The 55,411-nt window shown below is 71.0% G+C and carries 56 protein-coding genes (2 of these 56 cut by a window edge); 21 read left to right on the forward strand and 35 right to left on the reverse strand.

Translation table 11 applies throughout. The annotated features are described in order from the left end of the window. Nucleotides 1–7, forward strand: the end of a protein-coding gene (locus I601_RS17485; protein ID WP_068112567.1) for an HNH endonuclease signature motif containing protein. It extends 1,313 nt beyond the left edge of the window; the window shows 7 of its 1,320 coding nt (coding positions 1,314–1,320); its start codon lies beyond the left edge, outside the window; the stop codon is at nt 5–7. A gap of 58 nt (nt 8–65) precedes the next feature. Next, entirely contained in the window at nt 66–758 is a 693-nt protein-coding gene (locus tag I601_RS17490; RefSeq protein WP_068115208.1) for a TetR/AcrR family transcriptional regulator, read from the forward strand. Between the two features lie 4 nt (nt 759–762). On the opposite strand, the gene I601_RS17495 is transcribed toward I601_RS17490, so the two are convergent. Further along, entirely contained in the window at nt 763–2,046 is a 1,284-nt protein-coding gene (locus I601_RS17495; protein ID WP_068112569.1) for an acetyl-CoA C-acetyltransferase, read from the reverse strand. Nucleotides 2,047–2,179: 133 nt separating this feature from the next. Between I601_RS17495 and I601_RS17500 the strand changes: the two genes are divergently transcribed. The 3 genes from I601_RS17500 to I601_RS17510 are packed head-to-tail and all read left to right on the forward strand — an operon-like array spanning nt 2,180 to nt 5,133. Continuing rightward, complete coding sequence (locus I601_RS17500) at nt 2,180–3,514, forward strand: 3-oxoacyl-ACP reductase (RefSeq protein WP_068112572.1); 1,335 nt, start codon at nt 2,180–2,182, stop codon at nt 3,512–3,514. Between the two features lies 1 nt (nt 3,515). After that, a complete protein-coding gene (locus I601_RS17505) occupies nt 3,516–4,412 on the forward strand; it encodes a MaoC/PaaZ C-terminal domain-containing protein (RefSeq protein WP_169834720.1) in 897 nt (298 codons plus the stop codon). 22 nt (nt 4,413–4,434) lie between these two features. Further along, the gene (locus tag I601_RS17510) at nt 4,435–5,133 is read left to right on the forward strand and encodes a hypothetical protein (RefSeq protein WP_068112575.1); all 699 of its coding nucleotides are present in this window, start codon (nt 4,435–4,437) and stop codon (nt 5,131–5,133) included. Nucleotides 5,134–5,139: 6 nt separating this feature from the next. Here the strand turns inward: I601_RS17510 and I601_RS17515 are convergent, their stop codons facing one another. The 4 genes from I601_RS17515 to I601_RS17530 all read right to left on the reverse strand — a co-directional run bounded on the left by I601_RS17515 (nt 5,140) and on the right by I601_RS17530 (nt 9,136). Next, nucleotides 5,140–6,336, reverse strand: a complete 1,197-nt coding sequence (locus tag I601_RS17515) for a peptidoglycan DD-metalloendopeptidase family protein (RefSeq protein WP_068112578.1) — start codon at nt 6,334–6,336, stop codon at nt 5,140–5,142. A 124-nt stretch (nt 6,337–6,460) separates the two neighbouring features. Further along, entirely contained in the window at nt 6,461–7,318 is an 858-nt protein-coding gene (locus I601_RS17520; RefSeq protein ID WP_335582171.1) for an acyl-CoA thioesterase, read from the reverse strand. Continuing rightward, nucleotides 7,315–8,175 (reverse strand): acyl-CoA thioesterase, encoded by an 861-nt coding sequence (locus I601_RS17525; protein WP_068112581.1) that lies wholly within the window; start codon nt 8,173–8,175, stop codon nt 7,315–7,317. Before I601_RS17525 ends, I601_RS17520 begins: the two co-directional genes overlap by 4 nt. Nucleotide 8,176: 1 nt before the next feature. Then, the gene (locus tag I601_RS17530) at nt 8,177–9,136 is read right to left on the reverse strand and encodes a proteasome assembly chaperone family protein (protein ID WP_218917690.1); all 960 of its coding nucleotides are present in this window, start codon (nt 9,134–9,136) and stop codon (nt 8,177–8,179) included. A 170-nt stretch (nt 9,137–9,306) separates the two neighbouring features. On the opposite strand from I601_RS17530, the gene I601_RS17535 reads away from it, so the two are divergent. Continuing rightward, the gene (locus I601_RS17535; RefSeq protein WP_068112582.1) at nt 9,307–10,521 is read left to right on the forward strand and encodes a thiolase family protein; all 1,215 of its coding nucleotides are present in this window, start codon (nt 9,307–9,309) and stop codon (nt 10,519–10,521) included. A gap of 1 nt (nt 10,522) precedes the next feature. Next, complete coding sequence (locus tag I601_RS17540) at nt 10,523–12,592, forward strand: 3-hydroxyacyl-CoA dehydrogenase NAD-binding domain-containing protein (RefSeq protein ID WP_068112585.1); 2,070 nt, start codon at nt 10,523–10,525, stop codon at nt 12,590–12,592. Here I601_RS17540 and I601_RS17545 read toward each other — a convergent pair. The 9 genes from I601_RS17545 to I601_RS21605 are packed head-to-tail and all read right to left on the reverse strand — an operon-like array spanning nt 12,589 to nt 20,848. Continuing rightward, nucleotides 12,589–13,917 carry a gluzincin family metallopeptidase gene (locus tag I601_RS17545; RefSeq protein ID WP_157520257.1) on the reverse strand — a complete coding sequence of 443 codons (1,329 nt, stop codon included), beginning with the start codon at nt 13,915–13,917 and terminating at the stop codon, nt 12,589–12,591. The two genes, I601_RS17540 and I601_RS17545, sit on opposite strands and share 4 nt — an antisense overlap. Then, on the reverse strand, nt 13,901–15,847 hold the full coding sequence (gene dxs, locus I601_RS17550; RefSeq protein WP_068112592.1) for a 1-deoxy-D-xylulose-5-phosphate synthase: 1,947 nt from the start codon (nt 15,845–15,847) through the stop codon (nt 13,901–13,903). Before dxs ends, I601_RS17545 begins: the two co-directional genes overlap by 17 nt. A gap of 55 nt (nt 15,848–15,902) precedes the next feature. Then, nucleotides 15,903–16,841 carry an SMP-30/gluconolactonase/LRE family protein gene (locus I601_RS17555; protein ID WP_068115215.1) on the reverse strand — a complete coding sequence of 313 codons (939 nt, stop codon included), beginning with the start codon at nt 16,839–16,841 and terminating at the stop codon, nt 15,903–15,905. Then, nucleotides 16,838–17,263: an NUDIX domain-containing protein gene (locus I601_RS17560; RefSeq protein ID WP_068112595.1), complete on the reverse strand. Its 426-nt coding sequence runs from the start codon at nt 17,261–17,263 to the stop codon at nt 16,838–16,840. Before I601_RS17560 ends, I601_RS17555 begins: the two co-directional genes overlap by 4 nt. Before the next feature lie 29 nt (nt 17,264–17,292). Further along, the gene (locus I601_RS17565; protein WP_068112598.1) at nt 17,293–17,664 is read right to left on the reverse strand and encodes a hypothetical protein; all 372 of its coding nucleotides are present in this window, start codon (nt 17,662–17,664) and stop codon (nt 17,293–17,295) included. 44 nt (nt 17,665–17,708) lie between these two features. Further along, a complete protein-coding gene (locus I601_RS17570) occupies nt 17,709–18,116 on the reverse strand; it encodes a secondary thiamine-phosphate synthase enzyme YjbQ (protein ID WP_068112601.1) in 408 nt (135 codons plus the stop codon). 5 nt (nt 18,117–18,121) lie between these two features. After that, a complete protein-coding gene (locus I601_RS17575) occupies nt 18,122–20,047 on the reverse strand; it encodes a M3 family metallopeptidase (RefSeq protein ID WP_068115217.1) in 1,926 nt (641 codons plus the stop codon). A gap of 37 nt (nt 20,048–20,084) precedes the next feature. Next, on the reverse strand, nt 20,085–20,669 hold the full coding sequence (locus tag I601_RS17580; RefSeq protein ID WP_169834721.1) for a DUF3105 domain-containing protein: 585 nt from the start codon (nt 20,667–20,669) through the stop codon (nt 20,085–20,087). Continuing rightward, nucleotides 20,666–20,848, reverse strand: a complete 183-nt coding sequence (locus tag I601_RS21605; protein WP_335582172.1) for a thiamine-binding protein — start codon at nt 20,846–20,848, stop codon at nt 20,666–20,668. Before I601_RS21605 ends, I601_RS17580 begins: the two co-directional genes overlap by 4 nt. Before the next feature lie 36 nt (nt 20,849–20,884). Between I601_RS21605 and I601_RS21220 the strand changes: the two genes are divergently transcribed. The 6 genes from I601_RS21220 to I601_RS17615 all read left to right on the forward strand — a co-directional run bounded on the left by I601_RS21220 (nt 20,885) and on the right by I601_RS17615 (nt 26,572). Continuing rightward, entirely contained in the window at nt 20,885–22,318 is a 1,434-nt protein-coding gene (locus tag I601_RS21220; RefSeq protein ID WP_157520266.1) for a recombinase family protein, read from the forward strand. A gap of 1,403 nt (nt 22,319–23,721) precedes the next feature. Then, nucleotides 23,722–24,249, forward strand: a complete 528-nt coding sequence (locus I601_RS21225; protein WP_157520269.1) for a hypothetical protein — start codon at nt 23,722–23,724, stop codon at nt 24,247–24,249. A 623-nt stretch (nt 24,250–24,872) separates the two neighbouring features. Further along, nucleotides 24,873–25,226, forward strand: a complete 354-nt coding sequence (locus tag I601_RS17600) for a hypothetical protein (protein WP_068112607.1) — start codon at nt 24,873–24,875, stop codon at nt 25,224–25,226. A 38-nt stretch (nt 25,227–25,264) separates the two neighbouring features. After that, nucleotides 25,265–25,957, forward strand: coding sequence for a hypothetical protein (locus I601_RS17605; RefSeq protein WP_068112610.1), 693 nt, complete (start codon nt 25,265–25,267; stop codon nt 25,955–25,957). After that, nucleotides 25,954–26,106: a hypothetical protein gene (locus tag I601_RS21230; protein WP_157520272.1), complete on the forward strand. Its 153-nt coding sequence runs from the start codon at nt 25,954–25,956 to the stop codon at nt 26,104–26,106. Before I601_RS17605 ends, I601_RS21230 begins: the two co-directional genes overlap by 4 nt. A 193-nt stretch (nt 26,107–26,299) precedes the next feature. Beyond that, a complete protein-coding gene (locus tag I601_RS17615; protein WP_068112616.1) occupies nt 26,300–26,572 on the forward strand; it encodes a hypothetical protein in 273 nt (90 codons plus the stop codon). Between the two features lie 216 nt (nt 26,573–26,788). Here I601_RS17615 and I601_RS21235 read toward each other — a convergent pair whose 3' ends face one another. Next, the gene (locus I601_RS21235) at nt 26,789–27,304 is read right to left on the reverse strand and encodes a hypothetical protein (RefSeq protein WP_157520275.1); all 516 of its coding nucleotides are present in this window, start codon (nt 27,302–27,304) and stop codon (nt 26,789–26,791) included. A gap of 214 nt (nt 27,305–27,518) precedes the next feature. Here I601_RS21235 and I601_RS17625 point away from each other — a divergent pair, with 214 nt between their 5' ends. Continuing rightward, a complete protein-coding gene (locus I601_RS17625; RefSeq protein WP_068112622.1) occupies nt 27,519–27,977 on the forward strand; it encodes a hypothetical protein in 459 nt (152 codons plus the stop codon). An 82-nt stretch (nt 27,978–28,059) separates the two neighbouring features. Continuing rightward, a complete protein-coding gene (locus I601_RS17630) occupies nt 28,060–31,023 on the forward strand; it encodes an Eco57I restriction-modification methylase domain-containing protein (RefSeq protein ID WP_068112625.1) in 2,964 nt (987 codons plus the stop codon). A 64-nt stretch (nt 31,024–31,087) separates the two neighbouring features. On the opposite strand, the gene I601_RS17635 is transcribed toward I601_RS17630, so the two are convergent. The 12 genes from I601_RS17635 to I601_RS17685 form a co-directional block, all read right to left on the reverse strand. Continuing rightward, the gene (locus I601_RS17635) at nt 31,088–31,654 is read right to left on the reverse strand and encodes a UvrB/UvrC motif-containing protein (protein WP_169834722.1); all 567 of its coding nucleotides are present in this window, start codon (nt 31,652–31,654) and stop codon (nt 31,088–31,090) included. Nucleotides 31,655–31,691: 37 nt separating this feature from the next. Further along, a complete protein-coding gene (locus tag I601_RS17640; RefSeq protein WP_068112632.1) occupies nt 31,692–32,009 on the reverse strand; it encodes a thiamine-binding protein in 318 nt (105 codons plus the stop codon). A 30-nt stretch (nt 32,010–32,039) separates the two neighbouring features. Next, a complete protein-coding gene (locus I601_RS20910; RefSeq protein WP_084527780.1) occupies nt 32,040–32,186 on the reverse strand; it encodes a thiamine-binding protein in 147 nt (48 codons plus the stop codon). Between the two features lie 17 nt (nt 32,187–32,203). Beyond that, nucleotides 32,204–32,722 carry a SigE family RNA polymerase sigma factor gene (locus I601_RS17645; protein WP_068112635.1) on the reverse strand — a complete coding sequence of 173 codons (519 nt, stop codon included), beginning with the start codon at nt 32,720–32,722 and terminating at the stop codon, nt 32,204–32,206. Then, nucleotides 32,709–34,067: a hypothetical protein gene (locus tag I601_RS17650; RefSeq protein WP_068112638.1), complete on the reverse strand. Its 1,359-nt coding sequence runs from the start codon at nt 34,065–34,067 to the stop codon at nt 32,709–32,711. Before I601_RS17650 ends, I601_RS17645 begins: the two co-directional genes overlap by 14 nt. Nucleotides 34,068–34,153: 86 nt before the next feature. Further along, nucleotides 34,154–34,657 (reverse strand): SigE family RNA polymerase sigma factor, encoded by a 504-nt coding sequence (locus I601_RS17655; RefSeq protein WP_068112641.1) that lies wholly within the window; start codon nt 34,655–34,657, stop codon nt 34,154–34,156. Beyond that, on the reverse strand, nt 34,644–35,972 hold the full coding sequence (locus I601_RS21765) for a hypothetical protein (RefSeq protein ID WP_068112644.1): 1,329 nt from the start codon (nt 35,970–35,972) through the stop codon (nt 34,644–34,646). The genes I601_RS17655 and I601_RS21765 overlap by 14 nt, the downstream gene beginning before the upstream one ends. Before the next feature lie 105 nt (nt 35,973–36,077). After that, nucleotides 36,078–36,770, reverse strand: a complete 693-nt coding sequence (locus I601_RS17665) for a sulfite exporter TauE/SafE family protein (RefSeq protein ID WP_237089455.1) — start codon at nt 36,768–36,770, stop codon at nt 36,078–36,080. Between the two features lie 35 nt (nt 36,771–36,805). After that, a complete protein-coding gene (locus tag I601_RS17670) occupies nt 36,806–39,616 on the reverse strand; it encodes an aconitate hydratase (RefSeq protein ID WP_068112647.1) in 2,811 nt (936 codons plus the stop codon). Nucleotides 39,617–39,835: 219 nt separating this feature from the next. Beyond that, nucleotides 39,836–40,291, reverse strand: coding sequence for an arsenate-mycothiol transferase ArsC (locus I601_RS17675; RefSeq protein WP_068112650.1), 456 nt, complete (start codon nt 40,289–40,291; stop codon nt 39,836–39,838). Continuing rightward, entirely contained in the window at nt 40,288–41,403 is a 1,116-nt protein-coding gene (gene arsB / locus I601_RS17680; protein ID WP_068112652.1) for an ACR3 family arsenite efflux transporter, read from the reverse strand. The genes I601_RS17675 and arsB overlap by 4 nt, the downstream gene beginning before the upstream one ends. Beyond that, nucleotides 41,400–41,840, reverse strand: a complete 441-nt coding sequence (locus I601_RS17685; RefSeq protein ID WP_335582173.1) for a metalloregulator ArsR/SmtB family transcription factor — start codon at nt 41,838–41,840, stop codon at nt 41,400–41,402. Before I601_RS17685 ends, arsB begins: the two co-directional genes overlap by 4 nt. 4 nt (nt 41,841–41,844) lie before the next feature. On the opposite strand from I601_RS17685, the gene I601_RS17690 reads away from it, so the two are divergent. After that, on the forward strand, nt 41,845–43,080 hold the full coding sequence (locus I601_RS17690) for an ArsO family NAD(P)H-dependent flavin-containing monooxygenase (RefSeq protein ID WP_237089456.1): 1,236 nt from the start codon (nt 41,845–41,847) through the stop codon (nt 43,078–43,080). A 138-nt stretch (nt 43,081–43,218) separates the two neighbouring features. On the opposite strand, the gene I601_RS17695 is transcribed toward I601_RS17690, so the two are convergent. From I601_RS17695 to I601_RS17705, 3 genes are all read right to left on the reverse strand, one after another. Continuing rightward, nucleotides 43,219–44,478: an HNH endonuclease signature motif containing protein gene (locus tag I601_RS17695; RefSeq protein ID WP_068112662.1), complete on the reverse strand. Its 1,260-nt coding sequence runs from the start codon at nt 44,476–44,478 to the stop codon at nt 43,219–43,221. A gap of 79 nt (nt 44,479–44,557) precedes the next feature. Further along, a complete protein-coding gene (locus tag I601_RS17700; protein ID WP_068112665.1) occupies nt 44,558–45,346 on the reverse strand; it encodes a class I SAM-dependent DNA methyltransferase in 789 nt (262 codons plus the stop codon). 292 nt (nt 45,347–45,638) lie between these two features. Further along, the gene (locus I601_RS17705) at nt 45,639–46,040 is read right to left on the reverse strand and encodes a heavy metal-responsive transcriptional regulator (RefSeq protein ID WP_068112667.1); all 402 of its coding nucleotides are present in this window, start codon (nt 46,038–46,040) and stop codon (nt 45,639–45,641) included. A 55-nt stretch (nt 46,041–46,095) separates the two neighbouring features. On the opposite strand from I601_RS17705, the gene I601_RS17710 reads away from it, so the two are divergent. Together I601_RS17710 and I601_RS17720 are read left to right on the forward strand one after the other, a co-directional pair. Then, a complete protein-coding gene (locus I601_RS17710) occupies nt 46,096–46,395 on the forward strand; it encodes a DF family (seleno)protein (RefSeq protein WP_068112670.1) in 300 nt (99 codons plus the stop codon). A gap of 246 nt (nt 46,396–46,641) precedes the next feature. Next, nucleotides 46,642–47,994, forward strand: a complete 1,353-nt coding sequence (locus tag I601_RS17720) for a dihydrolipoyl dehydrogenase family protein (RefSeq protein ID WP_068112677.1) — start codon at nt 46,642–46,644, stop codon at nt 47,992–47,994. Between the two features lie 137 nt (nt 47,995–48,131). Here the strand turns inward: I601_RS17720 and I601_RS17725 are convergent, their stop codons facing one another. Next, nucleotides 48,132–48,815, reverse strand: a complete 684-nt coding sequence (locus tag I601_RS17725; protein WP_068112680.1) for a DUF4386 domain-containing protein — start codon at nt 48,813–48,815, stop codon at nt 48,132–48,134. A gap of 168 nt (nt 48,816–48,983) precedes the next feature. On the opposite strand from I601_RS17725, the gene I601_RS17730 reads away from it, so the two are divergent. Continuing rightward, nucleotides 48,984–49,667 (forward strand): TetR/AcrR family transcriptional regulator, encoded by a 684-nt coding sequence (locus I601_RS17730; protein ID WP_068112684.1) that lies wholly within the window; start codon nt 48,984–48,986, stop codon nt 49,665–49,667. A gap of 127 nt (nt 49,668–49,794) precedes the next feature. Here the strand turns inward: I601_RS17730 and I601_RS17735 are convergent, their stop codons facing one another. Together I601_RS17735 and I601_RS17740 are read right to left on the reverse strand one after the other, a co-directional pair. After that, entirely contained in the window at nt 49,795–50,973 is a 1,179-nt protein-coding gene (locus I601_RS17735) for a class I SAM-dependent RNA methyltransferase (RefSeq protein WP_068112687.1), read from the reverse strand. After that, nucleotides 50,970–53,012, reverse strand: coding sequence for an APC family permease (locus I601_RS17740; RefSeq protein WP_068112691.1), 2,043 nt, complete (start codon nt 53,010–53,012; stop codon nt 50,970–50,972). Before I601_RS17740 ends, I601_RS17735 begins: the two co-directional genes overlap by 4 nt. A 73-nt stretch (nt 53,013–53,085) precedes the next feature. On the opposite strand from I601_RS17740, the gene I601_RS17745 reads away from it, so the two are divergent. Further along, nucleotides 53,086–53,733, forward strand: a complete 648-nt coding sequence (locus I601_RS17745) for a potassium channel family protein (protein ID WP_418303099.1) — start codon at nt 53,086–53,088, stop codon at nt 53,731–53,733. Next, nucleotides 53,733–54,404: a potassium channel family protein gene (locus I601_RS17750; RefSeq protein ID WP_068112696.1), complete on the forward strand. Its 672-nt coding sequence runs from the start codon at nt 53,733–53,735 to the stop codon at nt 54,402–54,404. The genes I601_RS17745 and I601_RS17750 overlap by 1 nt, the downstream gene beginning before the upstream one ends. On the opposite strand, the gene I601_RS17755 is transcribed toward I601_RS17750, so the two are convergent. Together I601_RS17755 and I601_RS17760 are read right to left on the reverse strand one after the other, a co-directional pair. Continuing rightward, nucleotides 54,401–55,114, reverse strand: coding sequence for a DUF3159 domain-containing protein (locus tag I601_RS17755; protein WP_084527783.1), 714 nt, complete (start codon nt 55,112–55,114; stop codon nt 54,401–54,403). The two genes, I601_RS17750 and I601_RS17755, sit on opposite strands and share 4 nt — an antisense overlap. Further along, nucleotides 55,111–55,411, reverse strand: the 3' portion of a protein-coding gene (locus I601_RS17760; protein ID WP_068112699.1) for an OB-fold nucleic acid binding domain-containing protein. 62 nt of this gene lie beyond the right edge of the window; 301 of the gene's 363 nt are visible here — the last part of the coding sequence; its start codon lies off the right edge, out of view — the gene reads right to left on this strand; the stop codon is at nt 55,111–55,113. Before I601_RS17760 ends, I601_RS17755 begins: the two co-directional genes overlap by 4 nt.

The following is a 55,411-nucleotide window of genomic DNA, read 5'->3' on the forward strand; positions in this document are numbered from 1 at the left end:
CTCCTGACGTCCACTCGCGTCACACCTGTGCAACTCCGAGTTGCACGAGTCGTACGATGCTGACCATGGCCACCCGTGCACCCCAGACCGACGGCCGGAGATCGGCTGCCGCCGCGCGGCGTCGCGCCCGTGAGGCCGAGATCCTCGCCGCCACCCGTGCGCTCTTCGACGAGCGTGGTTTGCGCGACGCGCAGATCGAGGACATCGCCCGGGCGGTCGGCATCAACCGGGCGATCGTCTACCGGCACTTCACCGGCAAGGAGGAGCTCTTCGCGCTCACCCTCGTCGGTTACCTCGACGAGATGCGCCTCGATCTGGAGGCGGCCGCGGCGGCGAGCACCGAGCCGAAGGAGCGTCTGGCAGCCGTCGTCGGCGCGTTCGTCGACTACTCGCTGGAGCACCCGGCGTTCGTCGACTGTGCCCAGGCGCTGATGCGTCGCTCGGGGCCCGAGCTGCTCGACGAGATCTCCGAGAGCGCGCTCTACCGCCTGGGGCGGGCGATCTCCACCGCGCTCGCCACCCTGTCCGGGGCGCTCGAGGACGGGGTCGCGTCGGGAGACTTCACGGTCACCGACCCGACCCTGCTGGCCAACACGCTCTACGCCAGCGGCCTGGGCGCACTGCAGCTCGCCCGGGTCGGCATCTTGGTCAAGGAGGCCGCCCCGGGCGTGCCCACGGTCGGTGAGATCTCGCCGCAGCAGGTGCGCGAGTACCTCGTCGCCTCAGCTCTCGCCCTGGCGACGCTCGAGATCAGCTGAAGGCTCAGGGAGCCTCGAGGATCGCGGTGACGCCCTGGCCGCCGGCGGCGCAGATGCTGATCAGGCCGCGACCCGAGCCCTTCTCCGAGAGCAGCTTGGCCAGGTTGGCGACGATCCGCCCACCCGTCGCCGCGAACGGGTGACCAGCGGCCAGCGACGAGCCGTTGACGTTGAGCTTGTCGCGGTCGATCGAGCCCAGCGGGGCGTCCAGGCCCAGGCGCTCCTTGCAGAACACCGGGTCCTCCCACGCCTTGAGGGTCGAGAGCACCTGCGAGGCGAAGGCCTCGTGGATCTCGTAGAAGTCGAAGTCCTGCAGGCTCAGGTCGTTGCGCTCGAGCATCCGCGGCACGGCGTACGCCGGCGCCATCAGCAGCCCCTCGCCACCGTGCACGTAGTCGACCGCAGCCGTCTCGGAGTCGACGAAGAAGGCACGCACCGTCAGCCCGTGTGCCTTCGCCCACTCCTCCGTCGCGAGCAGCACCACCGAGGCGCCGTCGGTCAGCGGCGTGGAGTTGCCGGCGGTCATCGTGGCCGCCTCGCCCTTGCCGAAGACCGGCTTGAGCTTGGCGAGCTTCTCGGCCGAGGAGTCGGCGCGCAGGTTGTTGTCGCGCTCCAGCCCGCGGAACGGCGTCACCAGGTCGTCCTGGAAACCGCTGTCGTACGACGCCGCCAGGTGCTGGTGCGACGCGGCCGCGAGCTCGTCCTGCGCCTCGCGGGTGATCTGCCACTCCAGCGCGGTCAGCGCGGCGTGGTCGCCCATCGACAGGCCGGTGCGGGGCTCGCCGTTCTTCGGCAGGTCCAGGCCGATGTCACCGGGACGGATCGCGCCCAGCGCGGTGATGCGGGACTTGGTGTCGCGCGCGGCGTTGACCTTCATCAGCTTCTTGCGCAGCTTGTCGCTGATCGCGACCGGAGCATCCGAGGTGGTGTCGGTGCCGCCGGCGATGCCGACCTCGATCTGGCCGAGCGCGATCTTGTTCGCGACCTGGATCGCCGCCTGCAGCCCGGTGCCGCAGGCCTCCTGGATGTCGGTGGCCGGGGTCTCGGGCGCCAGCGTCGAGCCCAGCACCGCCTCGCGGGCGAGGTTGAAGTCGCGCGAGTGCTTCAGCACGGCTCCGGCGACGACCTCACCGAGGCGCTCGCCCTGGAGCCCGTAGCGAGCGACGAGGCCGTCGATCGCTGCGGTCAGGAGGTCCTGGTTGGACGCGTCCGTGTAGGCGGAGTTGGACCGGGCGAAGGGGGTGCGGTTGCCGCCGATGACGGCGACCCGACGAGGTGAGGTCTGCATGGGTCCCATCCTTGCGCGCGGCAGCGGCGCAGTGAAGGCTGTGAGGGGCATGTCACGAAAAGTGGACTCCGAGTTACACATCTAGTTACATGGTAATCGGCCGCACCCGGACTCACTGGAGGAACAGACCCGCATGAGCGACATGTACCAGAGCTTCAGCCAGTCCCCGATCGGCAAGCTGCTGGTCAAGAACCTCGGCCTGCCCGCCCCGATGCCGCTGGAGCGCTACGAGGCCGGCAGCCCGCTCGTCGACGGCACCGTCGTGACCGGCGGCACCGGCCGCCTGGCCGAGTCGCTGCCGGGCCTGCTCGACACGCTCGGCATCGACAGCACCGTCGCACCCGAGGACGGCGCCCGCTACAAGGGCCTGGTCTTCGACGCCACCGGCCTCACCTCCGCCGACCAGCTCGTCGCCCTGCGCGACTTCTTCACCCCGCTGATGCGCAGCCTGACCACCTGCCCGCGCGTGGTCGTCCTGGGCACCCCGCCGGAGCAGGTCTCCGGCTCCGAGCGCGTCGCCCAGCGCGCGCTCGAGGGCTTCACCCGCAGCCTCGGCAAGGAGATCGGCAAGGGCGGCACCGTCCAGCTCGCCTACGTCGCCGAGGGCGCCGAGGCGGCCACCACCAGCACGCTCGGCTTCCTGCTCTCCCCCAAGTCCGCCTACGTCTCCGGCCAGGTCGTGCGCATCGGCGCCACCGGCACCACGGAGGCCGGCACGGTCACCGACCAGCTGCGCCCGCTCGAGGGAAAGATCGCCCTCGTCACCGGCGCCAGCCGCGGCATCGGCGAGCAGATCGCCCGCGTCCTGCACCGCGACGGCGCGACCGTCGTCGGTGTCGACGTCCCCCAGGCCGCCAGCGAGCTGCAGAGCCTGATGAAGGAGCTCGACGGTGACTGGCTGACCCTCGACATCACCGGCAAGGACGCCCCGCAGCGCATCGCCCACCACCTCAGCGAGAAGCACGGCGGCGTCGACGTCGTCGTGCACAACGCCGGCATCACCCGCGACAAGAAGCTCGCCAACATGGGCGAGGACCGCTGGGACTCCGTGATCGCGGTCAACCTCACCGCTCCCGAGCGGATCAGTCGCGAGCTGCTCGACCAGGGCGTCATCAACGCCGGCGGCTCGATCGTCGGGGTGGCCAGCATCGCCGGCATCGCCGGCAACGTCGGCCAGACCAACTACGCCGCCTCCAAGGCCGGCGTCATCGGCCTGGTCGACTCGCTCAAGGACGAGCTGGAGGACGGCATCACCATCAACGCCGTCGCGCCCGGTTTCATCATCACGCAGATGACCGCGGCCGTCCCGTTCGCCACCCGCGAGGTCGGCCAGCGGCTCAACGCGATGTCGCAGGGCGGCCTGCCCGTCGACGTCGCCGAGGCCATCGCCTGGTACGCCTCCCCCGGCTCGACCGCCGTCAACGGCAACGTCGTCCGGGTCTGCGGCCAGATGATGCTGGGGGCCTGACATGGGCGCCGACACCACTCCCCGCACGCACGACGGCAGCGCCGGCGTCGGCATGCTGCTGCGTGCCGCGCTGCCGAGCATCCCGGTCGTCGGCGCCCTGCCCGGGGTGCGCAAGGCGAGCGCCGGCGGGTTCGAGGGCCTGGCCCTGACCCGTCCCCCGGTCACCGTGGAGCGCGCGCACGTCGACACCTACGCCGACCTGTGCGGGTTCCCCCGCAAGGACGTCGTGCCGCTCACCTACCCGCACCTGCTGGCCTTCGGCCTGCACATGGCGATGATGACCGACCCCGCCTTCCCGGCCCCGGCCATCGGGACGGTCCACATCGCGAACTCCGTGACCCGGCACCGCCACGTGTCCATCGGCGAGGAGGTGCGCGTCGACGCCCGCGTCGGCGCCGCACGCCCGCATGCCAAGGGCACGGTCTTCGACTTCGTCACCGAGGTCCACGCCGCCGACGGTGCGCTTATCTGGGAGAGCTCCTCGGCCTACCTGCGCCGCGGGCGCGGGGACGACGCCGCCCCCGAGGGGCGCTCGTTCCCCGAGGCGCCGCCCAGCGGCACGACCTGGTCGCTGCCCGGCGACCTGGGCCGGCGCTACGCCGCCGTCTCGGGCGACCGCAACCCGATCCACCTCTACCCGCTGACCGCCAAGGCGTTGGGCTTCCCGCGCCAGATCGCGCACGGCATGTGGAGCCTGGCCCGCTGCGTGGGCGCGCTCGAGAGCCGCCTGCCGGAGTCCGTGACCGTGGAGGTCGCCTTCAAGAAGCCGATCCTCCTGCCCGGTCGCGTGGCGTTCGGATCCCGCCCGGTCGACGACGGCTACGCCTTCTCGCTGAGCGACCCGCGCTCGGGTGCCCCGCACCTGGCCGGCGTGAGCGGCCCGGCCCGGTCGCTGTAGCCCCCTGGGCATACTGGCCGGGATGACCGAGAAGACGCACCGCCTCGAGATCGACTGGCTGAAGACGGTCGCGGGCGCCCTCGCGGCGATCTCGTCGGCCGTGCTCCTCTCCACGCTCGGGGCGGCCGGCACGATCGCCGGCGCGGCCATCGGCAGCGTGGTCCTCTCGACCGGCAGCGCGATCTACAGCCAGGGCCTGGCGCGGAGCCGGGAACGCCTGGCCCGGGCCCAGTCGACCGCGCTGCGTCGGGTGGGCGTCTCCCGCGCCGACGTGGAGGCGCTCGTCGACGAGCCGGACCGCCTGCCCTGGCGCGAGCGGCTGGCCCGGCTGCCGTGGAAGCGGATCGGGCTGTACGCCGCCGGGTTCTTCCTCGCCGCCGTGGTCGCCATCTCGGCCTTCGAGGTGATCGCCGGGCGCAGCGTGGCGTCGTACACCGGCGGTGACGACAACACCGGCGACACGACCTTCAGCAAGCTCGTGGGGGGCGGCTCGGACACGCCCGACGACGAGCCCACCGGGCCGGGCGAGCGGCCCGAGGACTCCGATCCCGACGCGCCCGCGCCGACCACGCCCCAACCCGACGACACGTCGTCCGGGACCCCCGAGGAGTCCTCCAGCCCGGCCCCGGAGACCTCGACGTCACCCACCCCCGAACCGGTCGACCCGGTCGTCCCGACCGACCCGGTCCCGTCGGCGCCGACCGTCGCCCCGCAGGAGTGAGCAGGCTCAGCGCGGTCGGCCGAACACGGTGCTCGCCACCGTGGCGCGGGCCGCTGTCGGCCTGGCCGACTGGCGCTCCGAGAAGGTCGCGCTCGAGGGGTCCCAGACCCCGACGTCGGTGATCCGGTTGCCGTCCCAGTCGCCGGCGACCGGCAGGTCCCCCGGCTCGCCGAACTGCACCTGCGCGGTCCACGCCAGGCCGTCCTGGTCGACGCGGCGCAACGTGAACGTGGCGGTGGACTGGTCGAAGACCCCGAGGTCGGTGCGCCCGTCGCCGTCCCAGTCGCCGGTCACCGGCAGGTCCGAGGCGGAGCCGAGCCGCACGCTGCTCGCCGAACCGTCGGCGGCCCGCAGCCAGAAGGCGGCCTCGCCGGGGCGGCGTACGCCGACCTCCCAGCGGCCGTCGCCGTCCCAGTCCCCGGCCACCGGCTGGTCACCCGCCCGGCCGAAGACCACGCTGCTGGTGCTCCGTCCGGTCTTGAGCGCGAAGGTGGAGCTGCCGGGGGTGAAGACGCCGATGTTCGCGACGCCGTTGCCGTCCCAGTCGCCCAGCACCGGCTCGTCGGTGCTGGTGCCCATCCGGCGCACCAGGGGGGTCCGCCCCGGGCGCAGCACCTCGAACCGCGAGCGGTCGGCGCGGCGGTAGACGACCAGCTCGGCCCGGGGCTTGCCGATCATGTTGGCCGCCAGGGGGACGTCCACGCAGTTGGTCGAGCGCTGGGTGGAGCCGTAGACGAACTCGGCGCCGCCGAACCAGGCCGTCTGGACGCTGCTCGAGAGGCGCTGTTCGTAGTGCAGGTGCGGCCCCGAGGAGTTGCCGGTCGAGCCGACGGTCCCGAGCTGGGCCGCCTGGTCGACGCTCTGGCCCGACGCCACCGTCACGCTGTTGAGGTGCGCGTAGAGCGTGCTGGCGCCGCCACCGTGGTCGACCACGACGTAGCGGCCGTACCCGCTCCCGCCGGCGCTGGCCGTGGTCACGGTGCCGGGCGCGGAGGCCACGACCGGGTCGTCGACGTCGTCGACCCGGTTCCAATCGACGGCCTTGGTGCTGGGGCTGTGGTTGCCGCGCGTGGTGCCGGTCCACTCCTGCCCGCAGGGGAAGGGCATCTGGTAGTCGGCGCCCGGCGGGGCGGCGACGGAGGTGGGCACGGGCGCGAGCAGCAGCACGGCACCGAGCGCGGGAGCGAGCAGGACGGAGCGCATGGACAGGTCCCCTGGGGGTCGGGGGGCGGTCCGGTCACACGTCCCTCAGGAGTGCTCAACCGCCACAGTGGTCACAAAGAAACCACGTGTCGGCGTGTCTGTCACGAACTACAACGCTGTAATGCTATACGCGCGGGCGGATCAGACCCTCCTGGGCCACCGTCGCCACCAGCGTGCCGTCGCGCGTGAAGACCCGGCCCAGTGCCAGTCCGCGTCCGCCGCGCGCTGCGGGCGAGACCTGGTCGTAGAGCCACCACTCGTCGGCCCGGAAGGGCTCGTGGAACCAGATCGTGTGGTCCAGCGACGCCATCTGGGTCTCCGACGGCGACACCGGGTGCGCCGCCAGGGTGGCCCCCAGCAGGCTGATGTCGCTGGCGTAGGTGAAGGCGGCCAGGTGGGCGGTGGGGTCGTCCCCGAGGTCCCCCTCCACCCGCAGCCACAGCCGGGCCCGGGAGGGGTGCTCGGCGTCCTCGGGCAGGCCGCTCTTGGAGCTGCCGACCCAGCGCGCCTCCAGCGCGCCCCACTCCTTGGCCAGCGCGTCCGCCTCGGGCGTGCCCCCGGCCCGCATCAGGGCGACGAGGTCCGTGCCGTCCTCGGGCTCACCGGCCTCGGGCATCGCGTCCTGGTGCTCGAGTCCGGACTCGGGCACCTGGAAGTTCGCGGTCAGGTAGTAGATCGGCCGGCCGTGCTGGCGCGCCGAGACCCGCCGGGTCAGGAAGGAGCGCCCGTCGCGGATCCGCTCCACGTCGTAGACGATCGGCACCTGCGGGTCGCCCGGCAGCAGGAAGTAGGAGTGCATCGAGTGCACGACGTACGCCGGGTCGACGGTGCGGATGCCTGCGCACAGCGCCTGCGCCGCGACCTGCCCGCCGAAGACCCGGGGACGGGTGGTGCGGACGACGCGGCCGCGGTAGAGGTCTGCGTCGATGGTCTCGAGGTCGAAGAGCCCCATCAGCTCCTGCAGGGCCGTCGGGTCGCTCACGCCGAGCCCCCGCGGGCCCGCATCGGACGCATCAGCGCCTCCTGGCTGACCGAGGCCACCAGCAGGCCCTCGCGGTCGAAGACCCGCGCGTTCACGAGCCCGCGCCCGCCACTGGCGATCGGCGAGTGCTGGTCGAAGAGCCACCAGTCGTCGGCGCGGAAGGGCCGGTGGAACCACACGGAGTGGTCCAGGGAGGCCACCATCACCTCGGGCCCGCCCAGGGTGATGCCCTGCGGCGACAGCGCCGCTCCCATCAGCGTCGCGTCCGAGGCGTAGGTGAACGCCGCCGCGTGCACCAGCGGGTCGTCGGGCAGCGCCTCGTTGAAGCGCAGCCACATCTGCTGGCGCCCGGGCCGGTCGTCGTCCGGGGGCAGCAGGTCGTGGCCCGAGCCGACGTAGCGGAAGTCGATGACGTCCCACTCGTCGAAGGAGCCGTCCTCGCCCCGGATGACCGCGTTGGCGTCCAGGGCGTCCTCGGGCGACGGCACCCGGGGCATCCGGTCCTGGTGCTCGTAGCCCTCCTCGGGGCGCTGCAGGTCCACCGTCATGGCGAAGATCGGTCGCCCGTGCTGACGGGCCAGCACCCGACGGGTCGAGAACGTGCGCCCGTCGCGCAGCCGCTCCACGTCGTAGATGATCGGCGCGTTCGTGTCGCCGGGCTGCAGGAAGTAGGAGTGCAGCGAGTGCACGACGTACTCGTCGTCGACCGTGCGGTCGGCGGCCACGAGCGCCTGCGCCGCGACCTGGCCGCCGAAGACCCGGGGCAGGATCGAGGGCTGCTGGGCGCCGCGGAACAGGTTGTCGTCGATGTTCTCCAGGTCGAGCAGCTCGAGCAGCTCGGCGTTCGTGCGCGGCATGTCAGGCCTGCCCCTCGTCGTCGCCGTCCCCCGTCGGGTTCTCCAACCCGGCCAGGAACTGCTCGAACTCGTGGCCCAGCTCGTCGCCGGTGGGCAGCGGCTGGTCGCGGGCGAGCAGGTTGTCGCCCGACTCCTCGGCCCGCTCGAACGCGTCGTACTGGCGCTCCAGGGCGGCCACGACGTCGCCGACCTCCTCGTTGGCGGCCAGGTAGCCGGTGATCTCCGCCTCGCGGTCCTCGGCCTCGGCGCGCAGGCCGGAGAGGTCCACGGTGATCCGACCGGCCAGCTCGACCTGCTCCAGCAGCACCGCCGCGGCCTGCGGGTAGTCCAGCTGGGCCAGGTAGTGCGGGATGTGGGCGACGAAGCCCTGGGCGTCGTGGCCCCACTCCCCCAGCCGGACCTCGAGCAGCGCCTGCGCGCTGGTCGGCACCCGCAGCTCACCGCGCCACGGGCTCGCGCCCAGCAGCAGCTCGGAGCGGTTGGCGTGGTGGGTGATGGCGATCGGCCGCGTGTGCGGCACCGCCATCGGCACCGACCCCATGCTGACCACGCGGGTCACGGCGAAGCGCTCGACGACCTCGCGCACGGCGCGTGCGAAGCCCTCCCAGCGGTTGTCGGGCTCGGGACCGTTGAGCAGCAGGTACGGCGTGCCGCCGCTGTCGCGCAGCAGCCGCACCACCAGGCGCGGGGCGTCGTAGGACTCGTAGTGGTCGACCACGAACGAGATGGGTGGGCGGCGGGCGCGGTAGTCGTGCAACCGGTCGACGTCGAAGGTCGCCACGACCCGACCGGCGCCGTCGGCGTCACCGGCGACGTCGACGAGGTGCTGGGCGGCGCGGGCGGCGGCGTTGCCGGCGTCGAGGAATCCGTCCAGCACCACCACCATGGTCAGGGCCGACTCCTCGGAGGCATCGATCTCTGCCACCTCGTCGACGATGTGCACCAAGCGGGTGTCGGTCACGGATCTCCCTTCGTCAGGCCAGCGGCCAGGCGCCGGGGCAACCGGCTGCGTGGCCACGATATTCCCTGGCCGGACGGTGGCCGGACGGTGGCTGGCAGGCCCTGCGAGCCGCATTGGTTACTGGGGGGTAACCTTGGCGGCGCCAGCCACCCACCACCCCAGGAGAACCGGTGCCCCGACAGCTACGAGAGGTCGTCTTCGTCGACGGCGTGCGCACCCCCTTCGGCAAGGCCAAGGGCCAGTACGCCGAGACCCGCGCCGACGACCTCGTCATCAAGTGCATCCGCGACCTCATGCGTCGCAACCCGTCCCTGCCGCCCGAGCGCGTCGACGAGGTGGCGATCGCCGCGACCACGCAGATCGGCGACCAGGGCCTGACCATCGGCCGCACCGCCGCGCTGCTCGCCGGCCTGCCGCAGAGCGTGCCCGGCTTCGCGATCGACCGCATGTGCGCCGGCGCGATGACCGCCGTGACCACCACCGCCTCCGGCATCGCCTTCGGCGCCTACGACGTCGCCATCGCCGGCGGCGTCGAGCACATGGGTCGCCACCCGATGGGCGAGGGCGTCGACCCGAACCCCCGCATCATGTCCGAGCGCGTCGTGGACCCCGACGCACTGGTGATGGGCAAGACCGCCGAGAACCTGCACGACCGCTACCCCTCCATCACCCGCGACCGCGTGGACGCCTACGCCGTGCGCTCGCAGCAGAAGACGGCCGCGGCGTACGACGCCGGGGTGATCCAGCGCGACCTGGTCCCCGTCGCGACCCGCTCCGAGCAGGAGGGCTGGGGCCTGGCGCTCAGCGACGAGCCGATGCGCCCGGGCACCACCCTGGAGTCGCTGGGCAGCCTCAAGACCCCGTTCCGCTCGCACGGCAAGGTGACCGCGGGCAACGCGGCCGGCATCAACGACGGCGCCACCGCCGCGCTGCTGGCCGACGAGGAGACCGCCCGCGAGCTCGGCCTGCCGGTGCGCATGCGCCTGGTGGCCTACTCGTTCATGGGCGTGGAGCCCGAGGTGATGGGCGCCGGCCCGATCCCGGCGACCGAGAAGGCGCTGCGCCAGGCCGGTCTGGGCATCGACGACATCGGCGCGTTCGAGGTCAACGAGGCCTTCGCCGTCCAGGTGCTGGCCTTCCTCGAGCACTTCGGGATCGCCGACGACGACGCCCGCGTCAACCCCTACGGCGGCGCCATCGCGATGGGCCACCCGCTGGCCTCCTCGGGCGTGCGCCTGATGACCCAGCTGGCGCGCCAGTTCGAGGAGCGCCCCGAGGTCCGCTACGGCCTGACCACCATGTGCATCGGCATCGGCATGGGCGGCACCGTGATCTGGGAGAACCCCCACCACACCGGCTCCACCGACGAGAAGGGCGACGCCTGAGATGAGCGACCTGACCACCCTGCTCGCCCGCGCCGAGGAGATCAGCTCCGACGCCGAGCGCGTCACCCAGGCCCTGCTGCGCAAGGTCACCCTGCCCTCGGGTGCCGGCGTCCTGGGTCTGATCACCCTCGACAACGGCGAGGACCACACCAAGCCCAACACGTTCGGCCCGCGCAGCCTGATCGCGCTCAACAGCGCCATCGACGCCGCCCTGGCCGACGACGAGATCACCGCGCTCGGCGTGACCGGCAAGCCGTTCATCCTGGCCGCCGGCGCCGACCTCACGAGCATCGCGGGCAGCGGCGCTCCCGGCGTGCGCGTCGTGGCCGAGCTCGGCCACGCGGTGTTCCGCAAGCTCAAGGACGGGGGCAAGACGTCCTTCGGCTTCATCAACGGCCTCGCCCTCGGCGGCGGCCTCGAGGTCGCGCTGCACTGCGACTACCGCACCGTCATGGACTCCGCGCCGGCGCTCGGCCTGCCCGAGGTCATGCTCGGCCTGGTGCCCGGCTGGGGCGGCGCCTACCTGGTGCCGAACCTCGTCGGCGCCGACACCGCCGTCACGCTGATCCTCGAGAACCCGCTCAACAACGGCAAGACGGTCACCGGCCAGCAGGGCTTCGAGCTCGGCCTCGCCGACGCGGTGTTCTCGGGCGCCGACTACCTGGAGCAGTCCCTGCTCTGGGCGGCCGACGTGCTCAACGGCGACGTGCTCGTCGAGCGGCCCGAGATCGACCGGGGCGAGGCGTGGAGCGCCGCCCTCACCCGCGCCGCGCGCGTCGTACGCGCCCGCACCGGTGGCGCCAGCCCCGCCGCCGAGCGCGCCGTCGACCTGATCGCCGCCGCCCGGACCGCCACGCGCGACGAGGCCTTCGCCGCCGAGGACCAGGCGCTCGAGGACCTGTCGCAGACCCCGGAGCTGCTGGCCAGCCTCTACGCCTTCGACCTGGTCCAGAAGCGGGCCAAGCGTCCCGCCGGCGCCCCCGACCGCTCGCTGGCCCGCCCGGTGACCAAGGTCGGCATCGTCGGCGCCGGCCTGATGGCCAGCCAGATGGCGATGCTCTTCGTGCGCCGCCTCGAGGTGCCGGTCGTGCTGAGCGACCTCGACCAGGAGCGCGTCGACAAGGGTGTGGCCTACGTGCACGCCGAGATCGACAAGCTCCTCGCCAAGGGCCGCATCGGCCAGGACAAGGCCAACCGGCACAAGGCACTGGTCACCGGAGCCGTCGACAAGGCCGCGGTCTTCGCCGACGCCGACTTCGTCATCGAGGCCGTCTTCGAGGAGATGTCGGTGAAGAAGTCCGTCTTCGCCGACGTCGAGAAGGTCGTCTCGCCGACCTGCGTGCTCGCCACCAACACCTCGTCGCTGTCGATCAGCGAGATGGCGGCCGACCTCGAGCACCCCGAGCGGGTCGTGGGCTTCCACTTCTTCAACCCGGTGGCGGTGATGCCGCTGCTCGAGATCGTCCAGGGCCAGGCCACCGACGACGCCACACTCGCGACCGCGTTCGCGACCGGCAAGGCGCTGAAGAAGACGACCATCCTGGTCCAGGACAGCCCCTCCTTCATCGTCAACCGCCTGTTGGGCCGCTTCATGAGCGAGGTCAGCCGGGTCGTCGACGAGGGCACCCCGATCCAGACGGTCGACGGCTCCTTCGCCGGCGTCGCACCGATGCCGCCCTTCACGCTCATCGCGCTGGTGGGCCCGGCGATCGCGCTGCACAACACCGAGACGCTGGCGGCGGCCTTCCCGGACCGCTTCTACGTCTCCCCCGCGCTCGAGCGGGTGGTGCAGGCCCGCAAGGCCGCCTACTTCCTGCCCGACGGCAGCCTCGACCCCGAGGTGGAGGCCCTGCTGGAGCAGCCCGCGGAGCCCGTGGTGCTCTCACCGGCCGAGGTCCGCACCCGGGTGCTGAGCGGGCTGGCGCAGGAGGCCCGGCTGATGCTCGACGAGGGCGTCGTCGCCGCTCCGGAGGACCTCGACCTGGCGATGATCACCGGGGCCGGGTTCTCCTTCTGGAACGGCGGGCTCACGATGCTGCTCGAGCGTGAGGGCCTGGGCCGCTTCCACTAGTCGTACGTCGCGACCATCAGGCGCGCGGCCCGCATCGCGAGCCGGTCCTCGTCCAGGCCCACCAGCCGTTCGAGGGCCGGCTCGTCGCTGGCGCCCTCCACGAGCGTCCACAGCACCTGCTCGCCGAAGCTGTTCGCGAGGTACTCCACCGCCCACCAGGACAACCCGTAGTGGCCCGTCGAGCCGTCGGCGTTGAAGGCCTCGTCGGACGGCATGGCCACCCGGCCGGCGGCCAGCGCGGCGCGGGCGGCGGCCAGCGCGGCCTCGGGCAGAGCGCGGTCCTCGGGGGCCAGCGGGCGTACCGACACCCACTCGGCGAGGCCCTCGGCCAGCCACACGGGGGCGTCGTCGTCGAGCTCGCCGACCGCGACGTGGGCGACCTCGTGGCGCACCAGGCGGTCGCGCTTGCGGCCCTCGGGATCGGTGCGTGGCGCGTCGGCGGTCTCGACGATGCGCGGGTTGAGCACCACCCGGGTGGAGGCCACCCCGGCTCCCGGGTCGCGGGGGTCGGCCGCGACGGGCACGGCGACCGCGTCGAGCGCCGTGGGATCGCCGCCGGGCAGGTCCCCCACGGAGGCGAACCCCCCGGCGCCCGACAGGGCGTAGAGCACCACCTGGTGGCTCCAGTCGAAGGGCACGACCGCGCTGACGTCGCTGATCGCGCGCTGGGCCGAGTCCAGCAGCCCGTAGGCGGCCCCGGCGCTGGCGTCGTCGAAGATGCCGAGGACGCCGGCGGCCTGGCGCACCTGGATCGCACCGCTGTCCCACGGCTGCGACACCACCCGGTTGCGGGCCTCCCAGGCCTCGTCGGTCACCGAGGCCAGGCGCAGCCGCGACTTCGGCCCGCCACCGGGCTCGAAGAGGTAGCGGTCGCGGGCCACCACCGGCACGGAGTCGTAGCCGGCGAGCTGCAGGTGCACCTCGACCACCACCCAGTACGAGTCCTCGACCCGCAGCAGGTCACGCGGATCGAAGTCGTACTCGAAGACCTCCAGCGGCAGCTGCGTCAGGTTGTCGAAGTAGTCCGACTGCTGCACCTGCAGCGCCGGGCGGCCCGGCAGCAGGGACCGCTCGAAGCGGCCCCGGTCCTGGCGGCGTACGCCGCTCTGGCGCAGGGCCAGGGTGCGCCGGATGGACGAGACGACCTCCCGGGGCGCGGCGGTCGCGGAGCTGGTGGGCTTGGCGCCGGACGGGTCGTCGCTCTCCAGCAGGGCGCACGACGACGCGCCGACCAGCACCAGCAGTGCCACCAGCAGTGCCGTCAGGGGGCCCACCCGCCCGTTGAGCGCTTCTCCCTCCCCGGTGCGCTCAGCGGGGCCGTTCAACCGGATGCCCGGTCCCGGGTGGGGCGGCCCGGTCGGCCTGGGCCGACTCGTCCGGCTCGAGCGGGGACCCGGCGGACATCGCCTCCACGATGCCGCGGGCCAGCGACTGCGGGCTCAGCCCGATGCGCTCGAGGATGACCGCGCGCTTGGCGTGGTCGAGGAACTCCTGCGGGATGCCGTGCAGGCGCACCGGGGTGTCGATGCCGGCGGCGTTGAGGGCCTGCAGCAGGCTCGCGCCGCAGCCGCCCTGGACGCCGTTGTCCTCCAGGCTGACCACGAGGCGGTGCTCGCGGGCCAGGTCGAGGAGGGCGGGGTCGACCGGCTTGACCCAGCGGGGGTCGACGACGGTGACACCGATGCCCTGCGCGACCAGGCGGTCGGCCACCTCGACGGCGGTGGTGGCCATCGAGCCCACCGCGACCACGAGGACGTCGCGGACGCCGTTGCGCACCAACACGTCGCACCCGCCGACGCGGTCGATCGCCTCGATGTCGTCCGGCGGCGGCCCCTTGGGGAAGCGCACCACGGTCGGGGCGTCGTCGACGTCGACGGCCTCGTCGAGCAGCTCGCGCAGCCGGGTGGCGTCGCGCGGGGCGGCCAGGCGCAGGCGCGGGACGATCTGCAGCATGGACATGTCCCACATGCCGTTGTGGCTGGCCCCGTCGTCGCCGGTCACCCCGGAGCGGTCCAGCACGAAGGTGACGCCGCAGCGGTGCAGCGCCACGTCCATCAGGATCTGGTCGAAGGCCCGGTTGAGGAAGGTGGCGTAGAGCGCGACCACCGGGTGCAGGCCGCCCATCGCCAGGCCGGCCGCCGACGTCGCGGCGTGCTGCTCGGCGATCCCGACGTCGAAGGTGCGCTCGGGGAAGCGGGCCTGGAACTTGTCGAGGCCCACGGGGTGCATCATCGCCGCGGTGATCGCGACGACGTCCTTGCGCCGGTGCCCGATCTCGACCATGTCGTCGGCGAAGTGGTCGGTCCAGATCCGACCGCGGGCCTTCTCCTCGCCCGACTCGATGTCGAAGGGCTGCGGGGAGTGGAACTGGTCGGCCTCGTGGCGCTCCGCGGCGTCGTACCCGAATCCCTTGCGGGTCAGCGCGTGCACGATCACCGGCCCGCCGAACTTCTTGGCCTGGCTCAGCGCGGTCTCCATCGCGACCCGGTCGTGCCCGTCGACGGGGCCGACGTACTTCAGGCCCAGGTCCTCGAAGAGCCCCTGCGGAGCGAGCGCGTCCTTGAGGCCCTTCTTCATCGCGTGCAGCGCGTCGTACGCCGCTGCGCCGACGCCCGGCACGGCGTGCAGCCGCTTCTTGACCTGGTCGAGCAGGGTCTCGTAGCGCGGGTCGGTGCGCAGCGAGCTGAGCGCGGTGGCCAGGCCACCGATGGTCGGGGTGTAGGAGCGGCCGTTGTCGTTGACGACGATGACCAGGCGGCTGCTGCGCGCGACCGCGATGTTGTTCAGCGCCTCCCAGGCCATGCCGCCGGTCAGCGCACCGTCACCGGTGATGGCCACGACGTGGCGGTCCTCGCCCCGGATGGCGTAGGCCTTGGCCAGGCCGTCGGCGTAGGACAGCGCCGTGGAGGCGTGGGAGTTCTCGACGATGTCGTGCGGGGACTCGGCCTGGCTGGGGTAGCCCGAGAGACCGCCCTCCTGGCGCAGGGTGTCGAAGTCGCCCGCGCGCCCGGTGAGCATCTTGTGCACGTAGCCCTGGTGACCGGTGTCGAGGACGATCCGGTCGCGCGGGGAGTCGAAGACCCGGTGCACGGCCATGGTCAGCTCGACGACCCCGAGGTTCGGGCCGAGGTGGCCCCCGACCTTGGAGGTCGAGCGGACCAGCAGGTCGCGGATCTCGCTGGCGAGGGTCTCGAGCTGGGCGTCGTCGAGCCCGCGGAGGTCACGCGGTCCCGAGATGGTCTCGAGGATCGACATGGGACTCCTTGCGGGTGGGTGCTGGGTGGGCCGGGGCAAGTCTAGAGGCCGGACCTCAGCGATCCAGCACCGCGACCGCGGGTTCCTGGAGACTGCCGATCCACACGCGTCCCTCGTGCTCGCGCACACCGGTGGCCATGTGGAAGTCGTCCGTGGCGATGTCGTGGTCGAGGACCAGCCGCCCGGTGTCGTCGTAGGCCTGCACCCGGCACGTGCGCGCCGGCTTGGGTTGCAGGGCCGCGGGGATGCGCGTCACCTGGCGGCGCAGCCACTGCGGGCCACGCTGGAGACGTTCGACGACGGGGTCGCGCGGGCTGGCGATCGCGACCCAGATCAGGCCGTCGCTGCCCCGGGCGATGTTGTCGGGGTAGCCGGGCAGGTCCTCGACCAGGAAGTCACGGGTGCCGGCGCGCTCCCCGCTCAGCCAGTGGCGCACGACGGTGCGGGCGCCGGTCTCGGCCACGGCGACGAAGGACTCGTCGCCGGCCAGGGCGACGCCGTTGGCGAAGGCCAGGCCCTCGAGGACGACGCTGACCTCCCCGTCGGTGCCCAGCCGCAGCAACCGGCCCGTGCGGGTGTCCTGCACGAAGTCGTCCTTCCACCGCTCGACGGAGAAGCGGGTCGAGGAGTCGCTGAACCACACCGTGCCGTCTGCGGCGACCGCTGCGTTGTTGCAGAAGAGCATCGGGGCCCCGTCGACGGTCCCCACCACCTGCTCGACGTCGCCCGAGCCGGTGTCGACCAGCAGCAGGCCCCGGTGCGCGTCGCAGACCAGGACCCGACCGTCGGGGTGCAGCTCGAGCCCGAGCGGGCGACCACCGGTGTGGGCGACCCGGTCGATGCGACGTCCGTCGTGGGAGACCCGGAAGATCGCGCCGTCGTCGGTCCCGGTGAGCACCGACCCCTCGTGCGGGCCGTCGGGCAGGACGAGGACGTCCTCGGCGCCGTGCCCGGGGACGGGGTGGATCTCGAGTCGGTGCGCGGCGGGGGTCATCGGCACAGCCTCGCGTAGTCGGGCGAGTCGAGGAAGAGGGGCAGCAGGAGTCGACCCGACAGGGTGAGGTCGAGGCCGAGGACCGACTCGGGCGCCACGAACACCATCTGGCGGCCCTCCCCGCACACGATGTCGGCGTCGGCCAGGTCGACCGCGCCGGCGAAGAGGTGCACGGTGTCGTCGCCGCCGCAGACCGGGCTGAAGTAGGTCCACTCCCCTGCCGGGCTCAGGCCGGCGTCGAGGTGCACGCCGGTCTCCTCGGCCAGCTCGCGGTAGGCCGCCTGCTCGGCGGTCTCCCCCGGCTCGATCGAGCCGCCCGGCAGGCCCCACTTCTCGGGGTCCATCAGCGGGTGCTCGTCGCGCTCCTGCATCAGCAGCCAGCCGCGACGGTCGACGAGGGCGATGCTCGAGAACGCGTGCATGCGGGCCAAGCGTGCCAGAGGGCACCAGGTCAGAGGCGCGCGATGTAGCGACGCCCGCGCAGCGCCTCCTCGACCAGCCCGACCGCGCGGCGTACGCCGGTGAGCCGGGCGTCCTCGATCAGCCAGGTCTGCACCGCCGCCTCGACCACGTCGGGCGTGGCGACGTCGCGGAGCTCGGAACGGGCCTCGCTGAGCCCGCGCCGGGCCGCCGCCTGCCCCGCCTCGACGTGCAGCACGGCGAACCGGGCCAGCACGACCACGTGCTTGCGCAGCGCGGGGTAGCCGCGGAAGTCCGGCGGGCAGAGGTCGAGCAGCCAGCTCGCGGCGGTGGCCTCCCAGTCGGGCGCGTCCGGGGGACGCACCTCGGTGGGCCAACCGGGAGGGGCGACGTGGGTGGGCATCCCCCCACTCTACTCGAACGTCTGTTCGATGTCTGCGCCGGCGCTCAGGCGGAGGCCAGGAAGCTGAACCGGACCTCGCGGTCGGGGTTGTCGACGTTGAGGTCGACCAGGCAGATGCTCTGCCAGGTGCCGAGGGCGAGCCGCCCGTCGAGGACCGGGACGCTCGCGTAGGGCGGGATGAGCGCGGGCATGACGTGCGACCGGCCGTGACCGGGCGTGCCGTGCCGGTGCTTCCACCGCTCGTCGGTGGGCAGCAGGTCCGCCAGGGCGTTGAGCAGGTCGTCGTCGCTGCCGGCGCCGGTCTCGAGGATCGCGATCCCGGCGGTGGCGTGCGGCACGAAGACGTGCAGCAGCCCGTCGCCGCGACCGGCGCACCACTCCTGCGCCTCGCGGGTCAGGTCGACGACGACGTCACGCGTGCCGGTGTGCACGCTGCGGGTCTCGGAGTCCATCGGGCTCACCTCTCCAGCCAGGCCGTGAAGGCCGCGGGCTCGTAGGGTCGGCCGAGGAAGTCCTCGACCAGGTCTGCGGCGTCCTTGCTGCCGCCGGCGGCCAGCACCCGGTCGCGGTAGCGGGTGGTCACCTCGGGCGCGAACAGGTCCTCGGCGTCGAAGGCCGAGAACAGGTCCTTCGCGATCACGAGGCTCCACATGTAGGTGTAGTAGGCCGAGGTGTAGCCGCCGAGGTGGCCGAAGCCGCAGTGGAAGTGCGTGCCGGGCAGCGCGGCCCACACGGCGTACTGCTCGGAGAGCTCGCGCGAGCGGGCGGTGAGGTCCTCGGGCCGCTCGGCGTGGAAGCGGTAGGAGATCGAGGCGTAGTACATCTGGGTGCGGGCGTGGACGCCCTTGCCGAACTCCTCCGCGGCCCGCATCTGCGCCACGAGCGCCGCGGGGATCGCGCGGCCGTCGGCGTCGGTGGCGAAGCCCGCCAGGACGTCCGCGTCCCAGGCCCACTCCTCGAGCATCTGGCTGGGCGCCTCGACGAAGTCCCACTCGGTCGCCACGCCGGAGAACCGGACCCACTGGTGCCGCCCGGCGAGCACGTGGTGGAGCAGGTGGCCGAACTCGTGGAAGAGCGTCACCACCTCGGAGTGCTCCATCAGCCCGCGCCCGAAGTTGCACACCAGCACGCCCTCGGGCAGCTGCCGGCCCTCGACGCCGGGGACGAGGTCGAACTGCGCGGCGTGGTTGTACTTGCCCGGGCGCGGGTGCAGGTCGAGATGGATGCGGCCGAGCGGCCCGTCCGCCCCCGCCAGCGCGACGTCGTACGCCGCCACGTCGTCGTGCCAGGTCGGCGCGTCGGGGACGGGGGTCCAGGTCAGCCCGAAGAGTCGGCCCGTGACGTCGAGCAGGCCCTGGCGGACCCGGGTGAAGTCGAAGTAGCGCCGCACCTCGTGGGCGTCGACCTCGTAGCGCTCGCGACGCACGACCTCGGTGTAGAAGCGGGCGTCCGCGACGGTGAGGTGCTCGAGGTCGGGGCGGTCGGCGCGCGCCCGCTCGGTCAGCACCGCGGCGTCACGCTCGGCCGCAGCGCTCGCCTCGCGGGCGATCTGGTCGATGAAGTCGCCGATGGCCGCCCCCGAGCCGATCATCTTCACCTCGGCGTCGTAGTCGGGCCAGCCGTCGTAGCCCAGCAGCCGGGCGCGCTCGTCGCGCACGGCGAGCAGCTCGCGCAGCACCTCGTCGTTCTCCGGCCAGGCCAGGTCGAGGAAGGCGCTCATCACCGCGTGCCGCGCCTCGGCATCGGTCGAGAACGTGAGGAACGGGTGCGTGTCGGGGTAGTCGGTGGTGATCGTGACGGTGCCGTCGGGCGCCTGCGGGTGCGCCTCGACGTAGTCGTCGGGCAGCCCGGCGAGGGCCGAGGCGGGCAGCTGCGTGGCCCGGGCCCCGTCGCGGATGTGCCGCCCGAAGGCCTGCGAGAGGTCGTTCTCGCGCTCGCCGAGCACCCGCAGCCGCTCGCGGGTCTCGTCGTCGCGGTCGACACCGGCCCGGCGGAACGCCCGCAGCGCGTCGGCCAGGACGCGGTGCGCCGCCGGGTCGAGCCCGTCGGTGGGCACGGCCGCGAGCCGCTCGTAGAGCACCGGGTCGAGCATCAGCGCGGTCTGGAAGCGGTTCGCCTCCTGCTCGGCCGCCTCGGCGGCGCTGCGCAGCCCGGCGTCCGGGTGCACCTGGCTGAGCAGCGACGAGGCGGCGAACGCGTTCGCGAGCGCGATGTGCAGGTCGTTCCAGAGCGGCAGCGCCTCCCCCGACCCCGGCTCCAAGGCCCGGAGCACGTCGGCCACACGCCCGGCCTCCGCGAGCGGCGCCGTGGTGCGTTCCTGCAGGAACGCGCCCCAGGCGGCGGTGTCGTCGGCGGGCGGCAGCACGAGCGGCGTCGGAGTCACCACGGCAGGCTACCCACGCCCGCCCCCGACCGGCTCCTCAGATGTCGAGACCGGTGCCGTCCTGGCCGCCGAGCGGGTCGGAGAGCCCGCCGGCACAGCTGGCGAACGGCTCGGGCGCGGTCTCGCCGGCGCCGAAGGACTCGATGAAGAGCGCAAGGCGCGGGTCGTCGGCGCCGATCAGCGACAGCTGGCTGCCCCAGACCGTGACCACCACCGGGGCGACCTGGCTCCGCCACGGGGTGAGGATGCCGTTGTCGGGCAGCACCGCGGCGAGCGCGTCGACGTCGGCCGGCGGCGTACCGGGTCGGTAGGAGATCAGCACGGTCCCGTGCTCGAGGTCGTGGACCACGTTCTCGGGGCGCACCTGGGTGTCGTAGACCCCGCAGTCGAGCCACCGGTCGGCGTGCGGACCGCCCACCGGCGGGTCCTGCTCGTAGTCGACGTCGCCCTCGACGTGCTTGATCACCAGGTCCTCGTAGACCCGGACGTCGTCGAGGGTGCGGTCGACCGACTCCTCGACCAGCAGGGGCACCAGCACGGCCGCCCCGACGAGCAGGGTCGAGACCACCAGCGTCACGACCAGCGCGACCAGCGGCGCGCGGTCGCGTCGCTCCTCGCTCACGAGTCGAGCAGCCGCTCGACCCGCTCGACCTTCGCGGTGAGCTGGCCGTCCCAGCCGGGACGGATGTCGGCCTTGAGCACCAGCCCGACGCGGGGAGACACCTCGGCGACCACGTCGACGGCACGCTTGACGACCGCCATCACCTCGTCCCACTCGCCCGATTGGTTACGGTGGGACATCGGCAGGAGCGAGGGCAGGCCGAGGAGGTCACGGATATGAGGGTAGTCGGATACGCGAGGCTCTCTCGGGCATCGGAGGACTCGACATCGATCCCTAAGCAACGCGACGAGATTGAGAAGCTCGTGCGATCGCGGGGCTGGGACCTTGTTGGCATTGAGGCAGATGAAGACGCGAGTGCGACCAAGACACGCCTCAACCGTCCCGGGCTGACGGCGGCTCGTCGGCGCGTGGCCACCGGAGATGCGGATGCAATCGTCGTGTGGCGGTTGGACCGTGTCGCTCGCTCCGTTGTGGACATGGGCACGCTCTTGGACGAGGGGCTCCAGATCGTTAGCGCGTCAGAGCCGCTGGACACTACGAACGTCATGGGCCGAGCGATGGTCGAGATCCTCCAGGTGTTCGCGGCTCTTGAATCGCGAACGACCGGCGAGCGCGCCAGGGCGACGAAGGCGTTCCTGAAGTCTCGCGGTCGGTGGGGTGGCGGTCCGCGTCCGTACGGCTTCGAGCCGGTCCCGGCTGCGGACGGGATCGGGAAGGTCCTCCGTCCGGTCGCTGAGGAGGCGCGGGTCGTCGTCCGGATCTTCGATGCGCTCGACGCTGGAGAGGGCGTTTACACGATCGCGCAGGCACTGAACCGTGACGGCGTCCCTACGGCGACGGGGCGCGGCACCTGGAAGCCTGCGAGCGTCCTCAATCTCGCGCGCTCCTGGCACGTCTCCGGCTTCCTGACGGAGGGCGTCGCTCCGGGCTCGCGCGACCGGCGTCCCGTCCTGGGCGAGGACGGCGAGCGGGTCCGTCCCTGGGCTCCCCTGGTCGCGGATGATCTCGCGGACCGGGTCCGGGCTCGCGTGACGACGACGGCGCTCGACGAGGAGCGGAGCGCGGCCACGAAGCGCGGGCTTTCCGGCGAGACGCGACGACTCCTGTCGGGGCTCGCTTTCTGCCGGTGCGGGGAGCGGCTCCTCGTGAAGACGCGCAAGGGTCGTCCGTTCTACGGCTGTCGCGGGCTGGGCGAGGGCTCTCACGTCCTGGCGGACGCGGTCCTCGTCGAGGAGGCGGCGACGGAGCAGGCGCTCGCACTCTGGGGCTCCTTCCGGGTGACGGACGTCGAGGTCGAGCGGACCCCGGTCGCGGAGGCGCTGGCGGACGTCGAGCGGTCCCTAGCGGTCCTGGGCGCGGAGATCGTCCGCCCCGGCGCGGACGTCGTCGGGATCTCCTCGCGGATCTCGGCTCTCTCGGAGGAGCGGGCTCGGCTGGAGGCGACGGAGGACCGGGTCGTCCGGCGCACCCGTACGGAGACGTACGCGGACCTGTGGGACGGCTGGACCGTCGAGGAGCGGCGCGAGCACCTGGAGATCCTGGGCGCGACCGTCACGGTCCGGGAGGCAGCTCGTCGCGGCTCCTGGGACCCGTCCCGCGTCGTCCTGGCCGGGGATCACGACTACCTAGCGGGCGCGCTCGACGACTGACGCTCTCGCGCAACTGGAGCCCTGGGACCTGGAGGGTCCTAGGGCTCTCGTGCGTCTTGGTGAGCAGCGGAGCCGGTCGAGGCCCTTTCCTCTGTCGAGCAGCGCTCCGGACCCTCTCGCCTCACGATCTGAGATCTTCGGGAGATCGTGAGCAGCAGGACGCGCGTGGGCGGATTCCAACTCCGTAGCGCGATCACGGACCGATCGGAGGAGAGATCCTCGCGGATCGTGAGCAGCGGGGACCCCGCTGGCGTACTCCTTCTCTGTGGGGTTCCTGGAGGCGCGCTCTCACCCGTCAACTAACGCGCTCCTGGGAAGGAGGCTCAGTCATGGCACACGTTCGACGTTGCGGACGCTGCGGAGGCTCTCTCCAGGGCCTCCGAGCAGATGCTCGCTGGTGCTCGGCATCCTGCCGGGTCCTGGCCTGCCGGGAGCGTCGGGAGGCTCGGCTCGTGGCTGAGGCGGTCGCTCGCGCGGAGTCCCGGCTCCTGGCGCACGCTCGCGGGCTCCAGAACGACGACTAGCGCGGAGGAAAGGCGTTCTCGTGGTGGAGAACGAGGTCACAGAAACTCTCTCCCCTTCTTCCTTTGTTACCTGTCGAGTCTTCTTCTTCTCGACACAGAACTAGGGACCAAGAGACCACGCGGGTTTCTGTGACCGCGTTCTCCACCCTGGCCCCTCTCTGATCTCTCGTCCGGCTGATCTCCGGACGGTGCTCGCGCGGTCGTGTCCTCGCGCGGGCGGTGCCGGGACGGGCTCTCTCCTGTGGTGGTGGGAGGAGCTCGTCCTCCCGACTCCCCTCTCTCGGACACGCGGCACCGATACGACGACACGGAAGGCACACACCCATGACTGACACCTTCGATACGCTCGCGGGGCTGCGAGTCCTCGCGGGACGCGGCGAGCCGGTCCGGAGGAAACTGGACGCGGACGGGGTCGGCGTCCTGGTGACGCTCCCCGATCCGGAGTACCTCGCGCGGACCCTGGAGCCTCTCGGCTCGGACCTCCGACGCTCCGGCTCTCGGATCGTCTCGGCGGACGGCTCTCCGGCTCCTGGCTGGTCGGTCCAGGACGTCGCGGCGCGGCTCGTCGAGTCCTGGGCGGCGCTCCCGGATCGCACGGACGCGGGTCCGGTCTACCGGGATCTCCGGATCGTCTCGACGACGTCCCCGGCGATCGCTGCGGACTACGCGCTCCAGGTCGTCCGCTCTGCGCGGGATCTCCTGGAGCCCGCTCCTCGTGCTGGTCGCGCTCCTGGTCGTCCCCGGACGGGCTCCTCGTCGGCGACGGAGCGGAAGCGGGCGAGCCGCGAGCAGCAACGGCGCGACGAGGAGGAATCCGTCCGTTGGTTCCTCGCGGGCTGGACGGCGGGGCGCTTCTCTCGTGCGGCTCCGGCTCCTGGGATGCGCGTTCCGGCTCCGGCGCTGCGACGGAAGGCGGACCGCGAGATCTCGACGGCGGTCGCTGAGTACGACGAGACCCTCTGCCCGGTCCCTCCCGGTGGCGAGCCGGAGCAGACCGGCGACACGGACGCGGATCTCCGGGCGCTGCGGGCGTACGAAGAGCAGCGGCGCGAGCGCGGCGACTTCTCGGACCGCTGGGAGTCCTGGGAGGAGTACGCGGACGAGTGGGACCTCCCGCTCCGTCCCCGCGTCCCTCGTCGCTCCGTCTTCTTCTCCACGGCGGACGAGGTCCTCGGCAAGCGCTCGACGTATCGAGGGCAGCAGGTTTACACGATTCCCGACACACGAGGAGGCACGATGCCGAACACGATCACCCGCGAGGAGATCTCGGAGGCGCTGGAGGTCCGCGAGATCGTCGCGGCGCTGCGCGAGCACAAGCGGCGGCACTCGTCGCGGCGCGACTCGGGCGGACGCTTCGCTCCGGCTGCGGACGGGACGGTCGTCCCGCTCGACTCGCGGCGTCGCTGAGCGGCGCTCAACTATTAGCTAATACCCGGAGCGGGCTCCCGCTCCCTACTCTCCCCGTGCGCTGAACACGGGGCGGCGCGGACGTAGTCCTCCGCGCTACTGCCGGAGTCCTCGTCTCTGTCCTCCCGTTTCGTGAAGGAGGCCGGGACGGGCGGCGGGGCTCCGGCTCTCACTTCTCCCGGCTCCTGGTCGCGGCGCTCCCTCCGTAGCGCGCTCCGGGTGCCGGGTCTCTCCCCTGGGGAGCGTCGTCGAGTGGCGGCTCTCCTTCCTTCCCGCGCGCTCCGGCGTCCCCTGGGGGTCTCTGTTTCCCGCTCGCGAGCAGATCTCGCGGCGCGGGCTGGACGCGCCGAAACGATCGGCGGTCCCTGGAGAAAGGTCACTCACTCATGAGCGACACGAACACGAACACGCACAAGCCCCGGACCTCTGGCGGTCGTCCTGATCGTCCGTCTAAACAGCGGTGGCGCGAGAGGAACGGGCACGCGGCGCGCTCGTCGTCGGCTCCTGGTCCTGGTCCTGGTCGGGCGTTGCGTGAGCCGGACACGGCTCGCGGTGAGCAGCGGCGCGGGGCTCGCGGGACGCGCGGGAGGGCGCGGACGCGGGCGGTCCGTCCGGAGGAGGTATTGCCGTTCGGCCCGGAGCCGGTCCCGGTCGGGCGCTTCGCGGCGATCTTCGAGAAGGGGCTCCGGCTCGCTCTCGACGAGGACCCGTACGCGGCTCCGGAGGTCGCTCGCGCTCGCGCTACGGCGCTCACCTGGAGGCGCGCGACGGGCGTCCCCTTCGAGCAGGCGGAGCGGGCGCGCTGCGAGATCTTCGCGGCGGTCCTGGCGGAGCGCGGGCTCGTCCCGCTGCGCGCTGGGGTCGAGCCGGAGGCGGACCCGGAGGACGTCGAGGAGACGACGGACGACGAGGTCCGGGTCCCGCGCGGTCGTCCGCTCGACGGCGAGCGGGTCCGGCGCGGCGGGTCGCGGCGCTGAGCACGGCACACGAGACGACACGAGAGGCACACGGAAACATGCTGAAGATTCTGAATAGCGGCAGGCGACTGGACGGCATCCCGGCGACGGCGGTCCTGGAGCACGAGGAGACCCCGGTCGAGGTCCGCGAGGCGTTCGCGTCCTGGCGCGAGGCGCTGGAGGCGGTCGAGGAGCCGACGAGGGCGCTCGCGGCTGCGGAGCGTGCGGCGGCGGAGGAGATCCGCGAGACGCGCGGGACCCGTGACCCGGACGAGGTCCGGGCTCGCACTCGCGAGGAGGCACGCGCGCTCCGCGCGGCGGAGTCTTCCCTCTCGGCTGCGGCGCGGTCCCTGGACGGCGCGCTCGTCGAGCACCTGGACGAGATCGGGCGAGTGTCGGCGCTCCTGGCGCTGGAGGCTCACCGGGACGCGGTCGAGGCGGCGCTCTCGCTCCAGGCTGCACGGGCTCGCTTCGGCGCGGTCGGCGGTCGGCGCTGGGGTTTCCGTCCGGACGTGGACGCGGGGCTCGTGACGGCGCGGCGCGCGAACAATGTCCAAGAGAGCCCGCTCGACGCGCTGGACCGCGTGAACGCGCACGCGCTCGCGGAGGCTGCGGGGACGCGGCTGGATCTCGTCGAGGTCCGGGACCGTGGGGGCGTGACGCTCCTGACGACTCCCCGGCGCGCTGCGGCGCTGGTCGGGACGGGCTCGTCGGGCTGGGTCCTGGTCGAGGACGAGGAGGCGAGCCGATGAGGTCGCGCGAGGACGTCGAGGCGATGCTCCGCGAGGAGTTCGCGAGCAGCACGGACGAGGACGCGCGCGAGCACTTCGCGGCGCGTGGCGAGGAGGAGCAGGCGGACGAGGCTCTCGTCCGCGCGGCTCGCGAGAGGCGGGGTCACTGATGGGCGGCAAGGTCGGTCCGGTCCGGCGTCGCACGCTGGGACGCACGGGCGAAGCTCGTCGGTTCCGGCGCGGCTACTGGCAGGCGGACGCGGAGGGGATCTCTCCGGAGGAGGCTCGTCGTCGCGAGGAGGCGGAGCGCGAGCGGCTCGCGGAGGAGCGCGCGGCGGCGGCTGAGCGGAGGCGGTCGGGCTGATGCTCTGCGGCTGGACTCTCGACGGCTCGCGTCCGGCGCGGCTCCTGGTCGAGGGCGGGCTCCTGGTCCCGTCCCCGGTCGGGCGGCGTCCGTGCTCGGAGCCGGGGACGGTCGTCGCGGACAACGGGCTCCGGCTCCTCTGCGATCGGCACGCGGAGGACGAGGCGGCTCTCCTGGCGGGTCGGCGTGACCGGCGCGCGGAGTGGCTCGGCTGGCGCGAGACGTCGGCGGAGCGGGCGGAGCGACTGGCGGAGCGGCCCGTCTACCGCTGACCCCTGGGGGTCGCGAGCGGACCCGCCCCTCCCCGCTCGCGGACCCCTACCGGGGGAGGTTCTCCTCCGAACCTCCCTCAGGGGTCGCTCGTCCGCGTCGGTCCTGACGTGATGCTCGGAGCCGCTTGGAGCGCTCGGGGGTCGTGAACAACTGGTGGAGGAGTTCGTCCATGATGTCGAGGACGTCGCGGGTCTCGTCGTGGCTTGGCGGCTCGATCAAGTCGCCGTGGGCGGCGTCGTTCCCGAACTGGCGGACGACGTGTGCGGACTCGACGAGGTCCCCCATATGAGCCGCTTCTCGGCTAGTTGGTCGACCTTTGCTTCGATGCCGAACACATCGACGTCGAGCCGCTTTGCTGACGACTCGACGACCGATCGCGCGACGGCGCACGCTGCGACCTCCGCGCCGTGGGCGTGCGCGAGCCACGCCTCTCGGGCGGCGGCTGCGATCCGGTCGGGGACGTCCGGGTACTCCGGGCGGCGCGTCGGAGGCGGGGACCAGATCACCGTTCGGTCGTAGTCCTCCGGTTCGCCCGATCGGTAGGAGTCCGAAGGGTCGTATGACGTGTACCAACTGACCACGCTGTACCTGCCGCACTTCGGGTTGTCGCACCGGTACGCGGCATCGCTGACGTAGCCGTCCCCGAAGGTCTGCCGCTTCACCTGTGGGTGGCTTTGCAGTTGCGTCATGTGCACGTCCCGACCGCACCAACCGCACGTCGTCTCTGCCATGTCGCCAACTATGACGGTCCGCGCGACCCGGCGCGGGCTGAACGGGCGCGGGTCACCCTGGGGGAGGTCTCCCCCTCCCCCCTCCCGGAGCGAGACCGGACGGCATAGCGCCACGCGCCGTGTACGGGCGTAGAGGTCACCGTCTCGCGGCGCTCGGACCTACCCCTTGTTTGCTCGTCTCGATAGCGACGATCTCGCCCGTAGGGTCTGCCTCATGAACGAAGCAGGCTATGCACTCCTCGGCGTCGCGATCGGTGCCGTCATACCCGCCCTGGCCGCGCTCTACGCGAATCACGCGGAGGGCAAGCAGGCGGCAGCGGACCGTCAGGACGCTCGCGACGCGCGTCTCTTCGATCACCGGCGCGAGGCGTACGAGCAGTTCATCCGAGTCACCCGGAACACCCTGGATTGGGCGTGGCACGAGGAACAAGGCATCGGGAACGCTCCCCCGTTCGACTACGACTCTTTGGACCCGGTCCTTGCACGAGAGAGCGACGTCTTGATGTACGGGACGCCGGAGACCGCGGCGAAGGCGCGGGAGGTCTTCACAACGCTGAACGGGTACGCGGGCGGCAAGCGGTCAAACGACAACTACAAGGCAGTCGAAGCCGCGATCCGCGCCTTCACGGAGGCGGCTCGGCGCGACCTTGGAGTCCCAAGCGTCGCACCGTAGGAGCAATGACTCAGATCGTCCCGCGACGCGCCGCTGGTCCGAGGTAGCGTGCGCCTTCGACCATCTTCTGGAAGGAACTCGCGTGGGGGCACCGGCCGAGGTACTGGCTTTGATCGAGAAGTACCGCCAGGACAGGGAACATTTTCGTAGCGCTGCGTTCAAAGAAATGTCGGTTCGCACCGAGTTTCTGAATCCCGTTCTACTTGCGTTGGGCTGGGACCCCCAGAACACCGGACTGGCTGCACCAGATCGTGAGGTGATCCAGGAGGATGTAGTCCAGATCGACGGCGCGGGGAAAGCTCCGGACTATGGCTTTCTAGTCGAGCGTCGGCGGATGTTCTTCCTTGAAGCCAAGCGTCCCGGCGTGAACATTTCGACCGATCGCGCTCCTGCCTACCAAATCCGTCGGTATTGCTGGAACGCGGGCCTTCCGATCGGCGTACTCACGGATTTCGAAGAGTGGGCAATCTACGATTGCCGTGCCGAGCCGAGCAGTACCGACTCGACGACGACCGCGCGCATCCACTACTTCACTTACGAAGAGCTTGATGAGCGGTGGGACGACCTAGTTGCCCTCATTGGGCGCGTAGCGGTGGCAGACGGCTCCCTTCAGAAGCATTTCGCTGACCGTCCGATGCCGCGCGGGACGCAGACCATCGATCAGGCATTCCTAGAAGAGATTCGATCCTGGCGCAACTATCTCGCAAAAGAGATGGCACGGGACAATCGGGGTCTGTCCGCGATTCAACTCAACGAAGTCGTGCAAACCCTGATCGACCGAATCATCTTCCTTAGGATTGCGGAAGCGCGTGGCCTGGAAGCCTACGGCGAATTGAAGGCGTGCGCGGATGACCCTTCACCCGGGGTCTACCGGCGACTCGTCGGCCTTTTCAGGCGCGCAGACGACCGTTACAACTCGGGACTCTTCCACTTTGCCGATTCGCGCGACCAGCATGGAACGCCCGATTCGCTGTCACCCTCACTAGCCGTCTCCGATCACAGACTGCGCTTCATTATCGGCAGACTCTATTACCCGCACCCGTACGAGTTCTCGGTCATGCCCGCGGACATCCTCGGCAAGGTTTATGAGCAGTTCCTCGGCGAACATGTCGTTCTGGATCAAGCGGGCCTAGCAGACATCGTCGAGAAGCCTGAGGTCCGTAAGGCGGGCGGTGTCTACTACACGCCGGTTCCCATTGTGGATTACATCGTCGAAGAGACGCTCGGACCGTTGCTCCGAGGAAAGACACCTGGCGAGGTGGCCAAGATCCGGGTGATCGACCCCGCGTGCGGGTCTGGCTCGTTCCTGATCGCGGCCTATCAATACATCATCGACTGGCATACCGCGTATTACGCCCAACAGGTCAAGAATCGCAATACCTATCTTGAAAAGTCGAAAGGCGGCGGCCTTCGGCTCAAGACGGCTGAGCGAAAGCGGATCCTTCTGGCGAACATCTATGGAGTTGATATCGACCGACAGGCGGTCGAAGTCACCAAGCTTTCGCTTCTGCTGAAGGTAATCGAGGGCCAGTCGCAGATGGAGTTGGCGGTTGGACGGATCCTGCCAGACCTTCATGAGAACATCAAATGCGGCAACAGTCTGATCGACGTCGATTTCCCGCTGACGTTGGACGCGTCGGAGGAAGAGCGACTCACCTACAATCCGTTCGACTGGGATGAAGAATTTCCGGCCGTTTTCGAGGCAGGCGGGTTCGACGCCGTCATCGGGAACCCGCCGTATTTCAGCATTGACAATGTTTGGGGTCGCAAGGACCGCCGACTGGCGTACATGAAGTCTCACTATTCAGACATTCATACAGACAAGACCGATATTCTTTTCTACTTCTTGCAGAAGGCAGCCTCGATCTGCCGAGGAGAAGTAGGTTTTATTGTGTCACGGTCCTTCCTTGAAGCAGACAAGGCACAGAAGCTCCGGGGCTGGCTTTCGACGAATGTGCGACTTCGTGAGGTCGTTGACTTTCGCGAAGCACTAGTGTTCCCCGGAGTAGGAATCAATACGGCGATTGTTAGGTACACTCGGTCCCGTGCAGCCAAGGAAGCGACGTTCCGTAGGTACAGGAACAAGGCTCTGCCCCCGGGGTACCTCGCAGGGCATCTCCGTGAGCCCAGCCTGTTCATCCGCACAACCAAGAACTTCGCCGAACTCGACTCTTCATCTTGGGTCGCTGCCGACGCTGCCGACGCTGCGATCCTGAAGAAACTCGACCTCGCAGGAGACCAAGTCGGTCAGGTTCTTCACGTAGGACAGGGCATGCAGACCGGCCACAACACGGCGTTCACCATTCCCAAGACGGATGAGCGTCTATTGCGCGACGCCAAGAGCGCCCGACTGGCGCGCAAGCGGGCCCGCAACAGCGACATCGGTGCGTACTCGGTAGCAGACGAAGGTCCCTACGTTCTCTATCTCGAGGACGCGCCTGCCTTCGCGCGTCTTCCAGACTCTGTCCAGTCGCACCTGAAGGCTCACGAGAGCCGACTAAAAGAGCGTGCTGCCTTCCAGCGGGGGGACTGCATGTGGTGGCGCTACACATGGCCGCTCCACAAGGAGTTCGTCGACAAGCCGCGCATCCTCGTGCCGTACCGGGCATCTAGCAATCGCTTCAGCGTCGACGCCCGGGCGACGTTCGTCGGTCTCACAGACACGACGGTGCTGTACCACAAGGGGTCCCCCGAGGACCTCCATTACATCGCTGCCGTACTCAACTCACGGGTGAGCACCTACAGGTTCCGCTTCCTGGGCAAACTGGTCGGCGGCGGTACTTACGAGTACTTCCACAACACGGTGGGCAAGTTGCCAGTGCCTCGCAGGCTGCCGGGCGACCCAACGCATGACCGGCTCGTTGAGTTGTCCAAGGTGCTCCACGAGGAGAACGAGACGATTCGATCGACCATCCTCCCCGATGAGCAGGAAGCGTCTTCTAAACTCATCGCCGATGCAGCCGCGGAGGTCGAAACCCTCGTCGCGCAACTGTTCGGCCTCACAGAAGTAGAGCGCCAACGAATCGAGGAGTACCTAGCACAATAGGTCGTTGCGGTCCTGGAGCCCTCGTCCTCCCGGAGGGGCGGGGGCTCTTCGCTGTCCCGGCTCGTCACGCTCCCTGGACGCTGTCGCGTGCTGCGGCGATGAGTCGTCGAGCGCGCGAGGCGGCCTCTTGCTGGTCGAGGTTGAGCGCTTCTGCGGCGGCTCGGGAGACTTGCCGCTCCCGGTGTCGGAGGCGAGCAGCCTCCTCGAAGTCTCCCGCGTCTATCGCTTCCTCCTTCTGCCTCCTGATCCTCGCCACCTGGAACGGAGCGACGAGGTCGCGCTCGGCGGCGTCGAGCAACGTTGCGAGGTCGTGAAGCGCTGCGCGGCATGCCTCGGAGGCGTACGCCTCGACGATCGGGCCGGACTCCCGGAGGTCGTCGAGGATGCTCTCGACGTCTACTCCGAGACGCTCCCGGCGTCGCTCGTCTCCCTCCAGGACGTCGAGGAGTCGGCGGGCGGAGGCGATCACGCTGAAGAGGGCGTCAGACTTCCGCTCCCATGCGCGGCCCTCGTATGCGAGGCGCTTCTCGTGCTGGCGCTGCTGACGTCCGCTCCAGACGGTCGCTCCGATGCCTCCGAGAGCCACGAGTCCGGAGGAGACAACGGAGGTAAGCGCGACGACGTCGGGCACGGCTGGCACCCTACCGGCGCGCGGGTTTGTTGTGCGGCTACTCCTGGGACCGCAGAGCGTCGAGCGCGCGCTCCAGGCGCTCGACTTTGCCGTCTAGTTCGCCGTCGTGTCCGGCGCGTATGTCGGCCTTCAGCACGAGAGACACTCGGGACCCATACGGCGCTACAGCTTCGGTCGCTCGACGGACGACGTCGAGGCACGATTCCCAGTCTCCTTCGATCGTCGTGAACATGGCGTCGGTTCGGTTCGGGAGTCCGGAGTCGCGCACGACTTGGACGGCTGCGGCGACGGCGTCCGCTACAGACCCGTCCTCTCTGCCGGTCCCGCTAGGAGCAACGGAGAACGCTACGAGCATGTGGAGTCTCTTTCCTATGTTCGCTAGTAACTACTCGCCCTCGACGTTGGTGAACATCGAGTTGAGCTCGTAGGGCAGCCCGGACTCCTTGACCACCCGGACGGCAGCGGCCACGGCCTCCGAGACGCTCCCGGACTCGTCGGCGGATGAGGGCGAGATGCTGAAGGCCACGATCATGCCCCGAACGGTAGCCGTCAGCCGGGCGAGGCAGCAGACCCCTCCGGTCGGAGGTCGGGGAGCCGCTCGCGCAACCGCACCAGGGCGGCGTGCGTCTGGGACTTCACGGTGCCTCTCGAGACGCCCAGGGCGTCGGCCGTCTGCTGCTCGCTGAGGTCGTCGAGGTAGCGCAGGACCACGACGGCGCGCTGCTTCGGGGTCAGCGTGGCCAGGGCGTCGCGCAGCAGCCACACGTCCTCGTGGTCGATCCGGCTCGGCCCGGCCGTGGCCTCGGGCAGCACCTCCGCGCTCTGCTCCCGCCACCTGCGGCGCCGCCACCGGCTGATGTTCTCGTGCACCAGCACCCGGCGCACGTACGGCTCCGGGTCACCGTCGATCCTCCCCCAGCGCGGCACCACCTTGGCCAGCGCCAGCTGCACGAGGTCCTCGGCGTCGTGCAGGTCACCCGTCAGCAGGTACGCCGTGCGCAGCAGTGCCGGGCGTCGCGCGACGACGTACGCCGTGAAGGTGTCGGGCGTGCGCTCAGGGCTGGGCACGGCGCCTCCACAGGAGGAGTCCGGCCAGCAGGGCTAGCGGGACGCCGACCAGCAGGGCCCAGCCCAGGCGCGGGTCGCGGGCCGTCGGCGGGGCCGGGGCGTCGAAGAGCTCGCCGGCCCATGCCTCCTGCGCGACCAGCGTGCCGGGCGCCAGGTTCTGGGGCTCGGGGGTCACCAGCGGCGTCGCCTCGCCGGTGGTGACGTCGAGACTCACGTACGCCGACCCCGACGGGCCGTCCCCGCGGACGTCCACGACCACGTGGTCGTCGTCGCGCCACCCGAGGACCTGGTGGGCGTTCGAGTCCCCGACGGGACTCAGCTCGACCGGCCGGCCGGCCTCCACGTCCCCGACCGCCACCGTGCGCGCCGTCGTGTCCGAGCGGCGAGGACCATCGGGGTCCAGCGTCACCGCCAGCCGCGTGCCCGACGGGCTGAGCACACCCGGACCCTCGGTGAGCGTGTCGAGCTCGAGGACCTGCCGGCTGCCGGGGCGCAGCAGCTCCACCGTGCGCCCCGCGACCGACACCAGCAGGTCGCCGGCGCTCGTGGCGTCGTACAGGGTGGGGATCGCCCTGCCCTCCCAGGTGCGGGGCTCCTCGGCCCCGACCTCCCAGGAGGCGGTGAGCCCGTCGGTGCCGCTCGTCTCGCCGGGCCCGGTCCGCTGGAAGTGCGAGAACCACAGCGTGGTCCCGGCCCAGACCAGCTCCTCAGGCACCAGGCCGTGCTCGGTCGGGACCGCGTGGCGCACGACCTCGCCGGTCGTCAGGTCCTGCATGGCCACCCCGACGACCTCGTCGTCGGTCGTCTCGTCCGCGCTGACGATGGGCTCGCCGCCGAGCCAGTAGGCGATCCACCGGCCGTCGGCCGAGAGGGCCACGTCGTTCTCGAAGACGTCCAGTGCCTCGACCCGGCCCGGCAGCGCGAGGTAGCGGTACTCCCCACTGGCCGAGGCGACACCCACGATGCCCATCCCGCCGGAGCCCCACCAGCCCTCGCGGGAGCCGCCGAGCACCGCCGACAGCACGCCGGGCGGGTCGTCCGCAGGGCGCGGGCGCCAGCCGTCGAACTCGTAGAGGCGGTCGGGCAGCCGGGGACCGTCCGAGGACGGGGCTGCGGGGGCCGGGGCCGGCGACGGACCGGGGGCGGTCAACCGCCAACCGCCCGCCCCGACCACCAGCACGACCAGGACGGCCACGCCGACGACGGCCGAGGTGACGTGCCGACGGCGGCGCTGCCAGGCGCGACCGCGGCTCCAGGCGTCGTCGGGGCGCGCCGGCCCGGCCTCGCGCACGGCGCGCTCGGCCAGCGCGTCCAGGCGGCGCTGCAGGTCGGTGCTCTCGCTCATCGGTGCTCCTCCAGGGGGTCTCACCCTCTCCTACGCCGCGAGCGGCCCGCAGGGTTGGCACCGGGCGGGTGGAAATCTGCGGCGGGTCAGCTGATGGGGACGCTGACCTCGTCCGGCAGCAGCACCCGGAGCCGGGCCAGCGCGTCTCGGGAGTGCGACTTCACGGTCCCGACGCCGATGCCCAGTGCCTGCGCGGTCTGGACCTCGGTGAGGTCGTCGAAGTAGCGCAGCACGACCACGGCGCGCTGCCGCGGCGCGAGCCCGAGCAGCGCCTGCCTGACGGCGGTGCGGTCGGTGAGGTCGGCCACCTCCGTCGGGCGCTCGGGCGGGGTGTCGGTGCTCACCTCGCGCCAGCGCCGTCGTCGCCACCGGCTCACGGACTCCCGCGCCAGCACCTTGCGCACGTAGGGCTCCGGGTCGTGGGCGATCTTGGCCCAGTGCGGCATCGCCTTGACCAGGGCGAGCTGCACGAGGTCCTCGGCGTCGGCGTGCTGGCCCGTCAGCAGGTACGCCGTGCGCAGCAGCGCCTGGCGGCGGGCGGCGACGTACTCCTCGAACTGGGCGCGGACCCGGTCGTCACGGTCGGACACGGCGCCTCCAGTCCAGCAGCAGCATCGCGCCGAACAGCAGGACCAGGCCCGCGAAGGTCGCGGGGATGCGGGGGTCCCAGGGGTTCGGTGGGTGCGGGCGCTCCACCGTCGGCGTGGCCAGCAGGTGGGTGGCGAGCTGGTCGGAGTACCCCCAGCCGGGGAAGCGGACCAGCTCCTCCTGCTCCCCGGAGCGGACGTCGACGGCATGCAGCGCGAATCCACTTGTGGCAGCACCCCGGTCCCGACGGACGGCGGCCACGTGGTCGGCGTCGATCCAGGCGACCGCGTCGTAGGTGCGTTCGGTGCCTTCCACCGCCGTGGACTCCACGGTCTCGCCCTCCCGCACCTCGCCCACGTGGAGATCGTTGGGGTTGCGCCTCCCGCGTGGCCAGGCGATCCGGGTGCCTGTGGGGTCGATGGCCGTGTACGACGTGCCCATGGAACCGGGCTGCAGGAAGGACCGCGCTGGCTCGGCGCTGTCGAGGTCCAGCACTGCCCGATCAGAGCTCCGGTCCAGGACCAGCACTCCGGTCCCGGAGGAGGCATCGACGCTGTCGGAGAGCCCGGTCGCTCCCAGGAGCTGGGGCTCCGTCCCGTCCGCCGGCGTCCACAACCACAGACCGGCCATCTTTCCGACGCCCTGGCGTCGCGTGGGCCCGTCGGAACCGGTCCAGTACTGGCCGTAGTCGAAGGCGAGCCGCTCGTCGTCGGCCCACGTCAGCTCGCCGGCCATCAGGCCGTGATCGGTCCCGACCGGCATCCGCTCCACCTCACCGGTCGTGGCGTCGTACACCGCCACGCCGACCACGGGTGAGTCCTCCTGAGGCGTCTGCCTGGTCTCACCGACGTACCAGTAGGCGACACGGCGTCCGTCGGGCGCGAGCTCCACCTCGCCGACGCCGCCGTCGTCGAGATCCGGTAGGTCCAGGAACCGGTACTCCCCCGTCGTGGCCGAGATGCCCGCCACCCCGAGGTCGCTGCCGGTCCAGCCGCGGCGCTCGGCGGTCACCAGCGCGGCCAGCTGTCCCAGGGGGCCCTCGTCGTCGGTGCCGGGCAGCCACGGGCTCGGCTCCCAGATCTGGGTGGGGAGGGCAGGGGCGGTCCCCGGTGCGGCCGGTCGGATGTCGCCGTCCGTCCGGAGCCAGCCGAGGCCGCCGACGAGTCCCAGCACCAGAACCGTCGCGCTGACCGCGACGAGGGTGCCGACCCGACGGCGGCGGTGGTAACCGCGCGCCACGTCCCACAGTGCGGGGTCGGGCAGGGCTGGTGGTGCGTCCTGGGCCAGGTCGACCAACCGGTCGTGCAACGTGCTCATCGGTCCTCCTCAGGGGTCCTCACCCTCACCTACGTCACGAGACGGACGTCTGGAGGGGTCCTGCCCCCGACATCTGCGCCGGGTGGGCGCGATATCTGCGCCGGGTCAGGTGAGGCTGCGGACCAGGAGGACCAGGGCGGAGGACGCGCAGACGAGCAGCACCACGGGCCGGACCCGGGAGGCGGGCAGGCGGGGGCGCAGCACGCGGCCGAGGAGGGCCCCGACGGCGAGCACCGGGGACAGCGCCAGCGCCAGCAGGAACGTGTCGCGCTCGAGGTGGCCGGCCAGGCCCAGTCCCGCGAGGGAGAGCGCGGCGCCGACCATGAAGTAGACCGCGAGCGTCGTGCGGATCGTGCGCGGCGGCCGGTGCTGGTAGAGCAGCGCCAGCGGCGGGCCGCCGATCGAGGTGGCGGTGCCGCTCACCCCCGAGATGGCTCCGGCCACCACGAGCGAGGTGCGGTTGAGCGGCAGCACGACGGTGCGCCAGGTCATGGCCACCGCCAGCAGCACCATCACGCCCACGGCGACACCCAGCAGGCGGGGCTCCAGCGCCGTGACGGCCACGACCCCGACGCCGGTGCCGAGCACCCGCGAGGGCAGCGACCAGCCCAGGCCGTGCCAGTCGATGTCCTCGCGCTCGTGGGCCAGCGTCACGAACGGCAGGGCGAGGGCCAGCCAGAGCATCAGCTCGGGCATCAGCCGTGGCTCGACCAGGGTGATGACCGGGGCGCTGACCAGCCCGAGGCCCAGGCCCACCAACGACTGCACGGTGGCCCCGGCCAGAAGGGCCAGGGCCACCGTGATCAGCGCAGCAGCGCTCAGTCCGAGCAGGGTCAGCCGCGCAGCAGGTTGCGCAGCACGTACTGCATGATGCCGCCGTTGCGGTAGTAGTTCGCCTCGCCCGGGGTGTCGATGCGGACCACGGCGTCGAACTCGACGCCGTCGGCGGTGACCTTGACCGTGCGCGGCGTGGTGCCGTCGTTGAGCTCGGTGACGCCGGAGACCGAGAAGGTCTCCTCGCCGGTCAGGCCCAGCGACTCCGCCGACTCGCCCTCGGGGTACTGCAGGGGCAGGACGCCCATCCCGATGAGGTTGGAGCGGTGGATGCGCTCGTAGGACTCGGCGATGACGGCCTTGACGCCCAGCAGCGCGGTGCCCTTGGCGGCCCAGTCGCGCGACGAGCCGGAGCCGTACTCCTTGCCCGCCAGGACGACGAGCGGGACGCCGGCGGCGATGTACTTCTCCGAGGCCTCGAAGACCGAGGTCACGCTGTCCTCGCCACCGTCGAGGTAGCGGGTGAAGCCACCTTCGGTGCCGGGGGCCATCTGGTTGCGCAGCCGGATGTTGGCGAACGTGCCGCGGATCATCACCTCGTGGTTGCCGCGGCGCGAGCCGTAGGAGTTGAAGTCGCGCTGCTCCACGCCGTGCTCGGCGAGGTAGTGACCCGCCGGGCTGTCCTTCTTGATGGCGCCGGCCGGCGAGATGTGGTCGGTGGTGACCGAGTCGCCGAGCTTGAGCAGCACCCGGGCGCCGTCGATGTCGGTGACCGGCTCCGGCTCCTGGGGCATCCCGTCGAAGTAGGGAGGCTTGCGGACGTAGGTGGACTCCGCGTCCCACTCGAAGGTCTTGCCCTCCGGGGTGGGCAGCGAGCGCCACTGCTCGTCACCGGCGAAGACGTCGGCGTAGCCGTCGTCGAACATGTCGGAGGTGATCGCGCTGGCGACGACCTCCTCGATCTCCGCCGAGGTGGGCCAGATGTCCTTCATGTAGACGTCGTTGCCCTCGGTGTCCTGACCCAGCGGGTCGTTGAACAGGTCGACGTCCATCGAGCCGGCGAGCGCGTAGGCGACCACCAGCGGCGGCGAGGCCAGGTAGTTCATCTTCACGTCCGGGTTGATCCGGCCCTCGAAGTTGCGGTTGCCCGAGAGCACCGAGACGACCGCGAGGTCGTTGTCGTTGACGGCCTGGCTGACCTCGGGGATGAGCGGGCCGGAGTTGCCGATGCAGGTCGTGCAGCCGTAGCCGACGAGGTTGAAGCCGAGCTTGTCGAGGTACGGCGTGAGGCCGGACTTCTCGTAGTAGTCGGAGACGACCTTGGAGCCGGGCGCCAGGGTGGTCTTGACCCAGGGCTTGCGCTCCAGGCCCTTCTCGACCGCCTTCTTGGCCAGCAGCGCCGCGCCGATCATCACCGAGGGGTTGGACGTGTTGGTGCACGAGGTGATCGCGGCGATCGTGACGGCGCCGTGGTCGAGCTCGAAGGACGTGCCATCGGCGAGGGTCACCTGGGCCGGGTTCCGCGGACGGCCGCCGGCACCGCTGCCCGCGGCGACGTGGCCGTTCGGCGGAGCCTCGCCGTGGCCGTTGTGCGGGGTGTCGGAGGCCGGGAAGGACTCCTCGACGTTCTCGTCGTAGCCCTTGGTCTCCTGCGCGTCGGTGTCCTCGGCGTAGTCGGCCAGCGCGCTGCGGAAGGACTCCTTGGCCTCGGACAGCGAGACCCGGTCCTGGGGGCGCTTGGGCCCGGCCAGCGACGGGACGACGGTGGCGAGGTCGAGCTCGAGCTTCTCCGAGAAGCGGGGCTCGGCGTCGGGGTCGTGCCAGAGGCCCTGCTCCTTGGCGTAGGCCTCGACGAGCGCGATCTGCTCGGGCGTGCGGCCGGTGAGCTCGAGGTACTTCGTGGTCTCCTCGTCGATCGGGAAGACCGCGATGGTCGAGCCGAACTCGGGGCTCATGTTGCCGATCGTGGCGCGGTTGGCCAGCGGCAGGACGGAGACACCGGGGCCGTAGAACTCGACGAACTTCCCGACCACGCCGTGCTCGCGCAGCATCTCGGTGATCGTGAGCACCAGGTCGGTGGCGGTCGCGCCCTCGGGCAGGTCGCCATTGAGCTTGAAGCCGACCACGCGTGGGATGAGCATGGAGACCGGCTGACCGAGCATCGCGGCCTCGGCCTCGATCCCCCCGACGCCCCAGCCGACCACGCCGATGCCGTTGACCATCGTGGTGTGGGAGTCGGTGCCGACGCAGGTGTCGGGGTAGGCCTGCAGGACCCCGTCGACCTCGCGGGTGAACACGGTGCGCGCCAGGTGCTCGATGTTGACCTGGTGCACGATGCCGGTGCCCGGGGGGACGACCTTGAAGTCGTCGAAGGCACCCTGGCCCCAGCGCAGGAACTGGTAGCGCTCGCGGTTGCGCTCGTACTCGATCTCGACGTTGCGCCCGAAGGCCTCCGGCGTGCCGAAGACGTCGGCGATCACGGAGTGGTCGATGACCATCTCGGCAGGCGCGAGCGGGTTGATCTTGGTCGGGTCTCCCCCGAGGTCGGCCATCGCCTCACGCATGGTGGCCAGGTCGACCACGCAGGGCACGCCGGTGAAGTCCTGCATGATCACGCGCGCCGGCGTGAACTGGATCTCCTGCGACGGGTCGGCGTCGGCGTCCCAGCCGGCGATCGCCTTGACGTCGTCGGCGGTGATGTCCGAGCCGTCCTCGGTGCGCAGGAGGTTCTCGAGCAGCACCTTGAGGCTGAACGGGAGGCTGGCGACGTCGAGCCCGTCACCGCTGACCGCGTCGAGGCGGAAGATCTCGTAGGACGTGCCGTCCACGTCCAGGGTGCCCTTGGCACCGAAGCTGTCCTTGCTTGCCACTGACCAACATCTCCTCTGTCGCGTCTGCGATGACGGGCGCTGCTTTGCGCCTCATCCTGCCGCCGGTCCGGGGCGTGGGGAAAGGAAGGCTCCCCTTACTCGGCGACCACATCTCTTGACGTCAAGATACATGACGTCGCGGGGTCGTCTCCACCAGCGCCCGTCCACGCGGTGCGCATGGGCGTCGCCACCCCCGAGGACGACGACACGTGCCCTCGTTCAGCGCTCGTCGAGCACCGAGGGAGGGAGCTCGATGTCGGGGACGAGCGCGACGAGCAGGTCCCGCACGCGAGAGTCGAGGTCGGCGATGATCTCGCGGACGGTGTCCGCGTCCTGGCCGCCGGGGTCGGCGACCGGCCAGTCGACGTACGTCACCCCGGGGACGTAGGGGCACTCCTCGCCGCAGCCGAGCGTGATGGCCATGGTGCTCGCGGCGATGGTGTCGCGCGTCAGCAGCGTGGGCTGCTCGTGCGACGTGTGGAGCCCCAGCTGCTCGAGGACGGCGGCGACCTCGGCGTGGATGTGGTCGCCGGGCTGGGTGCCTGCCGACCGGGCGACCACACGACCGCCGGCATAGTGCTCGGCCAGGACCCGGCTGATGACGGAGCGACCGCCGTTGCGGACGCAGGCGAACACGACCTGCGGGGGCGTCTGCGTCTGGTCGGTGCTGGTCATCGGGTCGCTCCTGCGCTGTCGGTGGGGGTGGTGCGTTGGCGGTAGAACTTGCGCGCCCAGAGGCTGACGGAGACCAGCGCGATCAGGGCGGGCACCTCGATGAGCGGGCCGACGACCCCTGCCAGGGCCTGGCCGGAGGTGACGCCGAAGACGCCGATGGCCACGGCGATGGCGAGCTCGAAGTTGTTGCCCGCCGCAGTGAAGGAGACGGCGGTGGCGCGCTGGTAGTCGAAGCCGAGCGCCCGGGTGAGCAGCATGGAGCCGCCCCACATGAGCGCGAAGTAGATGACCAGCGGGACCGCGATCCTGGCCACGTCGAGCGGCTGGGTGGTGATCGTGTCGCCCTGGAGGGCGAAGAGCAGCACGATGGTGAACAGCAGGCCGTACAGGGCGGTCGGCCCGATCTTGGGCAGGAACGTCGACTCGTACCAGTCGCGGCCCTTCGCCCGCTCGCCGAGGGTGCGGGTGAGGAACCCGGCCAGGAGCGGGATGCCGAGGAAGACCAGGACGGACTTGGCGATGCTCCACACCGACACGTCGAGCGCGGACTGGTCGAGGCCGAGCCAGCCGGGCAGGACCTCGAGGTAGAAGTAGCCGAGGAAGGCGAACGCGAAGATCTGGAACACGGCGTTGATGGCGACGAGGATGGCCGCCGCCTCGCGGTCGCCGCAGGCGAGGTCGTTCCAGATCAGCACCATCGCGATGCAGCGGGCCAGTCCGACGATGATGAGCCCGGTGCGGTACTCGGGCAGGTCGGGCAGCAGCAGCCACGCGAGGGCGAACATCAGCGCGGGCCCGAGCACCCAGTTCAGGGCGATGGAGGTGACGAGCATCCGGGTGTCGCTGGTGACGTGGCCGAGCTCGTCGTAGCGGACCTTGGCCAGGACCGGGTACATCATGATGAGCAGCCCGATCGCGATCGGCAGGGACACCGACCCGACCTCGACCCTGGCCAGCGCGTCGTCCAGGCCGTCCACCAGGCGACCCAGGAGCAGCCCGACGGCCATGGCGACGCCGATCCACACCGGCAGGAACCGGTCGAGGGTGGACAGGCGCTGCAGGACCGGGTCGGTGGATGCGCCCGAGGCGGTGTCGTGGACGGTGTCGCTCATGCGGAGGCCCCTTCCAGGGTCTTCGTGGGGGTGGCGGTGAACAGGCTGCCGAGGGCTGCCATCGCCTCGGGGCGGGCGATGTAGTAGACCCACGTGCCGCGCTTCTCGCGGTCCAGCAGCCCGGCCTCGTGCAGCACCTTGAGGTGGTGGCTGACCGTGGGCTGGGAGAGGTCGAAGTGCGGGAGCAGGTCGCACACGCACGCCTCGCTGCCCTCGTGGGAGAGGACCAGCGACAGGAGCCGCAGGCGGGCGGGGTCGGCGATCGCCTTCAACATCGGGACGACGCCGTCGGCCTGGTCGGCGCTGATGGGTTCTCGCGCCAGCGGCACGCAGCAGGCGAGCCCGTCGGTCATGGGCAGCAGGTGAGAGCCTGCGGAGGACTTCGACATGAGTCGATATTGACAGATGTTGATGCGGCGCGCCACATTGACGCTCATCGACATGATCACCCACGCTCGTGACGCGGTCTCCCCCGCGGGTGCGCGTAGACCGATGATGGGCGGAGCAGCCCGACGAAGGAGCCACCGCATCAACGACGAAGTGCTCGCCCACGGCGCCCGCCCAGGCGCGGACGCGGACCCCGCGGCAGCGCGCGAGGTGGACGTCGTCGTGGTCGGCGGTGGGCAGGCGGGCCTGGCGACCGGGTTCTACCTCCGCCGTGCCGGCCTGGTCCCCGGGCACGACTTCGTCATCGTGGATGCCGCCGACCGGCCGGGTGGCGCCTGGCCGCGCACCTGGGACGGTCTGCGGCTGTTCTCACCGGCGACGTTCTCGTCGTTGCCAGGCTGGATGATGCCGTCGTGGGACGACGCCACCCGGGGGTTCCCCCCGCGGGACCACGTCGTCGACTACCTGACGCACTACGAGGAGCGCTACGACCTGCAGGTGCTGCGGCCGCACCGGGTGACCTCGGTACGGCGCGCCGACACCGACCCGCACGGACGACTGGTCGTGGAGGCGGACGACCTCACGCTCGCCGCGCGCAGTGTGGTGTCCGCGACCGGCACGTGGGAACGGCCCTTCTGGCCGAGTCACCCGGGGATGGGCGACTTCACCGGCCGGCAGCTGCACGCCGCCGACTACCGGGTGCCGGAGGAGTTCGCGGGGCAGAGCGTGGTCGTCGTGGGTGGCGGCAACTCCGCGGCGCAGATCCTCGCCGAGGTCTCGAGGGTCGCCACGGCCACGTGGGTCACGACCAGGCAGCCGCGGTTCCTCGCAGATGACGTGGACGGAAGGGTGCTGTTCGCCACCGCCCGAGCACGCATCAAGGCGCTCGAGGAGGGACGTGACCACGCCGGCGTCGCGGGCCTCGGGGACATCGTCATGGTCGCGAGCGTGAAGGACGCCCGTGACCGCGGCGTCCTGCGGGCGGAGCCGATGTTCAGCCGGCTGACAGCAGACGGCGTCACCTGGGCCGACGGGGAGACCCGGAGGTGCGACGCCGTGATCTGGTGCACCGGGTTCCGTCCCGCACTGCGTCACCTGCACCCGCTACGGCTCCGCACCAGCGAGGGTCGCATCCCTGTCGGCGGGGAGTCTGGCACCCAGGCGCTCGAGGAGCCGCGGCTGCACCTGGTCGGCTACGGGGACTGGACGGGCCCGGCGTCCTCGACCCTGGCCGGTGTCGGAGCCTCTGCCAAGAGCACGGCATCCACGGTAGCGGCGCTGGTCGGGTAGCGCGACACCCGAGCGGCACGCGGAGCAGGTACGGCAGCATCGAACCCGGCTCGGTGTTGCGGGCGATCACGAAGTGCTCCGGCACGCCGTCACGGTGGCGAGGGCTCGCCGGCTCGGTACACCGCTGCGCGGCTGCTTCTAGGTTCGTCGGTGGAACCGGACCTCGTTGTCGGAACCGACGGTTGTCTCGTAGTCGGGGTCGTGGATGCGACGGTGGTGGAAGGGGCAGAGCAACCGTCCCCGCTCCACCGCCGTCTCACCGTGGTCCGCCCAGGGGTCGTCGTGATGGGCGTGGCACATCGCCGGTGGTGCCTCACAGCCGACAGCGGTGCAGCCCCGGTCGCGCACGAGCAGCGCGAGGCGTTGGGCGTAGGTGAAGAACCGGCGGCTGCGGCCGACGTCCAGCGGTTGGCTCCTGCCGCCGAGCACGACGGGCACGATCCCCGCCTCGCACGCCAAGCGACGGGCGGTGCCGGCGCTGACGCAGCCGCCGGTGTCGAGCGCCGCCGTAGCGAGCCCACCGGTGAGGCTCTCGAGCGTCATCGTGACCACGACCGTGGCGTTCACTCCGCCCGCCTTCGGCAGCGCCGTCGGGTCGAGGCGCTCGATGAGCTCCACGAACGCCTCCCCCAGCCGCACCGCCGACGGGCGACGACGAGAACCCTCGGGTGTCTCGGCACCAGTGCTTGCGCGGTTGGCGATCTGGTGCCTCGGGGCGGCGTACGCCAGCACCGCCTTCTCCAACATCTGCCCCACCAGCAGCGGCACCGTGAACGTGCCCCGGTACCGGCCGTGGCCGTCCTCGCGGATCCGGAACACCGCAGCCTTCTCCGCCTCCCGCTCCTCGCGCGCCAGCCGCTCGGCCTCCCACACCTCCGCCACCTCGGGCGCGACGACGTCGAGGATGCGCCGCCCCAGGATCTTCAACGCCTTGGCGTCGTGCACCTCGGCGTAGGCCACCAGCGTCTTCTCCGCCTGCGCCAACACACCCGGCCCGAGGTCCTCGGGCAGCACCTCGAGCGCCGCGGTGATCACGACCGCCTGCTCCGCATTGACGTCGCCGCGACCCAGCGCCTCCCGCACCAACTCGTGCCGTGCGAGACCTTCGGCGAGCCGGACCTCACGGAACGACTCCCGCTTGGTCGACCTGGTCGCGTTCGCGTGCCACACCGCCAACGACGGCGACGCATTCCGCTCCTGCACCGCCACCGACTCCGCCTGGGACAGCGCCCGCGAGCGCAGCTCGACCAGCCGCGCCTCAGCCCGCGCGATCTCCACCAGCACCCGCGCGGTCACCTCCTGGCCCATCGACCAGACCGGCGCCTCAGCCACCTCGTCCAGCACCGAGTGCACCCGCGCGACGGCCCCGTCGATGGGGTGCGCGGTGAGGGTGGCCATGGACAAAGTCTCCCAGGCGCCACCGACAAAGAAGCAGGTCAGAAGGGGTTTTCCACAGGCTCCGCGAAACTTTTCTCGATCACTTCTTCAACCAGTCACTCGACCGGTCTTCGGTTTGTCCAGACTCGCAGACGTACAGCTGGAGGGGCGCGTCTGCGGTGAAGGGCGCGCGGGACCAGTCGCCCCAGCATTCAACAACCCGGAGGCCGCCGAGCGAGAGCAGCAGCGGCAGCTCCTGGGGGAAGATGCTTCTGATCTCGAGCGGCGCGACAGCGAAGTCGGCCTCCGATTCGGTGGAGAAGTACCACCTCCCGCGCGTCACCTGCGCGGCCGCGTCGTACGTCTCCGCGACATCGACGTGCACCACGCCACGATCGGGATCCACGAACGACAACGCGTCGCGCCTGCGTCTGACGCCGTCGGCCTGGGCGAGCATGCGCACGCTCGGGTTGAACACGTCGAAGACGAGCCGCGCTCCCGGCGCCAGGTGCCTCCGCACCGCCCGGAAGCAGGACACCAGGTCATCAGCCTCGTGCAGGTGCAGCAGCGAGTTGCCGGCGATGATGACGAGGTCGAACGTCCGGCCCAGGTCGAACTCGCGCATGTCGCCCTGCACCCACGCCAGCTCCACGCCGCGCTCGCCCGCCTTGCGTTCAGCCTCGGCAAGCATGTCCGGCGAGAGCTCCAAGCCCATGCACGGGTGTCCGTCGGACGCGATCGGGATCAGCTTGTGCCCGGTGCCGCACCCGAGCTCCAGGACGTACCCGCCCTGCCGATCCGCCTCGGCCCTGTAGAAGTCGACGGCCTGTGCGCCTCCGGGGAACAGCCGGTCGTACAACCTCGCATCCGAGTAGAACTGCTCGCTCATGCGCGCACCTCTCCACCCCGTTCCGCACCTGTGGCCGGGCGGCCCTCATCCCCATGGCCTCCGAGACACCGCCTGGTGAGGCTATCGGTGCGCCACAGGCGCCACCCAGCGGAATGCGCTGAGAAGGGGGCGGCGACACCAGCACGTGGACGAGCAGTGGCAGCGCTGCAACCCGGCCGCCTCGGCGGCCCGTGTCGCGACTGCTGCGCCGAGGTAGAGCGTGAGAACGACGACTGCACTGCGCCTCATCCCATCGAAGGTACCCCCGCCGCGGCGGGCGCCCCCGCCGCCGTCAGGCCTCCACCGCGATGATGTGGCAGATCTCGGCGTCGGAGCAGTCGGCGGGATCGAGTCGGGCACTGCGGTCGATGAGGCCTTCGAGCTCCACCTCGAGTGCGGCGAGCTCACGTTGTCGGGCCCGGATGTCCTCCAGCTTGGCCAGGAGCAGGGAGTGCACGTGCGCGCACGGCACTGCGCCGTCGCGGCGCAGGTCGAGGATGCTGGCCAGCTCGACGAGGGTGAGCCCGGCTGCCTGTCCGCTGCGGATGAACGCGAGCCGAGTCAGCACCGAGGCGTCGTACTCTCGATATCCATTGGCTCCCCGGCGCGGTTCGGGAAGCAGACCCCGGCGCTCGTAGAAGCGGATGGTCTGCGTCGGGACGCCCGCCACGTCGGCCACCTCTCCGATGCGCATGCCCTCACCCTACGTCTTGACCTTGCACCGCGGATCAAGGTCTAGCGTCGCGGACATGGACATCACGCTGCTCTACTTCGAGGACTGCCCGAACTGGAAGGTCGCGGACGAACGACTCACCGCGCTCGCCGCTGAGCGGCCCGACATCCACGTCACCCGCCACCTCGTCGAGACTCCGGAGGAGGCTGAGCGCACCGGGTTCCACGGCTCACCCAGCATCCAGGTCGACGGCGAGGACGTCTTCGCCGAGCCCGGCTCCGAGGTCGGCCTCTCCTGCCGCAGGTACGACACCCCCGACGGGTACCAGGGCTCACCGAGCCTCGACCAGCTGCGGGCGGTCCTCGCCGATGCGTGACCGGGTCGCGACCATCGGACCGATCGCCGCGATCGCCGGAGCCCTCGGGCTGTGCTGCGGCCTCCCGGTACTGCTCTCCCTGGGGGTCGCGGGCGCGATCGCCGGATGGTCCCTGCAGAGCTGGGTCCTCCTCGGGCTCGGGCTCGTGCTGGCGGCCCTCGGATCGGCTCGGATCCTCCGAGGCCGACGAGACGACCAGGCCCGCCCACAACCAGGCGACTCCGCCATTGAGAAGGAGAACCACCGATGAGCCAACACTTCGACCTGATCGTCGTCGGCGCCGGCATGGCCGGTGTCGCGGCCGCGAACAAGTGCGCAGCCCAGGGGTGGCAGGTCGCCATCGTCGACGCGCTCCCCTACGGCGGCACCTGCGCGTTGCGGGGCTGCGACCCGAAGAAGATCCTGCGCCGAGGGGCGGAGATCATCGACAGCGCCCGGTTGATGCGCGGCAAGGGCATCGACGACGCGGACCTCTCGATCAACTGGGCCGACCTGATGAAGCACAAGCACGGCTTCACCGACCCGGTCCCCCAGAGCATGGAGGACGGTCTGTCCGGCAACGGTGTCACCACCCTCCACGGCCACGCCACGTTCACCGGTCCCCAGCAGCTGGAGATCGACGGGACCTCGTACGACGCGGACCGCTTCCTGGTCGCCGCCGGCGCGCGCCCCCGGCCCCTGGAGTTCCCCGGCCACGAGCACCTGGTCGACAGCACCGACTTCCTGGATCTCACGGAGCTCCCGTCCCGGATCCTGTTCGTCGGAGGCGGGTTCATCTCCTTCGAGTTCGCCCACATCGCCGCCCGCGCCGGCAGCTCACCGGTCATCGTCGACCGGGGCGAGCGTCCGTTGAAGGGCTTCGACCCCGACCTCGTCGAGCTCCTGGTCGACCGTGGCCGGCAGGTGGGCATCGACCTGCGCCGCACCACCACCATCGTCGACGTGGCGCCGTCCGAAGGTGGCTACCTGGTCACGCTCGAGCACGCCGGCTCCCGCGAGACGATCGAGACCGACCTCGTGGTCCACGGCGCGGGCCGGGTCGCGGAGCTCGCCGACCTGGGCCTGGAGGCCGCGGGCGTCGCGTTCGACGAGCACGGCATCCACGTCAGTACGCACCTGCAGAGCACCACCAACCCAGCGATCTGGGCCGCCGGGGACTCCGCCGACACCGACGGCATGCCGTTGACCCCGGTGGCGGTCCTGGAGGCGAAGGTCGCCGCGTCGAACATGATCAAGGGCAGCACCACGAGCCCGGACTACGCCGGCATCCCCACAGCCGTCTTCACCATCCCCGAGCTCGCCCGTGTCGGCATGCTCGAGTCCGAGGCCCGCGCAACCGGGATGGACCTGGCCGTGCGCTACTCCGACACCAGCGGCTGGTACGCCAACTATCGCGTCGGGGAGACCACCGCAGCCGCGAAGGTCCTCATCGACCGGTCCACCGACCAGGTCGTTGGCGCCCACCTCCTCGGACCCGAGTACGGCGAGCTGGTCAACACCCTCGGCCTGGCCATCAAGCTCGGGCTGACCACCCGACAGCTCAAGTCCGCCACCGCGGCCTATCCCACCGTGGGGTCCGACCTGGGCTCGATGCTCTAGACGCCTGACCGCGAGCCACGTCGCCTCAGGGCAGCGACCGGCTCTCCACCAGCGCCACGCACCCGACGTGGTGGGTCATCGGGAAGACGTCGATCATTGAGCGCAGTGGGCTCCGGGGCCTATTCCGCGGGGGGCCTTCAGGCCGCAGTCGGCCCTGGCCGGATACCGCGCAGCAGGAGGTACCCGATCATCCAGAACTCACCGATCGTCGCGGGGAGGGCGAGCCCGTCGACCAGCAGGCTCGGCGGGCTGGCCAGGCCGTAGTCGACGATGCTGCTGAGCAGGTAGCCGACGCCACTGACGACCAGGAGCCACCCCAGTGCTCTGGGAAAGCGGTCCGTGACGATCGCTGCCCATCCCATCGGGATGAGCCACAGGCCGAAGAACAGGGCGCCGACACCCCAGGCGTCGGTGCTGAGCTGATAGAGCACAGCCACCGTCGCGGCTGCGTCGCCGGCTGGCGCAAGGGAGGCGTCCTGGGCGACGGTGACCGCCGTGGCCAGGAAGACGGCACTGGCCATGATGGCCACCGCATTCACGAGCCCGAACGCCGCGATCGAGACCCCGGCGACGTTGCGCACCTCGCGGAACAACTTGTAGAACCAGATCGCGGCCAGTGCCTGGGTGACGACGATGCCCATCTCCAGCATGACGCCCAGATGGGCCAGCGCCTCCTTGTCCTGCAGGTTCGCCAGCGTGGCTGCTGTGTCTCCCTCCACATGGATCGCGGGGCGGACCAGCAAGAACCCGAGCATCCCAGTGACGGCCAGGCCCAGGTACCAGGCGCCGGCAACTCGAGCCGTCCTCACCTGTTCTGTCATGACTCCTCCGCGTCGGTCAGGGACAGCTGCTCGCTGCCGCTGCAGCGGTGTTGGTGGACGGCTCGCATGACGCTCCTTTATGTACGCTGTATGTTATTAAGATCACCGTAAAAGTACGGTGTATGTTTTGTCAACGGCCGGCGTAGGCCGGTCACGGAGGAGACGCGAATGGCAGGCAGACCACGCTCGGGCGCGGAACGGCTCACCCGCTCAGGAATCGTCGCGGCGGCCATCGATCTGGCCGATGCCCATGACCTCGCAGCGCTGTCCATGCGCTCGGTGGCGCGGCAGCTCGGGGTCATGCCGATGTCGCTGTACAACCACGTCGCCAACAAGGAGGAGCTGCTCGACGGCATGGTCGACGCCGTGTTCGCCGAGTTCTACGCTCCCGTTCCCGGAGCCGAGTGGCGCAGCGAGGTGCGGCGACGTGCCGTGACCGCCCGCGACGCGCTCAAGCGGCACCCGTGGGCCGTCGGACTGATGGACTCCCGCCGCAACGCCGGCTACGAGACCCTTCTCCACCACGACGCCGTCATCGGCTGCCTACGCGAAGCAGGCTTCTCACTGACCCTGACCGGTCACGCGTTCGCCGTCCTCGACGCCCACCTGTACGGCTTCCTGATCCAGGAGGTGAGCATGCCGTTCCAGCCCGGCCAGGACCTCGCCGAGCTCGCGAACCAGATCGTGGCTGCACTGCCGGAAGGCCAGCTGCCGTACTTCCGCGAGTTCACCATCGAGCACGCACTCCAACCCGGCTACGACTTCGGCGACGAGTTCGAAGTCGGGCTCGACCTCGTCCTGGACGGCCTCGCCCAGCAACTGGCTGTGGCGGACCGCGGACGCGCGTCCTGATCAGACCGCCGACCACCTCGACGCGAGGACCGACAAGCTCAGGCCGAGCCCAAGGGCCGCGACGGGGGGCTCCGCGGGTCTGCACGAACAGGTGACAGCCTCGACTCTTGAAGAGCGTCACCGCAGGTCAGCGGCCGGTCTTCTCCACCAGCGCCACGCACTCGACGTGGTGCGTCATCGGGAACAGGTCGAAGGCGCGCAGCGCGCTCAGCCGGTAGCCGTGCTCGGCGAGCAGGGAGAGGTCGCGCCCCAGCGCCGCGGGGTCACAGGCCACGTAGGCGATCCGGCGCGGCGCGCGGTCGACGACCGCGTCGATCACCGCCCGCTTGGCACCCTCGCGGGGCGGGTCGAGGACCACCAGGTCGAACGGCTCGTCGTACGCCGAACCCAGCACGGTGGCCACGTCGCCGCAGGCGGTCTCGACGCGGCCGGGGGCGCCGGCGAGGTTGGTGCGCGCGTGCAGGCTGGCGGTGCGGTCGCCCTCGACGGAGACGACCCGGCCCGCGGGGCCGACCTCGTCGGCGAGGAACCGGGCGAAGAGCCCCACCCCGGAGTAGAGGTCGAGCACCGTCTCCCCCGGCTGCACCTCGAGCATCTCCAGGACCGTCGCGACCAGCGTCGCGGGCGCCCCGGGGTGCACCTGCCAGAAGCCGTCGGTCGCGACCGCGAAGCGGTGCTCCGCCCCACCGACAGCGACGGTCTCCTCCACCGAGCCCGGCTCGGGCTCCCGGGCGTCCGGGTGGGCGATGCGGCAGTCGTCGATCTCGACCGCCGCGCGGGAGCGGTGCTTGCGCATCCCCCGCCGCCCGTCCCCCAGGTCGACGTACTGCATCCGGGTGCGCCAGCGCAGGCCGGCGAGCTGCTCGGGCAGGTCGCCGGCCACGGCCTCGACCTCGACGTCGCTCTCGATGCCGGCCAGCCGGGAGAGCTGCTCGCGCACGACCGCGGTCTTCAGCGCCCGCTGGTGGTCCACCGAGACGTGCTGGAAGTCGCAGCCCCCGCACAGCCCGGGGCCGGCGAAGGGGCAGGGCGGCTCGACCCGCTCGGGCGAGGGCTCGAGGACCTCGACCGCGTCGGCGCGCCAGAAGCGGTCCCCGTCGGTGCCCTCGGTGACCTCGAGCACGACCCGCTCACCGGGGACGACGTGGCGCACGAAGACCACCCGCAGCGGGGCGTCGGGAGCGGTGCTGGTCGGGACCCGGGCCACGCAGTGGCCGCCGTGCGCGACGGGGCCGACCTCGACCTCGAAGCGTTCCCCGACGCGGGAGCGGCCGCGCTGCTGGCGGGCCCGTGGGTGTCGGCTCATCGTCGTCTGCCCTTCTTGCTGCGTGGGTCGACCCGGCCGCTGCGCAGGTCGCCGGGACGGACCCGGAACTCGTCGCGGCGCACCCGGTCGCGGGCGATCTGGGAGGACTGCAGCTGGTAGGGCACCGAGGTGACCATCACCCCCGGCGTGAAGAGGAGCCTGCCCTTGAGCCGCAGCGCGGTCTGGTTGTGCAGCAGCTGCTCCCACCACCGGCCCACGACGTACTCGGGGATGTAGACCGCGACCACGCCGCGCGGGTTGGCCCGGCGGATCTCGGTGGCGTACTCGACGATCGGTCGCACCAGCTCGCGGTAGGGCGAGTGCAGGACCTTGAGCGGGACGTCCAGGTGCCGCTCGTCCCACTCCTTCATCAGCAGCGAGGTGGCGCCCGCGTCGGTGGCGACGTAGACGCCCTCGAGGGTGTTGGGCCGGGTGGCCTGGGCGAAGGCCAGCGCCCGCAGCGTCGGCTTGTGCAGCTTGGAGACCAGGACGATGGCGTGCACCCGCGTGGGCATCACGCGGTCCTCCTCGTCGGCGGCCAGCTCGTCGCTCACCATCTCGTAGTGCTTGCGGATCGCGCGCATCAGCACGTAGAAGGTGCCCATCGCCAGGATGGTGATCCACGCGCCGGCGAGGAACTTGGTGATCAGGACGATGACCAGGACGACGGCGGTGAAGAACAGGCCCACGGTGTTGATCACCCGGGAGCGGACCATCCGGCGGCGCTCGCCCGGGTCCTGCTCGGTCAGCAGCCCCCGGGTCCAGTGCCGGATCATCCCGAGCTGGCTGAGGTTGAACGAGACGAAGACCCCGACGATGTAGAGCTGGATCAGGCGGGTGGGCTCGGCGTCGAACGCCAGGATCAGCACGATCGCCATGGCGGCCAGGAACACGATGCCGTTGGAGTAGGCCAGCCGGTCGCCCCGCGAACCGAGCGCCCGAGGGGCGAGGCCGTCCTGGGCGAGGATCGAGCCCAGCACCGGGAAGCCGTTGAAGGCGGTGTTGGCCGCCAGGACCAGGATGATCCCGGTGACGGTGACCGTGAAGTAGAAGCCCGGCGGGAAGCCGTGGAAGACCGACTCGGCGATCTGCGAGATCACCGTGTGCTGGTCGTAGTCGGCCGGCAACGGCTGTCCGCCCCGCGAGAGCCGGTCGAACTCGTCGGGGTCGACCAGGCGCACGCCGACCTCGCGGGCCAGGAGGATGACGGTGATCATCATCGTGATCGCGATCCCGCCCAGCAGCGCCAGCGTGGTGGCCGCGTTGCGGCTCTTGGGCCGGCGGAAGGCCGGCACCCCGTTGGAGATCGCCTCGACGCCGGTGAGCGCGGCCGCGCCGGAGGAGAAGGCACGGGCCAGCAGGAACAGCAGGCCGATGGTGGTCAGCGGCTCCTCGAAGCCGGTCGCGGGCGTGATCGTGATGTCGGCGCTCTCGGCGGCCTGCAGGTCACCGGTCCACCACTGCCACGCCCCCCAGACGACCATCGTCCCGATCGCCACCATGAAGGCGTACGTCGGCACCGCGAAGAAGCCGCCCGACTCGCGGATGCCCCGCAGGTTCATCGCCATCAGCAGCACGACCAGGGCGCACGCGAAGATCGGCTCGTGGCCGCTGAGCGTCGGCAGCGCGGACGCGGCGTACTGGGCGCCGGCGGAGATGGAGACCGCGACGGTCAGGACGTAGTCGACGAGCAGCGCACTGGCCACGGTGGCACCGGCGCGCTCGCCGAGGTTGACCTTGGCGACCTCGTAGTCGCCGCCGCCGGACGGGTAGGCGTGCACGGTCTGGCGGTAGGAGGCGATCACCGCAGCCATCACGACCGCGACGGCCAGCGCGACCTTCCACGACCACACGTAGGCCGACGCGCCGGCCAGCGACAGCATGATGAAGACCTCGTCGGGGGCGTAGGCCACCGAGGAGAGCGCGTCGGAGGCGAAGACCGGCAGCGCGATGCGCTTGGGGAGCAGGGTCTCCCCCAGCTGGGAGCTGCGCAGCTTGCGCCCCAGCAGGATCCTTTTGGAGACATCTCCGACACTCACGAGCGGGAAGGCTACGGCACCGTGACCCGCCCGCCGGACTTACGGCTACCGTGGCCTCGTGCACGTTGTGATCATGGGCTGCGGCCGGGTGGGTTCGACCCTGGCCCGCAGCCTCGAGGACCGGAACCACACGGTGTCGATCATCGACAGCGAGCCCGACGCCTTCCGGCGTCTCGGGCCCGCCTTCAACGGCGACAAGATCGCCGGGATCGGCTTCGACCAGCAGGTGCTCGAGAAAGCGGGCATCCGCCGCGCCGACGCGTTCGCCGCGGTCTCCAGCGGCGACAACTCCAACATCATCGCCGCGCGGGTGGCCCGTGAGCAGTTCGGGATCCAGCAGGTCGTGGCGCGCATCTACGACCCGGGCCGCGCCGAGGTCTACCAGCGCCTGGGCATCACCACGGTCGCCACGGTCAAGTGGACCGCCGACCAGGTGCTGCGACGGATCCTCCCGGCCGGCGCCGAGCCGGACTTCCGCGACCCCAGCGGCACCATCCGGGTCGACCACATCACCGTGCCGGAGATCTGGATCGGACGCCGCACCATCGACCTGCAGGTCCAGTCCCGCAGCCGCATCGCGTGGATCGACCGGCTCGGCGAGGGCATGCTGCCCGTGCGCGAGACCGTGCTCCAGGAGGGCGACATGCTGCACCTGGTGATCCGTGAGGACAACGCCGCGCACACCTATGCGCGGCTCGAGAACGGCCCTGAGGAGGACTGATGCGCGTCGCCATCGCCGGAGCCGGTGCCGTGGGCCGCTCCATCGCCCGTGAGCTGATCACCAACGGCCACGAGGTGCTCCTGATCGACAAGAACGCCTCCGCCATCAAGCCCGAGCGCGTCCCCGACGCCGAGTGGCTGCTCGCGGACTGCTGCGAGATGTCCTCCCTGGAGGAGGCTCGCCTCGACCGCTGCGACGTGCTCATCTCGGCGACCGGCGACGACAAGGCCAACCTCGTCGCCTCGCTGCTGGCCAAGACCGAGTTCGCGGTGCCGCGCACCGTCGGCCGGGTCAACCACCCCAACAACGAGTGGCTCTTCAGCGAGGCCTGGGGCGTGGACGTGAACGTGTCCACGCCGCGGATCATGTCGGCGCTGGTCGAGGAGGCCGTCACCGTCGGCGACCTGGTGCGGCTCTTCACGTTCCGCCAGGGCCAGGCCAACCTCGCGGAGATGACGCTGCCCGCCGACTCGCCGTACGTCGGCAAGCCCAGCGGTCTGATCCCGCTGCCCGACAACTGCGCGCTGGTGACCATCCTGCGCGACGGGCAGGTCTACGTGCCCAGCCCGGAGCAGCCGGTGGAGTCCGGCGACGAGCTGCTGTTCGTGGTGCCCACCGAGCAGGAGGACGAGCTCGAGCGCCTGCTCGCACCCTCGACGCACGGGGGCTAGGAGCGCGGGACGCTCTCGACGGGGGTGTGGTTGCGGCCGAGCACCCACATCATGGCGGCGAGGGCGGCGAGCTGGAGCGGCCAGCCGAGCGCGATCTTGAGCACGGCGAGCACGGCGATGGCGGTGTCCACCGGGATCGTGTCGGTGTAGCCGCCGATCCAGATCGGACCCTGGACGACGACGCGCAGCAGGCACGGCACCACCAGCAGCCAGGTAAGGGTGCCGCTCAGGCGCACGACCTGCTTGTCGGCGTGCCAGGCAGTGGCGTCGCCGGTGACGCTGCCGACCATGAAGCCGACCAGCGGCCAGCCGACCAGGACCGTCAGGCTCAGCACGACGGCGTACCCGCCGTTGTAGAGCAGGCCGGGTAGGAAGTACGCCAGCGCCTGGTCGTCGGCGCTGCCGCCGTTGCGGGCGGACAGGGTGACGAAGAGCCAGCCCATCCCGATGCCGAACAGGGCATTGACGCAGAACTGCACCGTCGAGCGCTGCACGAGCCGGACCGCCAGGAGGAGCACCGCCGCCGCGACGCTGACGACGAGGGCGGTCTGCAGCTGCTTGGTGCTCAGCCACACGATCGTGAAGAGCAGCGTGGGCACGGCCGCCTCGACCATGCCGCGCCGCCCGCCCAGGGCCTTGCCCAGCTGGCTGCGCACGACCGACTCGACGGTCTCGACGCCCGCGACGGGCTGGTGGGTCGCCTCGTTCACGGGATCAGCTCGTAGCGCGGGTTGAAGATGACGCGGACGCCGTCCTGCATGCCGATGCGGCCCTCGACGGCCATCGCCACGCCGGGGTCGATGCCGGTGATGCGACGTCGCCCGAGCCAGACCACCGTGATGGACCCGGAGCCGTCGAAGAGCTCGGCCTCGAGGGCGGGTACGCCGCCGCGGGGCCGCAGCGTGACCGTGCGCAGCGTGCCGCGCAACCGGACCCGGGAACGGTCGACCGCGTCGGCGATGCAGTCGTGGCCGGGCTCGACGTAGGTCTTGCGCAGGTCGCGCGCC

Origin of the sequence: Nocardioides dokdonensis FR1436 (genome assembly GCF_001653335.1) — a bacterium.
In the GTDB taxonomy this organism is placed as follows: Bacteria; Actinomycetota; Actinomycetes; order Propionibacteriales; family Nocardioidaceae; genus Nocardioides; species Nocardioides dokdonensis.

Excerpts from the sequence above, each read along its gene's own strand:
- I601_RS17490 (WP_068115208.1), top strand. The coding sequence starts at position 66 with ATGGCCACCCGTGCACCCCAGACCGACGGCCGGAGATCGGCTGCCGCC.
- I601_RS17495 (WP_068112569.1), bottom strand. The coding sequence starts at position 2,046 with ATGCAGACCTCACCTCGTCGGGTCGCCGTCATCGGCGGCAACCGCACC.
- I601_RS17500 (WP_068112572.1), top strand. The coding sequence starts at position 2,180 with ATGAGCGACATGTACCAGAGCTTCAGCCAGTCCCCGATCGGCAAGCTG.
- I601_RS17505 (WP_169834720.1), top strand. The coding sequence starts at position 3,516 with ATGGGCGCCGACACCACTCCCCGCACGCACGACGGCAGCGCCGGCGTC.
- I601_RS17510 (WP_068112575.1), top strand. The coding sequence starts at position 4,435 with ATGACCGAGAAGACGCACCGCCTCGAGATCGACTGGCTGAAGACGGTC.
- I601_RS17515 (WP_068112578.1), bottom strand. The coding sequence starts at position 6,336 with ATGCGCTCCGTCCTGCTCGCTCCCGCGCTCGGTGCCGTGCTGCTGCTC.
- I601_RS17525 (WP_068112581.1), bottom strand. The coding sequence starts at position 8,175 with ATGCCGCGCACGAACGCCGAGCTGCTCGAGCTGCTCGACCTGGAGAAC.
- I601_RS17540 (WP_068112585.1), top strand. The coding sequence starts at position 10,523 with ATGAGCGACCTGACCACCCTGCTCGCCCGCGCCGAGGAGATCAGCTCC.
- dxs (WP_068112592.1), bottom strand. The coding sequence starts at position 15,847 with ATGTCGATCCTCGAGACCATCTCGGGACCGCGTGACCTCCGCGGGCTC.
- I601_RS17555 (WP_068115215.1), bottom strand. The coding sequence starts at position 16,841 with ATGACCCCCGCCGCGCACCGACTCGAGATCCACCCCGTCCCCGGGCAC.
- I601_RS17560 (WP_068112595.1), bottom strand. The coding sequence starts at position 17,263 with ATGCACGCGTTCTCGAGCATCGCCCTCGTCGACCGTCGCGGCTGGCTG.
- I601_RS17565 (WP_068112598.1), bottom strand. The coding sequence starts at position 17,664 with ATGCCCACCCACGTCGCCCCTCCCGGTTGGCCCACCGAGGTGCGTCCC.
- I601_RS17570 (WP_068112601.1), bottom strand. The coding sequence starts at position 18,116 with ATGGACTCCGAGACCCGCAGCGTGCACACCGGCACGCGTGACGTCGTC.
- I601_RS21605 (WP_335582172.1), bottom strand. The coding sequence starts at position 20,848 with ATGTCCCACCGTAACCAATCGGGCGAGTGGGACGAGGTGATGGCGGTC.
- I601_RS21220 (WP_157520266.1), top strand. The coding sequence starts at position 20,885 with ATGAGGGTAGTCGGATACGCGAGGCTCTCTCGGGCATCGGAGGACTCG.
- I601_RS21225 (WP_157520269.1), top strand. The coding sequence starts at position 23,722 with ATGCGCGTTCCGGCTCCGGCGCTGCGACGGAAGGCGGACCGCGAGATC.
- I601_RS17605 (WP_068112610.1), top strand. The coding sequence starts at position 25,265 with ATGCTGAAGATTCTGAATAGCGGCAGGCGACTGGACGGCATCCCGGCG.
- I601_RS21230 (WP_157520272.1), top strand. The coding sequence starts at position 25,954 with ATGAGGTCGCGCGAGGACGTCGAGGCGATGCTCCGCGAGGAGTTCGCG.
- I601_RS17615 (WP_068112616.1), top strand. The coding sequence starts at position 26,300 with ATGCTCTGCGGCTGGACTCTCGACGGCTCGCGTCCGGCGCGGCTCCTG.
- I601_RS21235 (WP_157520275.1), bottom strand. The coding sequence starts at position 27,304 with ATGGCAGAGACGACGTGCGGTTGGTGCGGTCGGGACGTGCACATGACG.
- I601_RS17625 (WP_068112622.1), top strand. The coding sequence starts at position 27,519 with ATGAACGAAGCAGGCTATGCACTCCTCGGCGTCGCGATCGGTGCCGTC.
- I601_RS17640 (WP_068112632.1), bottom strand. The coding sequence starts at position 32,009 with ATGCTCGTAGCGTTCTCCGTTGCTCCTAGCGGGACCGGCAGAGAGGAC.
- I601_RS20910 (WP_084527780.1), bottom strand. The coding sequence starts at position 32,186 with ATGATCGTGGCCTTCAGCATCTCGCCCTCATCCGCCGACGAGTCCGGG.
- I601_RS17650 (WP_068112638.1), bottom strand. The coding sequence starts at position 34,067 with ATGAGCGAGAGCACCGACCTGCAGCGCCGCCTGGACGCGCTGGCCGAG.
- I601_RS21765 (WP_068112644.1), bottom strand. The coding sequence starts at position 35,972 with ATGAGCACGTTGCACGACCGGTTGGTCGACCTGGCCCAGGACGCACCA.
- I601_RS17675 (WP_068112650.1), bottom strand. The coding sequence starts at position 40,291 with ATGACCAGCACCGACCAGACGCAGACGCCCCCGCAGGTCGTGTTCGCC.
- arsB (WP_068112652.1), bottom strand. The coding sequence starts at position 41,403 with ATGAGCGACACCGTCCACGACACCGCCTCGGGCGCATCCACCGACCCG.
- I601_RS17685 (WP_335582173.1), bottom strand. The coding sequence starts at position 41,840 with ATGAGCGTCAATGTGGCGCGCCGCATCAACATCTGTCAATATCGACTC.
- I601_RS17690 (WP_237089456.1), top strand. The coding sequence starts at position 41,845 with ATGATCACCCACGCTCGTGACGCGGTCTCCCCCGCGGGTGCGCGTAGA.
- I601_RS17695 (WP_068112662.1), bottom strand. The coding sequence starts at position 44,478 with ATGGCCACCCTCACCGCGCACCCCATCGACGGGGCCGTCGCGCGGGTG.
- I601_RS17700 (WP_068112665.1), bottom strand. The coding sequence starts at position 45,346 with ATGAGCGAGCAGTTCTACTCGGATGCGAGGTTGTACGACCGGCTGTTC.
- I601_RS17705 (WP_068112667.1), bottom strand. The coding sequence starts at position 46,040 with ATGCGCATCGGAGAGGTGGCCGACGTGGCGGGCGTCCCGACGCAGACC.
- I601_RS17710 (WP_068112670.1), top strand. The coding sequence starts at position 46,096 with ATGGACATCACGCTGCTCTACTTCGAGGACTGCCCGAACTGGAAGGTC.
- I601_RS17720 (WP_068112677.1), top strand. The coding sequence starts at position 46,642 with ATGAGCCAACACTTCGACCTGATCGTCGTCGGCGCCGGCATGGCCGGT.
- I601_RS17725 (WP_068112680.1), bottom strand. The coding sequence starts at position 48,815 with ATGACAGAACAGGTGAGGACGGCTCGAGTTGCCGGCGCCTGGTACCTG.
- I601_RS17730 (WP_068112684.1), top strand. The coding sequence starts at position 48,984 with ATGGCAGGCAGACCACGCTCGGGCGCGGAACGGCTCACCCGCTCAGGA.
- I601_RS17735 (WP_068112687.1), bottom strand. The coding sequence starts at position 50,973 with ATGAGCCGACACCCACGGGCCCGCCAGCAGCGCGGCCGCTCCCGCGTC.
- I601_RS17745 (WP_418303099.1), top strand. The coding sequence starts at position 53,086 with ATGGGCTGCGGCCGGGTGGGTTCGACCCTGGCCCGCAGCCTCGAGGAC.
- I601_RS17750 (WP_068112696.1), top strand. The coding sequence starts at position 53,733 with ATGCGCGTCGCCATCGCCGGAGCCGGTGCCGTGGGCCGCTCCATCGCC.